The sequence below is a fragment of the Acidovorax sp. genome (assembly GCF_047607405.1).
GTDB lineage: Bacteria > Pseudomonadota > Gammaproteobacteria > Burkholderiales > Burkholderiaceae_C > Acidovorax.
In genome coordinates, this window is the sequence record NZ_JASGDA010000053.1 from 1 (window position 1) to 54,575 (window position 54,575).

At 69.4% G+C, this 54,575-nt stretch carries 53 protein-coding genes and 1 riboswitch (1 of these 54 running past the window's edge); of the genes, 25 read left to right on the forward strand and 28 right to left on the reverse strand.

From position 1 onward, the window contains the following. Nucleotides 1-195: 195 nt before the first annotated feature. On the reverse strand, nt 196-1,335 hold the full coding sequence (gene mnmA / locus QM569_RS06335) for a tRNA 2-thiouridine(34) synthase MnmA (RefSeq protein WP_414986379.1): 1,140 nt from the start codon (nt 1,333-1,335) through the stop codon (nt 196-198). Between the two features lie 137 nt (nt 1,336-1,472). Between mnmA and QM569_RS06340 the strand changes: the two genes are divergently transcribed. Then, nucleotides 1,473-2,162, forward strand: coding sequence for an NYN domain-containing protein (locus QM569_RS06340; RefSeq protein ID WP_414986380.1), 690 nt, complete (start codon nt 1,473-1,475; stop codon nt 2,160-2,162). A 4-nt stretch (nt 2,163-2,166) separates the two neighbouring features. Here the strand turns inward: QM569_RS06340 and QM569_RS06345 are convergent, their stop codons facing one another. The 4 genes from QM569_RS06345 to nikR form a co-directional block, all read right to left on the reverse strand. After that, on the reverse strand, nt 2,167-2,661 hold the full coding sequence (locus QM569_RS06345; protein ID WP_414986381.1) for an NUDIX hydrolase: 495 nt from the start codon (nt 2,659-2,661) through the stop codon (nt 2,167-2,169). Nucleotides 2,662-2,664: 3 nt separating this feature from the next. Next, entirely contained in the window at nt 2,665-3,366 is a 702-nt protein-coding gene (locus QM569_RS06350) for a riboflavin synthase subunit alpha (RefSeq protein ID WP_414986382.1), read from the reverse strand. A gap of 154 nt (nt 3,367-3,520) precedes the next feature. Next, entirely contained in the window at nt 3,521-5,611 is a 2,091-nt protein-coding gene (locus QM569_RS06355) for a TonB-dependent receptor (protein WP_414986383.1), read from the reverse strand. 87 nt (nt 5,612-5,698) lie between these two features. Beyond that, nucleotides 5,699-6,208 (reverse strand): nickel-responsive transcriptional regulator NikR, encoded by a 510-nt coding sequence (gene nikR / locus QM569_RS06360; RefSeq protein WP_414986384.1) that lies wholly within the window; start codon nt 6,206-6,208, stop codon nt 5,699-5,701. 175 nt (nt 6,209-6,383) lie between these two features. On the opposite strand from nikR, the gene QM569_RS06365 reads away from it, so the two are divergent. Next, entirely contained in the window at nt 6,384-6,629 is a 246-nt protein-coding gene (locus QM569_RS06365) for a DUF2061 domain-containing protein (RefSeq protein WP_414986385.1), read from the forward strand. 138 nt (nt 6,630-6,767) lie between these two features. On the opposite strand, the gene QM569_RS06370 is transcribed toward QM569_RS06365, so the two are convergent. Further along, nucleotides 6,768-7,073, reverse strand: a complete 306-nt coding sequence (locus tag QM569_RS06370; RefSeq protein WP_414986386.1) for a flagellar basal body protein — start codon at nt 7,071-7,073, stop codon at nt 6,768-6,770. 246 nt (nt 7,074-7,319) lie between these two features. Between QM569_RS06370 and QM569_RS06375 the strand changes: the two genes are divergently transcribed. Both QM569_RS06375 and metH read left to right on the forward strand, forming a co-directional pair. Further along, a complete protein-coding gene (locus tag QM569_RS06375) occupies nt 7,320-8,258 on the forward strand; it encodes a GGDEF domain-containing protein (protein WP_414986387.1) in 939 nt (312 codons plus the stop codon). 10 nt (nt 8,259-8,268) lie between these two features. Next, nucleotides 8,269-8,347, forward strand: a riboswitch (S-adenosyl-L-homocysteine riboswitch). Between the two features lie 30 nt (nt 8,348-8,377). Further along, nucleotides 8,378-11,104, forward strand: coding sequence for a methionine synthase (gene metH, locus QM569_RS06380; protein ID WP_414986388.1), 2,727 nt, complete (start codon nt 8,378-8,380; stop codon nt 11,102-11,104). Nucleotides 11,105-11,153: 49 nt separating this feature from the next. On the opposite strand, the gene QM569_RS06385 is transcribed toward metH, so the two are convergent. The 6 genes from QM569_RS06385 to QM569_RS06410 form a co-directional block, all read right to left on the reverse strand. Continuing rightward, nucleotides 11,154-12,041 (reverse strand): DMT family transporter, encoded by an 888-nt coding sequence (locus tag QM569_RS06385; RefSeq protein ID WP_414986389.1) that lies wholly within the window; start codon nt 12,039-12,041, stop codon nt 11,154-11,156. A 55-nt stretch (nt 12,042-12,096) separates the two neighbouring features. Further along, complete coding sequence (locus QM569_RS06390; protein ID WP_414986390.1) at nt 12,097-13,389, reverse strand: DcaP family trimeric outer membrane transporter; 1,293 nt, start codon at nt 13,387-13,389, stop codon at nt 12,097-12,099. A gap of 50 nt (nt 13,390-13,439) precedes the next feature. After that, entirely contained in the window at nt 13,440-14,177 is a 738-nt protein-coding gene (locus QM569_RS06395; protein WP_414986391.1) for an amino acid ABC transporter ATP-binding protein, read from the reverse strand. Continuing rightward, nucleotides 14,174-14,956 (reverse strand): amino acid ABC transporter permease, encoded by a 783-nt coding sequence (locus tag QM569_RS06400; protein ID WP_414986392.1) that lies wholly within the window; start codon nt 14,954-14,956, stop codon nt 14,174-14,176. Before QM569_RS06400 ends, QM569_RS06395 begins: the two co-directional genes overlap by 4 nt. Before the next feature lie 22 nt (nt 14,957-14,978). Beyond that, nucleotides 14,979-15,740 (reverse strand): ABC transporter substrate-binding protein, encoded by a 762-nt coding sequence (locus QM569_RS06405; protein ID WP_414986393.1) that lies wholly within the window; start codon nt 15,738-15,740, stop codon nt 14,979-14,981. Nucleotides 15,741-15,926: 186 nt separating this feature from the next. After that, nucleotides 15,927-16,685, reverse strand: coding sequence for a sulfite exporter TauE/SafE family protein (locus tag QM569_RS06410; RefSeq protein ID WP_414986394.1), 759 nt, complete (start codon nt 16,683-16,685; stop codon nt 15,927-15,929). A 323-nt stretch (nt 16,686-17,008) separates the two neighbouring features. Between QM569_RS06410 and QM569_RS06415 the strand changes: the two genes are divergently transcribed. Then, nucleotides 17,009-18,349: an ammonium transporter gene (locus tag QM569_RS06415; RefSeq protein WP_414986395.1), complete on the forward strand. Its 1,341-nt coding sequence runs from the start codon at nt 17,009-17,011 to the stop codon at nt 18,347-18,349. 7 nt (nt 18,350-18,356) lie between these two features. Then, nucleotides 18,357-18,674 (forward strand): hypothetical protein, encoded by a 318-nt coding sequence (locus QM569_RS06420; protein WP_414986396.1) that lies wholly within the window; start codon nt 18,357-18,359, stop codon nt 18,672-18,674. 1 nt (nt 18,675) lies between these two features. Here the strand turns inward: QM569_RS06420 and QM569_RS06425 are convergent, their stop codons facing one another. Beyond that, entirely contained in the window at nt 18,676-20,355 is a 1,680-nt protein-coding gene (locus tag QM569_RS06425; RefSeq protein WP_414986397.1) for a GMC family oxidoreductase, read from the reverse strand. Between the two features lie 193 nt (nt 20,356-20,548). Between QM569_RS06425 and QM569_RS06430 the strand changes: the two genes are divergently transcribed. The 4 genes from QM569_RS06430 to QM569_RS06445 are packed head-to-tail and all read left to right on the forward strand — an operon-like array spanning nt 20,549 to nt 24,140. After that, on the forward strand, nt 20,549-21,676 hold the full coding sequence (locus QM569_RS06430; protein WP_414986398.1) for an MlaE family ABC transporter permease: 1,128 nt from the start codon (nt 20,549-20,551) through the stop codon (nt 21,674-21,676). Further along, nucleotides 21,673-22,491 carry an ABC transporter ATP-binding protein gene (locus QM569_RS06435; RefSeq protein ID WP_414986399.1) on the forward strand — a complete coding sequence of 273 codons (819 nt, stop codon included), beginning with the start codon at nt 21,673-21,675 and terminating at the stop codon, nt 22,489-22,491. Before QM569_RS06430 ends, QM569_RS06435 begins: the two co-directional genes overlap by 4 nt. Continuing rightward, complete coding sequence (locus QM569_RS06440) at nt 22,491-23,453, forward strand: MlaD family protein (RefSeq protein ID WP_414986400.1); 963 nt, start codon at nt 22,491-22,493, stop codon at nt 23,451-23,453. The genes QM569_RS06435 and QM569_RS06440 overlap by 1 nt, the downstream gene beginning before the upstream one ends. A gap of 9 nt (nt 23,454-23,462) precedes the next feature. Further along, nucleotides 23,463-24,140 carry an ABC-type transport auxiliary lipoprotein family protein gene (locus QM569_RS06445; protein ID WP_414986401.1) on the forward strand — a complete coding sequence of 226 codons (678 nt, stop codon included), beginning with the start codon at nt 23,463-23,465 and terminating at the stop codon, nt 24,138-24,140. 19 nt (nt 24,141-24,159) lie between these two features. Here the strand turns inward: QM569_RS06445 and QM569_RS06450 are convergent, their stop codons facing one another. Further along, nucleotides 24,160-25,602: a DUF1501 domain-containing protein gene (locus QM569_RS06450; protein WP_414986402.1), complete on the reverse strand. Its 1,443-nt coding sequence runs from the start codon at nt 25,600-25,602 to the stop codon at nt 24,160-24,162. A 20-nt stretch (nt 25,603-25,622) separates the two neighbouring features. After that, complete coding sequence (locus tag QM569_RS06455) at nt 25,623-27,443, reverse strand: DUF1800 domain-containing protein (RefSeq protein ID WP_414986403.1); 1,821 nt, start codon at nt 27,441-27,443, stop codon at nt 25,623-25,625. A 314-nt stretch (nt 27,444-27,757) separates the two neighbouring features. Here QM569_RS06455 and QM569_RS06460 point away from each other — a divergent pair, with 314 nt between their 5' ends. Continuing rightward, the gene (locus tag QM569_RS06460; RefSeq protein ID WP_414986404.1) at nt 27,758-27,976 is read left to right on the forward strand and encodes a CsbD family protein; all 219 of its coding nucleotides are present in this window, start codon (nt 27,758-27,760) and stop codon (nt 27,974-27,976) included. A gap of 29 nt (nt 27,977-28,005) precedes the next feature. Next, entirely contained in the window at nt 28,006-28,575 is a 570-nt protein-coding gene (locus QM569_RS06465) for a hypothetical protein (protein WP_414986405.1), read from the forward strand. Nucleotides 28,576-28,624: 49 nt separating this feature from the next. Here the strand turns inward: QM569_RS06465 and QM569_RS06470 are convergent, their stop codons facing one another. Together QM569_RS06470 and QM569_RS06475 are read right to left on the reverse strand one after the other, a co-directional pair. Next, complete coding sequence (locus QM569_RS06470) at nt 28,625-29,551, reverse strand: DMT family transporter (RefSeq protein WP_414986406.1); 927 nt, start codon at nt 29,549-29,551, stop codon at nt 28,625-28,627. A gap of 242 nt (nt 29,552-29,793) precedes the next feature. Beyond that, on the reverse strand, nt 29,794-30,429 hold the full coding sequence (locus QM569_RS06475; protein ID WP_414986407.1) for a MarC family protein: 636 nt from the start codon (nt 30,427-30,429) through the stop codon (nt 29,794-29,796). 120 nt (nt 30,430-30,549) lie between these two features. Between QM569_RS06475 and QM569_RS06480 the strand changes: the two genes are divergently transcribed. Continuing rightward, nucleotides 30,550-31,239 carry a dienelactone hydrolase family protein gene (locus QM569_RS06480; protein ID WP_414986408.1) on the forward strand — a complete coding sequence of 230 codons (690 nt, stop codon included), beginning with the start codon at nt 30,550-30,552 and terminating at the stop codon, nt 31,237-31,239. 42 nt (nt 31,240-31,281) lie between these two features. Here QM569_RS06480 and QM569_RS06485 read toward each other — a convergent pair whose 3' ends face one another. Further along, a complete protein-coding gene (locus QM569_RS06485; protein WP_414986409.1) occupies nt 31,282-32,487 on the reverse strand; it encodes a YbfB/YjiJ family MFS transporter in 1,206 nt (401 codons plus the stop codon). A 72-nt stretch (nt 32,488-32,559) separates the two neighbouring features. Next, nucleotides 32,560-33,087: a shikimate kinase gene (locus tag QM569_RS06490; protein ID WP_414986410.1), complete on the reverse strand. Its 528-nt coding sequence runs from the start codon at nt 33,085-33,087 to the stop codon at nt 32,560-32,562. A gap of 138 nt (nt 33,088-33,225) precedes the next feature. Between QM569_RS06490 and QM569_RS06495 the strand changes: the two genes are divergently transcribed. Next, nucleotides 33,226-34,110: a YihY/virulence factor BrkB family protein gene (locus QM569_RS06495; protein ID WP_414986411.1), complete on the forward strand. Its 885-nt coding sequence runs from the start codon at nt 33,226-33,228 to the stop codon at nt 34,108-34,110. A 104-nt stretch (nt 34,111-34,214) separates the two neighbouring features. Further along, nucleotides 34,215-34,952 carry a glycine zipper 2TM domain-containing protein gene (locus QM569_RS06500; RefSeq protein ID WP_414986412.1) on the forward strand — a complete coding sequence of 246 codons (738 nt, stop codon included), beginning with the start codon at nt 34,215-34,217 and terminating at the stop codon, nt 34,950-34,952. 19 nt (nt 34,953-34,971) lie between these two features. On the opposite strand, the gene QM569_RS06505 is transcribed toward QM569_RS06500, so the two are convergent. Next, nucleotides 34,972-35,745 (reverse strand): ferredoxin--NADP reductase, encoded by a 774-nt coding sequence (locus QM569_RS06505; protein WP_414986413.1) that lies wholly within the window; start codon nt 35,743-35,745, stop codon nt 34,972-34,974. A gap of 178 nt (nt 35,746-35,923) precedes the next feature. On the opposite strand from QM569_RS06505, the gene QM569_RS06510 reads away from it, so the two are divergent. From QM569_RS06510 to QM569_RS06525, 4 genes are read left to right on the forward strand one after another with little or no spacing between them, the layout of a single operon-like run. Continuing rightward, nucleotides 35,924-37,126: an ABC transporter substrate-binding protein gene (locus QM569_RS06510; protein WP_414986414.1), complete on the forward strand. Its 1,203-nt coding sequence runs from the start codon at nt 35,924-35,926 to the stop codon at nt 37,124-37,126. A 4-nt stretch (nt 37,127-37,130) separates the two neighbouring features. Beyond that, nucleotides 37,131-39,026, forward strand: a complete 1,896-nt coding sequence (locus QM569_RS06515) for an ABC transporter permease (protein ID WP_414986415.1) — start codon at nt 37,131-37,133, stop codon at nt 39,024-39,026. Next, entirely contained in the window at nt 39,023-39,784 is a 762-nt protein-coding gene (locus tag QM569_RS06520) for an ABC transporter ATP-binding protein (RefSeq protein ID WP_414986416.1), read from the forward strand. Before QM569_RS06515 ends, QM569_RS06520 begins: the two co-directional genes overlap by 4 nt. Continuing rightward, a complete protein-coding gene (locus QM569_RS06525) occupies nt 39,781-40,521 on the forward strand; it encodes an ABC transporter ATP-binding protein (protein WP_414986417.1) in 741 nt (246 codons plus the stop codon). Before QM569_RS06520 ends, QM569_RS06525 begins: the two co-directional genes overlap by 4 nt. A gap of 69 nt (nt 40,522-40,590) precedes the next feature. Here the strand turns inward: QM569_RS06525 and QM569_RS06530 are convergent, their stop codons facing one another. The 5 genes from QM569_RS06530 to QM569_RS06550 form a co-directional block, all read right to left on the reverse strand. Then, nucleotides 40,591-42,300 carry a tannase/feruloyl esterase family alpha/beta hydrolase gene (locus tag QM569_RS06530; protein ID WP_414986418.1) on the reverse strand — a complete coding sequence of 570 codons (1,710 nt, stop codon included), beginning with the start codon at nt 42,298-42,300 and terminating at the stop codon, nt 40,591-40,593. 75 nt (nt 42,301-42,375) lie between these two features. Next, on the reverse strand, nt 42,376-43,368 hold the full coding sequence (locus QM569_RS06535) for a Bug family tripartite tricarboxylate transporter substrate binding protein (RefSeq protein ID WP_414986419.1): 993 nt from the start codon (nt 43,366-43,368) through the stop codon (nt 42,376-42,378). A gap of 38 nt (nt 43,369-43,406) precedes the next feature. Then, the gene (locus tag QM569_RS06540) at nt 43,407-44,171 is read right to left on the reverse strand and encodes an SDR family NAD(P)-dependent oxidoreductase (RefSeq protein ID WP_414986420.1); all 765 of its coding nucleotides are present in this window, start codon (nt 44,169-44,171) and stop codon (nt 43,407-43,409) included. Nucleotides 44,172-44,187: 16 nt separating this feature from the next. Next, nucleotides 44,188-46,041: a feruloyl-CoA synthase gene (locus QM569_RS06545; RefSeq protein ID WP_414986421.1), complete on the reverse strand. Its 1,854-nt coding sequence runs from the start codon at nt 46,039-46,041 to the stop codon at nt 44,188-44,190. Between the two features lie 3 nt (nt 46,042-46,044). Continuing rightward, nucleotides 46,045-46,830, reverse strand: coding sequence for a crotonase/enoyl-CoA hydratase family protein (locus QM569_RS06550; protein ID WP_414986422.1), 786 nt, complete (start codon nt 46,828-46,830; stop codon nt 46,045-46,047). 82 nt (nt 46,831-46,912) lie between these two features. Between QM569_RS06550 and QM569_RS06555 the strand changes: the two genes are divergently transcribed. Beyond that, nucleotides 46,913-47,776, forward strand: a complete 864-nt coding sequence (locus QM569_RS06555) for an amidohydrolase family protein (RefSeq protein ID WP_414986423.1) — start codon at nt 46,913-46,915, stop codon at nt 47,774-47,776. A gap of 12 nt (nt 47,777-47,788) precedes the next feature. On the opposite strand, the gene xopAW is transcribed toward QM569_RS06555, so the two are convergent. Beyond that, nucleotides 47,789-48,709, reverse strand: coding sequence for a XopAW family type III secretion system calcium-binding effector (gene xopAW, locus QM569_RS06560; protein ID WP_414986424.1), 921 nt, complete (start codon nt 48,707-48,709; stop codon nt 47,789-47,791). Between the two features lie 215 nt (nt 48,710-48,924). Between xopAW and QM569_RS06565 the strand changes: the two genes are divergently transcribed. Together QM569_RS06565 and QM569_RS06570 are read left to right on the forward strand one after the other, a co-directional pair. Further along, on the forward strand, nt 48,925-49,641 hold the full coding sequence (locus QM569_RS06565) for a response regulator (protein WP_414986425.1): 717 nt from the start codon (nt 48,925-48,927) through the stop codon (nt 49,639-49,641). Then, a complete protein-coding gene (locus QM569_RS06570; protein WP_414986439.1) occupies nt 49,641-50,678 on the forward strand; it encodes an ATP-binding protein in 1,038 nt (345 codons plus the stop codon). The genes QM569_RS06565 and QM569_RS06570 overlap by 1 nt, the downstream gene beginning before the upstream one ends. Here the strand turns inward: QM569_RS06570 and QM569_RS06575 are convergent. Next, on the reverse strand, nt 50,672-51,157 hold the full coding sequence (locus QM569_RS06575) for a MarR family winged helix-turn-helix transcriptional regulator (RefSeq protein ID WP_414986426.1): 486 nt from the start codon (nt 51,155-51,157) through the stop codon (nt 50,672-50,674). The genes QM569_RS06570 and QM569_RS06575 overlap by 7 nt on opposite strands. A 138-nt stretch (nt 51,158-51,295) precedes the next feature. Here QM569_RS06575 and QM569_RS06580 point away from each other — a divergent pair, with 138 nt between their 5' ends. Beyond that, the gene (locus QM569_RS06580; RefSeq protein WP_414986427.1) at nt 51,296-51,886 is read left to right on the forward strand and encodes a Uma2 family endonuclease; all 591 of its coding nucleotides are present in this window, start codon (nt 51,296-51,298) and stop codon (nt 51,884-51,886) included. A 34-nt stretch (nt 51,887-51,920) separates the two neighbouring features. Here QM569_RS06580 and QM569_RS06585 read toward each other — a convergent pair whose 3' ends face one another. Further along, a complete protein-coding gene (locus tag QM569_RS06585; RefSeq protein WP_414986428.1) occupies nt 51,921-52,370 on the reverse strand; it encodes a PACE efflux transporter in 450 nt (149 codons plus the stop codon). Nucleotides 52,371-52,503: 133 nt separating this feature from the next. Between QM569_RS06585 and QM569_RS06590 the strand changes: the two genes are divergently transcribed. After that, entirely contained in the window at nt 52,504-53,376 is an 873-nt protein-coding gene (locus tag QM569_RS06590; protein ID WP_414986429.1) for a PPK2 family polyphosphate kinase, read from the forward strand. A 165-nt stretch (nt 53,377-53,541) separates the two neighbouring features. Further along, on the forward strand, nt 53,542-54,575 hold the 5' portion of the coding sequence (locus QM569_RS06595) for a Glu/Leu/Phe/Val family dehydrogenase (protein ID WP_414986430.1). Its footprint extends 277 nt past the window's final position; the window shows 1,034 of its 1,311 coding nt (coding positions 1-1,034); it begins with the start codon at nt 53,542-53,544; the stop codon falls past the right edge of the window.

The window sequence follows — 54,575 nt, forward strand, 5'->3', positions numbered from 1 at the left end:
GCCCGCGGCACCGGCGCAGCGCCCCGCGCCTGCCCCCGCAGCCCAGCCGCCGCGCGCGGCCTCGGGCTTCGACGACATGGACGACGACATTCCGTTCTGATCGCTTGCTTTTATTTTGATAGCTGCCAGCGCTTTGCCATCAAGCGCTGGGGCCTGATTTGACTGTTATTCCAGTGGCCGCCCGGCGGGCGGCGGTCACGGCTGCGCCGCCTCGATGATGCCCCCGCCCAGGCACACCTCGCCGTCGTACAGCACGGCCGACTGCCCAGGCGTGACGGCCCATTGCGCATCCGGAAAGTGCAGCGCGAAGCGGTCTGCGCCCTGGGGCGCCAGCTCGCACGGGGCGTCGGCCTGGCGGTAGCGCGTCTTGGCGGCATAGGCGCCTGCGGCGGGCGGGTGGCCCGCGACCCAGCTCGCGTCGAGCGCGCCCAGGCCGTGCGACAGCAGCCACGGGTGGTCATGCCCTTGCACCACGCGCAGCACATTCGTTGCAAGCTCCTTGCGCGCCACGAACCAGGGCGCGTGCTCGCCGCCGCCGCGCACCGGCTGGCCAGACGGCGCCTTCGCGCCTGTGCCCTTTTCCTTCACGCCACCGATGCCCAGCCCCTGGCGCTGGCCCAGGGTGTAGAACGACAGGCCCACGTGCTGGCCCAGCCTGCGGCCCCGGTCGTCGAGGATGGGGCCGGGCGCGTGGCTGATGTAGCGGTGGAGGAACTCGCGGAAGGGCCGCTCGCCGATGAAGCAGATGCCGGTGGAGTCCTTCTTCTTGGCGTTGGGCAGGCCGATGTCCTCGGCGATGCGGCGCACCTCGGTCTTGTGCAGCTCGCCCACAGGGAACAGCGTCTTGGAAAGCTGCGCCTGGTTCAGCCGGTGCAGAAAATAGCTCTGGTCCTTGGCGGGGTCGAGGCCCTTGAGCAGCTCGTGCAGGCCCGTGGCCGGGTTGTGCCGCACGCGGGCGTAGTGGCCGGTGGCGATCTTCTCGGCGCCCAGGCGCATCGCGTGGTCGAGGAATGCCTTGAACTTGATCTCGGCATTGCACAGCACGTCGGGGTTGGGCGTGCGGCCCGCCTGGTATTCGCGCAGGAACTCGGCGAACACGCGGTCCTTGTAGTCCGCCGCGAAGTTGACGTGCTCGATCTCGATGCCGATCACGTCGGCCACGGCGGCGGCGTCCACGAAGTCGATGTTGGACGAGCAGTATTCGCTGTCGTCGTCATCTTCCCAGTTCTTCATGAAGATGCCGACCACCTCGTGGCCCTGCTGTTTGAGAAGGTAGGCCGTCACGGCAGAGTCCACGCCGCCCGACAGGCCCACCACCACGCGCTGCTTGTTCATGGGGGCGATTATCCCGGCGCTCCAGGTTCCGCTGTAAAATAGCTGCCTACAATCCCTTCGCGGTGTCATTCAGTTGGCTCGGGCTTAGGGCGAGAAGGCCACCGCAAGGTGGCCTTTTCATTTGCCGCAGCCAAAAAATGACCCGAACGACCGTCTATATCGACGGCTACAACCTCTACTACTCGCGGCTCAAGGGCACGCCGTACAAGTGGCAGGATGTTGCGGCACTGTTTCGCGACCGCATCCTGTTGCCGCAAGACCCTGGGGCGGAACTGGTCGCCATCAAGTTCTTCACGGCGCCGGTCAAGGCATCCTACGCCCGGCATGGCGAAGCGTCGGTGCGGGCGCAGACCCAATACCACCGGGCGCTCCTGGCCATGTCGCCTGGGCTGGTGCAGATCATCAACGGGTTCCACATCTTCGAGCCGGCTTCCCTGCCCAGCTACCAGGCGGATACCGATCCGCGCAAGAGCAACATGTCGCGCGTCTGGATGATCGAAGAGAAGCAGACCGATGTGAACCTGGCCCTGCATGCTTACCGCGACGCGGTGCGCGGCGCCTGCGAACAGTTGGTGATCTGCTCCAACGACAGCGATCTGGAGCCCGCCCTGCGGATGATTCGCGGCGATGTGCCCGGGGCAAGAATTGGGCTGGTCATGCCGCTGCGTGACAAAGCCCCGGCTGACGGAAAGGTGCCCAACAAGCGGCTGACGGCGTTGGCGCACTGGGTGCGGCACTACATCCGGGACGACGAACTGGCCCGGTCGCAATTACCGCAGAACGTGCCCACCAAGAAGAAGCCGGCCAGCAAGCCATCGCACTGGTAGCGAATCAGCGCGCCACGGTGGGGTCGCGCAGCACGCTCGCGTCGGTATGCACCAAGTCCAGCGGAAAGCGCCGCCCCGCCAGGTAGTCGCCGATGGACTGCAGCACCACGGGGCTGCGCAGCCGCGCGGCGCTGGCGCGGATTTCATCGAGCGTCATCCACACCGTGCGCACGATGCCGTCGTCGAGCTGCCGCCAGGCGTGGTGAGCGCCCGCCGTGCCGGTGAAGGTGAAGCGCAGGTAGGTGATGTCGTCGCCGGTGCGCGTGCGGGTGAAGCGGTTCAGGTACACGCCCACCAGCGCGGTGGGGGTGAAGTCGTGGGCCGTTTCCTCCAGCACCTCGCGCACGCAGGCTTGCACGGGTGATTCGCCGGGGTCCAGGTGGCCCGCCGGGTGGTTCAGGCGCAGGCCGTCGGCGGTGTCTTCCTCCACCAGCAGAAAGCGGCCCTCGCGCTCGATGACGGCGGCCACGGTGACGTTGGGCTTCCAGCGGTTGGGCATGGGCTATCTCGTCGGGGGCGCGGGCAGGAAGTCGTCGAGTGCCAGGCCCTTTTCGTTCAGCAGCGCCTCCAGCACGGGTGTGAGGCGCCCCAGGCTCTCCTGCACGGCCTCGCGCACCGTGTCCACCACCACCTGCGTGCTGCGCTCGATCTCGATGTTCAGGCGGTCGCCCGCGCGCTTGCCCTCGAACACTGTGGCGCGGCGCGTCTCGGGGATGAGCCAGACCTCGAACCAGCCTTCCTGCCGATTCACCTCGGCCACCGTGAGGCTGGCGCCGTGGACGGCGATGTAGCCCTTGGCGAAGACGTAGCGACGGAACGGCTCGGGCACGGCCACGCGCCAGACGAGGTTGTTGTCGAACTCGCGCCGTTCGATGAGCGTGCCCGTGAAGTCCACGTGGCCCGACAGCGGGTGGCCGCCGATCTCGGCGCCGTCCTTGGCGGCGCGCTCCACGTTCACGCGGTCGCCCTCGCGCAGGCTGCCCAGGGTGGTGATGTTCAGGCTTTGCAGCATCACGTCGAAATTGGCGCGCGTGGGCGAGACGATGTCGGTGACGGTGAGGCACACGCCGTCCGTCGCCACGCTGGCGCCAATGGCGAGGTCCTGGCAAAACCCCTCGGGGAATTCGAGCGTGAAGCTGCGCAGGCCCGCGCGGTCGGTGATGGCAGCGATGGCCGCCGTGGCTTGGACGATGCCGGTGAACATAGTGGGCGGGGATTGTGCCACCCGGCCCGCGCGGTCACTTGAAAACCGCCACGGCGGCCCCGCCGCGTGACGGGGCCGTGACTGGGCCTTCGCCCTTCAATGCTTCATTTTTGATAGCTGCTTGTGCTTGTCCAGTAAGAGCTGGAGCCATATTTCATTCAAAACTCCAGCGCACGCTCACACGCGCGCTGCGCGGCTCCATGGGGTGTACGTGGCGGCCCTCGATGCCGCCGCCGCAGTCGCCGCGCGCCACTTCGCCCGCCGTACACGAGGCGTAGAGGTATTCGATGTCGTACCCCTTGCGGCCCGCCAGGTTGAACACGTCCAGCCCCAGCGTGAGCTGCCGGTTGACCGCGTAGCGCGCGCCGAAGTTCAGCACCGTGCTGGAGCGCGAGTACACGCTGCCCAGCGTGTCCAGCGCGCGCGGGCCCATGTGGCGCACGCGCAGCGAGGCCGTCCATGGGCCTGCGGTGTAGGTGGCGCCGACGGCCAGCACGCGCTCGGCCGCGTTGTCCACGTGGTTGCCCTCGCCTTCGGGCGGCTCGCCGCGAAAGCGCGCGCGGGACAGGGCGGCGTCGGCCTCCAGGCGCCAGCGGGCGTTGGCCCGCCAGCGCAGCGTGGCCTCGACGCCGCGCCGCTGGCTGGCGCGGCCGGGCTCGGTGGCGCCTGCGTCGCCCACATAGACCAGCTCGGAGCCGAGCCGCAACTGCCACAGCGCGGCGGTGAGCGTGAGGTCTTCGCCGCGCTGGTGGCGCCAGCCGATCTCGCTGCCCACGCCCCTGACCAGCGCGTGTACGCGGTCGGCAGGCAGGCCGGTCGCTGGGTCGGTCTGGATGGTGGCGCCGCGCACGTCGTTGCTGTGAAAGCCCGTGCCCAGGTTCAGGTACAGCTCGTGCGCGGGCGCCAGCGCAAAGGCCAGCCCGGCCTGGGGGCTGGCCAGCGCGTCGTGCCCGCTGCCGCTGTTGGCGGCGCCGTAGATGGCCTCGCGCCCGCGCACGCGGTAGCGCAGCAGGTCGCCGCGCAGGCCTGCGTAGCCGCGCCAGCGCGGGCTGAAGTACACGAGCTGCTGGGCGTACAGCGAGAGCAGGTCCTGCGACACCGCGTCGTCGCGCACGGTGGCCAGGCGCTCGCGCGCCGCCGTGGCGTACAGGCCCACCTCGGCGATGCGGTCGCCGCGCCACTGCGCGCCCAAGGTCAGCAGCCCGTCCCGCCCGGCGATGCGGTTGGGCATGCGGTGCGATGCCTGCGCGCCATAGACGCGGCGGCGGTCGGTCTGCTCGAACTGGTCGCCCTGCACGGGGTTGTTCAGAAAGTAGGTGAAGTCGGAGAACAGCGCGAAGCGGTAGTCGATGGCGTAGGCGCTGATCCGCGTCTGCCCCGTGGGGCCGTGGTCGAACCATTGGCCGGACAGGCTCAGGCGCCGGGTGCTGCCGCCGTCCGTGGGGTTGAGCGTGCCCCAGCGCGACAGTTCGCCGCTGTCGATCAACCGCTCGGGGATTTGGTCGGTGGCGTTCCAGCGGCTTTGGTAGGCCATGCCGGTGACGGAGAAGCCGCGCACGGGCGTGCCCTGGGCGTAGCGCAACACGGCGTTGACTTTGCGCAGGTGCTCGGGCGCGCTCCAGGGGCCGTCGTTGCCTTCCAGCTCGATGGCGCCGAGCCAGGTGCTGTCGTCGTTGACGGTGCGCGAGCCTGCGGCCAGCAGCCGTCGGAAGCCGTTCGCGCCCACCGTCGCTTCGGCGAACGGCGCGGGCAGGGCGCTCACGTAGTCCATCGAGGCCGAGCCCGCGAGCGAGAAGTCTCCGCTGTCGGCGAAGTACGGCCCCTTGCGGTAGCGCACGCCGGAGACGAGTTCGGGGATCAAAAAATTGAGGTCGGCAAACCCCTGCCCATGGCCGTGCGTGGGCATGTTGACGGGCATGCCGTCCACGGTGACGGCGAAGTCCGTGCCGTGGTCCAGGTTGAAGCCGCGCAGAAAGTACTGGTTGGCCTTGCCGTCGCCCGAGTGCTGGGTGGCGACCACGCCGGGCACGGCTTCCACGATGTCGCCGGGCCGCAGCTTGGGCCGGGCCTGGAACGAGGCGCGCTCGGCCGCGCCCTCGCTGGCGCTGTCGGCTTCGCCCAGGGCCGCGTCGCGGGGGCCGTGGACCTGCACTTCGGGCAGGTGGGTCGCGGGCTGTGCCCAGGCGGGGACGCCTGCGGCGAGCAGGCCGAAGGCGAAGGGACGGTAGAAGAGCGCAAATTGCATGGGGCCGCCATCGAAGGTGGTATGAACAATTCAAGATTGTTCATACGACAGGCCCGCAGCGCCATACGCCATTTGGCGCAGGCCGGGTCAGTTGATGGGCTTGAAATGCGTGTGCGCGGCGCCGCCGTGCGCGTGGCGCCCTTCGCCGCCCGCTTCGAGCGGGACCAGGTGGACACTGCCGTGGCGCACACCCCGCAGGGCCACCAGTTGCCCGGCCAGCGTGCGCACGGCCTCGGTGGGGCCGCGCAGCACCAGGGTCTCCAGGCAGTGGTCGTGGTCCAGGTGGGTGTGCAGGCTGGTGACCACGAGGTCGTGGTGGTCGTGCTGCAGGCCCAGCACGCGCGCGGCCACCGTCTGTTCGTGGTGGTCGTACACGTAGCTCACGTTGGCCACGCACCACGCGGCGGCGGCGCCATGTGGCGCTGCACTTTTCTGGCGCGGCGCACCGGCGCTCGGCCCCTGCAGCGATTCACTGCCCAGCCGGGAGCGGATGAGGTCGCGCACGGCCTCCGACCGGTTCTCGTAGCCCTGGCCGGTAATCAGAGCGTCGAACTGCTGCGCCAGGGCGTCGTCCAGGGAGATGGTGAAGCGTTGCATGGGGGTCTTGGGAGTCGCTGGCGGGTAGTTTAAAGAGGGCCCGCACCGCGCCCGGCGCACGGGGCATGGCTTCGATAGCGTCTATCTTACGCTTAGGAATCATCAATTGGTAATTTCTATTGAGAATAACTACCATTTCCCCATTCCGTAGAAAAAACAGACGAAGGAGCCCGCCATGTCCCGCATCCGCCGCACCGCCCGCCAGAACAAGACTGCGCTGATGAAGACGGGCAGCTACTACCTCATCCACATCGGCGTGGCCGCGATGGTGGCCTATGCCGTCACCGGCGACCTGTGGGCCTCGCTCACACTGAGCCTGCTGGAGCCCACGGTGCAGGCCGTGGCGTTCTTCTTCCACGAGAAAGCCTGGGACCGCGCCATGCGCCGCAACCGCACGGCGGTCGTTGCGCAAGCCGCCTGAAGGCGAATCAAGAAAGGAGCCCCGCGATGTACGCCATTCCCTTGCGCAGCCGCTCGGCCACGGGCCTGGCATTCCAGCGCTGGCTGGTGCGGCGCCTGGCCGCGCTGGCAGCGGCGGGCTGACCGCCCCGGGGCCGTGTCAGGCCCGGATGTCCAGCAGCGCCCCGAGGGTCTGGTCCTGCACCTTGAGGGTCTGCAGGTTGGCCTTGAAGGCGTAGGTGGCCGACATCTGCTCCACCGCCTCTTCTTCCAGCGCCACACCGTCGGCCTGCGGCTGGCGCTGCACCGTGGCGCGCACGCCCGCGCTGCCAGGCGCAGCCTCCTGGGCCACCACCTCGCGGCGGTAGCCGGGCGTGTTCATGTTGGCCACATTGTTGGCCGACGCATTCAGCCGCAGCTGCGCGGCCTGCAGGCCGGAACTGCCGATCGAGGAAATGCTTGCCATGCCGTGTGCCTTGTGTGTGAAAACCGCCAAAGATGGGGCCTGATTGTCCGTGCGTGCCACGCCGCAGGCAAGCGCGTGATGGCTTCCTGGTCGAACGCCGTTGCTTTGCAGGCGACCGGTGATTGAAAAAAACCATAGCTGCTCGTGCTTGCTGCACAAGCGCTGCAGCCCCATTTGATTGATAACTATTGTGTCTTGCACTAGAGCCGCACACGTCTTTGTGCTACACCCGTTGGGCCCAACCCCGTGCAAACCAGCCCGCGTTCCCCCTTGCCGTTCACGCCCGATCCTGTCCTGTCGCAACTGCTGGCCATGCAGCACGGCGCGCCCGTGCTCATCGCCCTGCACGACGATGCGGACCGGCTCTGCTACGCCAACCCGGCCTTTCGCAGCGCCTACGGGCTGGGCGCGGATGAATCCCTGACCTGGGCTGAAATCATGCGCCGCTGCCACGCCAACGGCACGGGCGCGCTGATCGAGACGGACGACATCGAGGCCTGGATCGCATCGGCCAGCACGCGGCGGGGCAAGCAGCCCTTTCGCGCCTTCGAGGTGGACCTGCGCGATGGCCGCTGGCTGTGGATCAGCGAAACCGTGCGCCCCGACGGCTGGCTGCTGCTGGTGGCGATGGACATCACGCCGCTGCGCTCGGGCGAGCGCAGCCTGCGCCAGCAGCGCGACCGCGCCCTGCGCGCCGCGCAGACCGATGCACTCACCGGCATCAGCAACCGCGCCCACATCCTGCAGCAGCTCGACGAGCACCTGGCCGTGTTGCGCGCCAGGGGCCAGTGCTGCGGGCTGGTGCTGCTGGACCTGGACAACTTCAAGGCCGTCAACGACCGCTTCGGCCACGCCGCGGGCGATGCGGTGCTGCACGACTTCGCGGGCACGGTGCAGCGCGGCCTGCGCCGGGGCGACGGCTTTGGCCGCCTGGGCGGCGAGGAGTTCATGCTGCTGCTGCCGGGCGCGCCCGCGCCGGTGGTGCAGGCGGTGGTGGAGCGTCTGCTGCAGCAGGTCAGCCTGCGCCGCCCGCTGGCCGAGGCGCCGGACTTCGGCTACAGCTGCTCGGCGGGCATGTACATGCTGCGCCCGCAGGACGACACGCGCACCGCATGCATCCATGCCGATCGCGCCATGTATGCCGCCAAGGCCATAGGGCGCGACCGGGCCGTGTGGGCCGACTAAAATCCCGCCTTTCCCCAAGGAGCGTTGCAGCGGGCCGTGATGGCCCGTCAGGCTTGGGGCCGCTTTTTTTGCAACGACGCTCGCCTGTCTTCCAGAACACGACCGCACAGGTGAGCCCCATGTCTGCCGTCCTTCCCCGCGTCCCCCCCATGAAGCTGTCCGGCCTGGAGCCCGTCTCCATCGGCGAGGGCACGCTGTTCGTCAACATCGGCGAGCGCACCAACGTCACCGGCTCCAAGGCGTTCGCGCGCATGATCCTGAACGGCCAGTACGAGGACGCCCTGGCCGTCGCCCGCCAGCAGGTGGAAAACGGCGCGCAGGTCATCGACATCAACATGGACGAGGCCATGCTCGACAGCAAGGCCGCCATGGTGCGCTTTCTGAACCTCATCGCCAGCGAGCCCGACATCGCCCGCGTGCCCATCATGGTGGACTCGTCCAAGTGGGAGGTGATCGAGGCCGGGCTGCGCTGCATCCAGGGCAAGGGCATCGTCAACTCCATCAGCATGAAAGAGGGGGTGGACAAGTTCAAGCACGAGGCCAGGCTCGTCAAGCGCTACGGCGCCGCTGCCGTGGTGATGGCCTTCGACGAGGTGGGCCAGGCCGATACCTACCAGCGCAAGATCGAAATTTGCGAGCGCGCCTACCGCGTGCTGGTGGACGAGGTGGGCTTCGCGCCCGAGGACATCATCTTCGACCCCAACATCTTCGCCGTGGCCACCGGCATCGAGGAGCACAACAACTACGCCGTCGAATTCATCGAGGCCACGCGCTGGATCAAGCAGCACCTGCCGGGCGCGAAGGTGTCGGGTGGCGTGTCGAACGTGTCCTTCAGCTTCCGCGGCAACGACCCCGTGCGCGAGGCCATCCACACCGTGTTCCTGTACCACGCCATCAAGGCCGGCATGGACATGGGCATCGTCAACGCGGGCATGGTGGGCGTGTATGACGACCTCGACCCCGAGTTGCGCGAGCGCGTGGAAGACGTGGTGCTCAACCGCCGCCCCGACGCGGCCGAACGCCTGCTGGAGATCGCCGAGTCCGCCAAGGGCGCGGCCAAGGACGACAGCAAGAAGCTGGAGTGGCGCAGCGGCACCGTGGAGCAGCGCCTGAGCCACGCGCTGGTGCATGGCATCACCGACTTCGTGGTCGAGGACACCGAAGAAGCCTACCGCGCCATCCTCGCCAAAGGGGGACGCCCGCTGCACGTCATCGAAGGCCCGCTGATGGACGGCATGAACATCGTGGGCGACCTGTTCGGCGCGGGCAAGATGTTCCTGCCCCAGGTGGTGAAAAGCGCCCGCGTGATGAAGTCCGCCGTGGCGCACCTCATCCCCTACATCGAGGAAGAAAAGCGCCAGGACGAGCTGGCCGGGCGCGACGTGCGCAGCAAGGGCAAGATCGTCATCGCCACCGTCAAGGGCGACGTACACGACATCGGCAAGAACATCGTCACCGTCGTCCTGCAGTGCAACAACTTCGAGGTCATCAACATGGGCGTGATGGTGCCCTGCCACGAGATATTGGCGCGCGCCAAGGCCGAGGGCGTGGACATCGTGGGCCTGTCGGGCCTCATCACGCCCAGCCTGGAGGAGATGCAGTACGTGGCGGGCGAGATGCAGAAGGACGAGTACTTCCGCATCAAGAAAATCCCGCTGCTCATCGGCGGCGCCACCTGCTCGCGCGTACACACCGCCGTCAAGATCGCGCCGCACTACGAAGGCCCCGTCGTCTATGTGCCCGACGCCTCGCGCAGCGTGGGCGTGGCGCAGAACCTGCTGGGCGACGGCAAGGCCGACTACCTGGCCGAAGTGCAGGCCGACTACGAGAAAGTGCGCCACCAGCACGCCAACAAGAAGCAGACGCCGCTGTGGCCGCTGGCCCAGGCGCGCGCCAACCGCACGCCCGTCAACTTCCATACCTACACGCCGCCGCAGCCGCGCCTGCTGGGCCGCCGCGTGTTCAAGAACTTCGATTTGAACGAGCTGGAGCAGTACATCGACTGGGGCCCGTTCTTCCAGACTTGGGATCTCGCCGGGCCGTACCCCGCCATCCTCACCGACGAGATCGTGGGCGAGCAGGCCACGCGCGTGTTCGCCGAGGGCAAAGAGATGCTGAAGAAGCTCATCGAAGGCCGCTGGTTGAGCGCCAGCGGCGTGCTGGCCCTGTACCCCGCCAACAGCGTGGGCGACGACATCGAGTTCTACACCGACGAATCGCGCGAGCGGGTAGCGATGACCTGGTACGGCCTGCGCCAGCAGACCGAAAAGCAGGAGATCGACGGCGTGATGCGCCCCAGCCGGTGCCTGGCCGACTTCGTCGCGCCCAAGAGCAGCGGCATTGCCGACTATGCGGGCCTGTTCGCCGTGACGGCGGGCCTGGGCGTGGAGAAGAAAGAGAAAGCCTTCCTCGACGCGCTGGACGACTACAGCGCCATCATGCTCAAGGCCCTGGCCGACCGCCTGGCCGAAGCCTTCGCCGAATGCCTGCACCAGCGCGTGCGCACCGACCTGTGGGGCTACGCGGCGGGCGAGGCCCTGAGCAACGACGACATGATCGCCGAGAAGTACCAGGGCATCCGCCCCGCCCCCGGCTACCCCGCCTGCCCGGACCACAGCGCCAAGATCGACCTGTTCCGCGTCCTGCAGGCCCAGGAGATCGGCATGCAGCTCACCGAAAGCCTGGCGATGATGCCCGCCGCCAGCGTGAGCGGCTTCTACATCGGCCACCCCGAGAGCACGTACTTCAACGTGGGCCGCATCGGCGAGGATCAGTTGGCCGATTTGGCACAGCGGCGCGGCATGGACGAGGCCGAGCTGCGGCGGCTGCTGGGGCCGAATCTATGATTTTGATAGCTGCCAGCGCTTATCCAGCAAGCGCTAGAGGCCATTTTGACTAAGATTTCTGCGGCGCAGGCTGCACCTGGCTGAACACCAGCGCCGCCACGATCAGCGCCGCGCCTGCCAGGCCCGGCCAGCCCAGGCGCTCGCCCAGCAGGGCCCAGGCGGTGAGGGCCGCGAACACGGGCTCCAGCCCGAAGACGATGGCGCTGCGCAGGGCGTCCACGCGCTGCTGGCCCCAGGCTTGCAGGGTGACGACGACCACGCTGGCCAGCAGGGCCAGGTACACCAACGCCGCCCAGGCGTCGAAAGGCAGTTGCGCGGCGGATTGCAGCAGGCTGCCCGGGCCGTTCTCGCGCGTGAGCAGCAGCATCAGGGTGGACGCCAGCGCCATCACCGTGGCCTGGGCGGCGGCCATGCGCGTGGCGCGCGGGGGTTGGGCGGCGTTGCGACGGGCGCATTCTTCCAGCGCCAGGATGTAGATGGCGTAGAAGACCGTGCTCGCCAGCGTCAGCGAATCGCCCAGGTTCCAGGGCTCGTTCTCGTGGAACATCAGCGCCATGCCCGCGCAGGCCATGGCGCAGGCGGCCCAGAGCTGCCAGCCGTAGCGGCGGCCCAGGGCGGCCATGGCGATGAGCGGCACCACCAGCACGTTCAGGCCGGTGACGAAGGCGTTGCGGTTGCTGCTGGTGTGCGCGAGGCCCTCGATCTGCAGCCAGAACGCCAGGAACAGCAGCGCGCCCAGGGCGCAGCCCCAGCGCCGCTCGTGGCGCTGCATGCCGCGCCACAGGGGGGCCAGCACGGCCAGCGCGATGGCGAAGCGCAGCCAGATGATCTGCAGGGCGTCGAGCCGGGCGGAGAGCAGTTTCATGGCGGGGAAGGTGGTGCCCCACACCACGGTCACCGCCAGCAGGGCCATCAGGCCGAGTCGTTCTGGGCGCATCAACAAAAAAGGGCTGGCCGGTTGCCCGGCCAGCCGCTCTTGCCTGTGAGATAGATCAGTTGAACAGATAACGGGCCTGCAGGTTCAGGCGCAGCATGTCGCCCTGCTGTCCGTCGAAGGTGGTGCGGCGGCCGCCGATCAGCTCGCCGCCCAGTTCCACGCTCTTGATGGGCAGGTAGTACATGCCTGCGTGCCACTGGACCAGCTTGCTGTTGCCTTCGGCGCCGTAGGCGTCCACGTAGGCGTCGCCCAGCTTGTGGCGCGAGCGCACCATGCCCAGCGACACGGTGCCGCGCAGTTGTTCACTGAAGGCGTTGGTCAGGCCCAGCACCACGCCGTGCGCGCGGTCCAGGCGCAGGGTGCCGTTGTCCAGCACGGGGTAGTTGGCGCCGACCAGGTAGGCGCCGTCGCCGTCGCCGTCGAGGCGCGTGTACTGCGCCATCAGCGTGGCGGTGCTGGTGAGCTTGTAGCCCGCGCCCAGGCCGAAGCCGGTGCCGCGCTTGCTGACGCCGTCCACGCGCTGCTCGTGCGACAGCAGGCGGGCGTTCACGTTGCCCCAGTCGAACGCCTTGTCAACACGGGCGACGAAGTTCAGGCCCTTGGCGCCGTCGGTGGGCTCTTCCAGCGCGAACTGGAACTTGGCGAGGTTGGGGTTGTTGTAGGTGTAGCGGATCTGGGCCGGGCGGCGGAAGGTGGCGCCGGGCGGGCCGTTGAAGTCCACCGTCTCGGGCAGGTTGTCCACGTCCATGAAGGTGGACCAGGTCTGGCCGATCAGCCAGCCCGCGTATTCGCCGTAGGCGTGGCGCAGGCGCAGGCGGCCCCGGTTGCACTCGCTGCCGCAGTAGGCATAGAAGTCGGCTTCGAGCTTGGTGTTGAAGGTGCCGACGCCGGTGGGCGTGGACGTTTCAAAGCCGAAGCGCGAGGTTTGCGCCGTCAGGCTGGACTTGCCGCCGCGCACGTCGCCCAGGGGCTGCTCCATCAGGTTGGTGAAGGTGTCGCCGGGGGCCGTGCCCTTGAAGTCCTTGACCAGGTTGGCTTCGGCGTGGCCATAGACGCGGATGGACGTTTCGCTGCCGGGCAGGCGGAAGCTGCCGGGGATGTCGCCCAGCACCACGGCGTCTTTCTGCTTGAGCTCCACGGCGTCGATGCGGTCGTTCCAGGCCGATGCGGACGCTGCCGGTGCGGGCTGCGCGGCCTGCTGGGCCTTGAGCTGGTTCAGCTCGGCGCGCAGGGCCTTCAGCTCGTTGCGCAGGTCTTCGAAGTCCTTGGCGGTCTGGGCGAGCGCGGCGGGCGGCAGGCTGCACAGGCCGGCGGCCAGCAGGGCGAAGAACGTGTGGTTCAGTTTCATGGGGGGGTCACTCCGGTAGGGGCTGGGGTTGTTGCCGCAGCGCCTGGATCTCAGGCGGTCATGCGGCCGATGAAAGCGCGGATGCGGTCATTCGCGGGGTTGCTGAAAAACGCTTGGGGCGGCGCGTCGTGCGCGATGCGGCCCTGGTCGAAGAACATGACGCGGTCGGCCACCTCGCGGGCGAAGCCCATTTCGTGCGTCACCACGATCATGGTCATGCCGCCGCGCGCCAGCTCGCGCATCACGTCCAGCACCTCTTGCACCATCTCGGGGTCGAGCGCGCTGGTGGGTTCGTCGAACAGCATCACCTTGGGCTGCATGGCCAGCGCGCGCGCAATCGCCACGCGCTGCTGCTGCCCGCCCGAGAGCTGCCAGGGGTACTTGTGCGCGTGCTCCTGCATGCCCACGCGGCGCAGCAGGGCCAGGGCCTGCTCGTTGGCCTGGGCGCGCGGCGTGCGGCGGATGCGGCGCGGGGCCAGCGTCACGTTGTCCAGCACGCTCATGTGGCCGAACAGGTTGAACTGCTGGAACACCATGCCGACCTCGCTGCGCTGCTTTTGCAGGGTGTGCAGGTGGTCGGTGACTTCCTCGCCGCCGATGGTGATGCGGCCCGTGTCGTGCGGCTCCAGGCGGTTGATGGCGCGCAGCAGCGTGCTCTTGCCCGAGCCCGAGGCGCCGATGATGACCGTCACCTCGCCAGTGTTGAAGGTGGTCGATACGTCTTTGAGCACCTGGTGCGCGCCGAACGACTTGCACACGTGCTCGACCACGATGAAAGGCGTGGTCATTTGCTGCGCCCTTCCACGTCGAAGCGGTACTCGACGGCGTTCGATATTTGCGTGACCAGCGTGGTCAGCAGCAGGTAGGTGACGGCCACGGTGGACAGCGTGGCGATGGGTTGGAACGTGGCCGACTGGATGCGGTTGCCCACGTTGGTCAGCTCCACCACGCCGATGGCATAGGCCAGCGACGAGTCTTTCAGCAGCGCCACGAAGTTGCTCACCAGCGGCGGCAGCGAGATCTTGAACGCCTGCGGGAACACCACGTCCATGAACACGTGCAGCCGCCCCAGGCCCAGCGCCTTGGCGGCCTCGGTCTGGCCGCGCGGCACGGCCAGCAGCCCGGCGCGGATGGCCTCGGCGTTGTACGCGCCCACGTTCAGGCCCAGCGCCACCACGGCGGCGGCGAAGTCGGGCAGGTTCAGGCCCGGCACCAGCACGGGCAGCGCGAAATAGACGAACAGGATCTGCACCAGCAGCGGCGTGCCGCGGATCACCCAGACGTAGAAGCTCGCCACCCAGCACACCCCCTCCCAGCGCGCCGTGCGGGCCAGGGCCGCGCCGGTGCCCAGCACCAGGCCCACGCTGCCGCTCACCAGCGTGAGCCACAGGGTGGTGCGCGCGCCGTCAGAGAACGCCTGGGCGTTGGGGCCGATGGGGTCGGGCAGGAAGGACAGCAGCTGGCCGAGCAGCGCCAGCACCAGCACCATCAGGATGACGGCGGCGACGAGCGTGGCGTTGCTGCGCTGCTGGCGGCTCCAGCGCTGCGGCCAAAGGGCGGTGAGCATGGGGAACGGAGCTGCTGCTGAATCAGTGGCAGCGCACGTCTTCGTTGAAGTACTTCTTGGACACGGCGGCGTAGCTGCCGTCGGCCATCACCTCGGCCAGGGCCTTGTTCCAGGCGCCTGCCAGCGAGCTGTTGCCCTTGGCGACGGCGGCGGCGATGCGCTCGATGAACAGCATCTCGCCCAGCTTCAGGCCCGCGCCGGGGTTCTTCTCGGCCACGGCCTTGGCGACGAAGCGGTCGGTCACCCAGGCGTCCACGCGGCGCGAGGCCAGCGCGCTGCGCGCGTCCACGTCGGTGGGGTAGTTCTTCATTTCCTTGATGGTGGAGACCTTCTGCACGTTCTCCAGGTAGCTGGTGCCCGTCTGCACGGCCACCACCTTGCCCGCCAGGTCCTTGGCGCTCCTGATGGCCGGGTCCAGCGAAATGATCATGCCGCCCGAGCAGTAATGCGGGTCGGTGAAGGTGACGGCCTTGGCGCGCTCGTCGGTGATGCCATGCGAGGCAATCACCAGGTCCCAGCGGTCCTGGCGCAGGCCGGTCAGCAGGGCGTCGAAGCCCAGCGTCTTCCACTGGATGGCGAGGCCCATCTTCTTGGCGACCAGCTCGGCCACTTCCACCTCGAAGCCCGTCAGGGTCGTGCCATTGAAGAAATTGAACGGCGCGAACTGGCCTTCGGTGGCGACGAGCAGCTTGCCGTCCTTCTTGACCTCGTCCAGCGTGCGGGCCTGGGCGGCGAATGCGGCGCAGAGCGCGATGGCGGTGGCAACGGCCTTGAACAATTTCATGGAATGGGTCCTGTCCGGGGTATTTCAGGTACAAAAAATCCGGCATGCGGATAGCAGGCCGGAGACGCGGTGTGAGGCGATGCAGTCATCGCAAAACGCGAAGCCTGGCACCATCAAAGGGGCACGATTATAAAGTTCGGCACGCCGCTGATCCGGCTCTGTGCCAAATTGCAACAAGGTGCTTCGTCAGCGCAGGAAGGCGTCGTACCCGGTCTTGAGGATCAGCGCGCCCACCACCAGGATGAAGATGCCGCGCACGAAGCCCGTGCCGTGCTTGAGCGCCAGGTGCGTGCCCAGCAGGCTGCCCACCACGTTGGCGACGGCCAGCGTCACCGCGAAGTGCCACCACACGTGGCCCTTGGCTGCGAACAGGATGATGGCCGCCACGTTAGTGGCGCAGTTGAGCAGCTTGGCCGAGGCCGAGGCGTTGAGAAAGTCGTAGCCCAGCAGCCGCACGAACAGGAAGACGAAAAAACTGCCCGTGCCCGGGCCGAAGAAGCCGTCGTAGAAGCCGATGGACAGCCCGATCAGGCAGGCGGCCACCGCTTCGGCCGCGCCCGTGAAGCGCGGCGTGTGGTGGCGGCCCAGCTCCTTCTTGGCCAGGGTGTAGGCCAGCACGGCCAGCAGCACCAGGGGCAGCAGCTTGCGCAGGAAGTCCGCCGACAGCACCGTGACGGCCCAGGCCCCCGCGAACGAGCCCGCAAACCCGGCGGCGGCGGCTGGCACCATGGCCCGCCAGCGCACCTGCACGCGGCGGCTGTACTGCCAGGTCGCCATGGCCGTGCCCCAGACGGACGCCGCCTTGTTGGTGCCCAGCAGCGTGGCGGGCGGCGCGCCGGGAAAGGCTGCGAACAGGGCAGGCACCAACACCAGCCCGCCGCCGCCCACGATCGCATCGACAAAACCCGCGAGCAGCGAGGCCAGGGTGATGAAAATCCATTCCATCGCAGGATTGTCGCAGCCTGGCAGCTATCAATTCAGGAGAGCACGGACAAGAAAAAGGCGCTGGGATCGCCAGCGCCTGGTAAATGCTGCACCTCGTTGGGTGCTTGGTTTTGGTTCTTGGTAGAAAAAGAGTGTCTCCTCGGCCCCTCGCTTGGCACACCGAAGCGCGCTTTCGAGTGCCGCCACTGTAACGGTCGCACCCTGCTGGTGCATTGGGAGTTTCCCGCCCCCTTGTGGGGCGGGCGCGGCTCCGTGAGCGGGCAGCGTGCCGCTGGCATGGCTTGTGCAATGCAGCATGTAACCACTTGCGAAAAGGAAGCTTCATGCGGGCAGTCCACCACCGGGTCTTTGCGGTTGCGTCGTTGTGGGGCCTGGGGCTGTGGTGTGCCATCGCGCAGGCCCAGGGCAGCGCGCCCGCGCCCACCCGTCCCGCGCTGGTGGGCCACGACCTGATCAATGCGGCGGACACCGCATGGATGATGACCTCCACCGCCCTGGTGCTGCTGATGACGCTGCCGGGCGTGGCCCTGTTCTACGCGGGCATGGTGCGCCGCAAGAACGTACTCAACACCATGGCCTGCGTGGTCGCCATTGCCGCGCTGGTCAGCCTGCTGTGGTTCGCGGCGGGGTACTCGCTGGCCTTCACGCCGGGCAGTGGCTGGCTGGGCGGGCTGGACCGCGCTGGCTTCGCGGGGCTGGAGTTCCAGCTGGAGCAGGGGCGGCTCTCCGTGAGCCACGTGGCGCCGCGCATTCCCGAATCGGTGTACGCCATGTTCCAGCTCACGTTCGCCATCATCACGGCGGCGCTGCTGGTGGGCGCATTCGTCGAGCGCATGCGCTTTTCGGCCATGCTGGTCTTCGTGGGCCTGTGGACGCTGGTGGTCTATGCGCCCATCGCCCATTGGGTGTGGGAGCCGGGCGGCTGGCTGGCGCAGATGGGTGCTCTGGATTTTGCGGGCGGCTCCGTGGTACACGTCAACGCGGGCGTGGCCGGGCTGGCGTGCGCGTGGTTCCTGGGCCGCCGCACGGGCTACGGGCGCGAGGCGTTCGAGCCCTACAACCTGGGCTTCACCATGGCGGGCGCGGGCCTGCTGTGGGTGGGGTGGTTCGGCTTCAACGCGGGCTCGGCCGTGGCGGCGGACGGGCGCGCCGGGCTGGCCCTGGCCGTCACGCACGTGGCGGCGGCAACAGGCGCCCTGGCGTGGATGGCGGGTGAATGGGTGGTGCGCGGGCGGCCTTCGCTGCTGGGGCTGTGCTCCGGCCTGGTGGCGGGGCTGGTCGCCATCACGCCTGCGGCGGGCTTTGTCACGCTGCGCTCCGCGCTGGTGATCGGCCTGGTGGCGGGCCTCGCGTGCTACTGGGGCGCCACGGGGCTCAAGCGCCTGCTGGGGGCCGACGACTCGCTGGACGTGTTCGGCGTACACGGCATCGGCGGCATTGTGGGATCGCTGCTCACGGGCGTGCTGGCCAGCCGCACGGTGGGCGGCGTGCCGGGCAGCCTGGCCGTGCAGGCCATCGGGGTGGGCGCCGTCCTGGCCTACAGCCTGGTGGCGACGGCTGCGCTGCTGTGGCTCGTCAACTTCGCCATGGGCCTGCGGGTGGACGATCAGAGCGAACTGACCGGGCTGGACATCGCCCAGCACCGCGAGCGTCTGGGGGGTTGAGCACGCCATGGCAGGAACCGACCGGCTCGCCATCGCCGCCCACCTGCACGTGCTGCTGCGCCGCAAGGCCGGGCGCGTGACCGACACGGAGTGGATGGTCGCCAATGCCGACTATGCGCTGGAGATCGTGCGCTTTGCGCGCCAGCGCGCGGTGCAAGACAACGCGCCCGAGCTGGCGGAGTGGGCCGGGCGGCTGGAGCAGGCCGTGCATGAAACGCCGCCCGAACCCCGCCGCCCCTTGCTGGACACGGCTGCGCAGGCGGTGCGCCAGCGCATGGCGTCGCCCCCGCCCGAGGTGCCGCGCTACATCGGCGGCATCCGCTGAATCAGCCCTGCTGCTTGCGGGCTTGAATGATCCACTCTGCCGCCTTCTCCGCGATCATCAGCGTGGGCGAGTTGGTGTTGCCGCTGGTGATGGTGGGCATGGCGCCCGCGTCCACCACGCGCAGGCCCTGGATGCCGCGCACGCGCAGTTGCGAGTCGAGCACGGCCATGGGGTCATCGTCGCGCCCCATCCGGGTCGTGCCCACGGGGTGGAAGATGGTGGTGGCGATGTCGCCCGCCAGGCGGGCCAGGTCTTCGTCGCTCTCGAACTGCACGCCGGGCTTCCACTCCTGCGGCTGGTACTTGGCGAGCGCGGGCTGGGCGGCGATGCGGCGCGTCACGCGCAGGCTGTCGGCGGCCACCTTGCGGTCCTCGGGCGTGCTGAGGTAGTGGGGGGCGATGGCGGGCGCGGCCTTGAAATCCGCGCTCTTGATCTGCACCGTGCCCCGGCTCGTGGGGTTGAGGTTGCACACGCTGGCCGTGAACGCCGGAAAGCCGTGCAGCGGCTCGCCAAACGCGTCGAGCGACAGCGGCTGCACGTGGTACTGGATGTTGGGGTGCGCCATGTCGGGGCTGCTGCGCGTGAAGGCGCCGAGCTGCGACGGCGCCATGCTCATCGGGCCGCTGCGCTTGGCCACGTATTCCAGGCCGATGCGGGCCTTGCCCCACAGCGAGTTCGCCAGGGTGTTGAGCGTGGGCACGCCCTGCACCTTGTACACGGCGCGGATCTGTAGATGGTCCTGCAGGTTGGCGCCCACGCCGGGCAGGTCCTGCACCACGGCGATGCCGTGCTGGCGCAGCAGTGCGGCGGGGCCGATGCCCGACAGTTGCAGCAGCTGCGGCGAGTTGATGGCCCCCGCGCTCAGGATCACCTCGCCGGTGGCGTGGGCCGTCACCATCTCGCGCCCGTCCCACACCTGCACGCCGGTGCAGCGGCGCGTGCCGTCGGGCTGGGTCTCGATGACGAGCCTGGCGGCCTGCGCGCTGGTCCACATCTCGAAGTTGGGCCGCCCGTAGCAGGTGGGCCGCAGGAAGGCCTTGGCCGTGTTCCAGCGCCAGCCCGCCTTCTGGTTCACCTCGAAGTAGCCCACGCCCTCGTTGCTGCCGCCGTTGAAGTCCTCAGTGGCCGGTATGCCCGCCTGCTGCGCGGCCTGGGCGAAGGCGTCCAGCACGTCCCAGCGCAGGCGCTGCTTTTCCACGCGCCATTCGCCAGTGCTGCCCGTGGCCTTGTTGCCGTGCAGGCGCTGGAAGCTCTCGCTCACGCCCTCGGGCCTGTCCAGGCGCCAGTGGTCCTCGTGGCGGCGAAAGTACGGCAGGGCGTTGTCCCAGCGCCAGCGCGCGTCGCCCGTCAGCTCGGCCCAGTGGTCGTAGTCGCGCGCCTGGCCGCGCATGTAGATCATGCCGTTGATGCTGCTGCAGCCGCCCAGCGTCTTGCCGCGCGGGTAGCGCAGCGTGCGGCCGTTCAGGCCCGCGTCGGGCTCGGTCTGGTAGAGCCAGTCGGTGCGCGGGTTGCCGATGCAGTACAGGTAGCCCACGGGGATGTGGATCCAGTGGTAGTCGTCCTTGCGGCCTGCCTCGATCAGCAGCACGCGGTGGCGGCGGTCGGCGCTCAGGCGGTTGCACAGCAGGGCCCCGGCGGTGCCGCCGCCGATGATGATGGTGTCAAACGTGGTGTCGCTCATGGGCGGTGATTGTGCGGGCCGCCCGGCGGATGTCGATGGGGCGGGTACTGATTGCTATTGAAACAATAGCTGCTTGTGCTTATGTGGTAAGCGCTAGAGGCCAATTTGGTTCAAAATATCGACGCGGGCGCAATTCCTACGCGGCACCCCGGCGTGCCTCCGCTACCATGCGCTTTCCGTTCTGTAACACGACATGACCGACTCCGCGCCGCGCATCCACCTTGCCGACACGCCCGACGGCCCCCGTGCGCAGCTGCATGGGCGCTGGGGCGCGGCCGAGCTGGGCAGCCCGGCGCAGTGGAAGGCGGTGGCCGCGCAACTGCGCGAGCACCCCGCCGCGCCGTCCCTGGGCTGGGACCTGCGCCCGCTGCAGTGGCTGGACCACGTGGGCGCGCAACTGCTGTGGAACCACTGGCAGCGCGCCTGGCCCGCGCAGTTCGACTGCACCGACCAGCAGCGCGACATCCTCACGCGCGTGGCGGGCTTCACCCTGGCCGAGCCGCCGCCGCCCGACCGCTGGCGCCTGTCCGCGCAGGTGGACCACCTGGGCGTGCTGGTGCTGCACGGCCTGGACCATGCGCGCCACATGCTCGAAATGGTGGGCCAGCTCCTGCTCGACCTGCTGCGCCTGGCGCGCAACCCGCGCCGGGCGCCGTGGCGCGACGTGTCGGGCCACCTGTACCGCATGGGCGCCACGGCGCTGCCCATCACGGCGCTGGTGGGCTTTCTGATCGGCGTGGTGCTGGCCTACCTGATGAGCCTGCAACTGCGCCAGTTCGGCGCCGAGTCGTTCATCGTCAACATCCTGGGCATCTCGCTGATCCGCGAGCTGGGGCCCATGCTCGCGGCCATCCTGGTGGCGGGGCGCTCGGGCTCGGCCATCACCGCGCAGATCGGCGTGATGCGCGTGACCGAGGAGCTGGACGCCATGAGCGTCATGGGCATCCCGCACGGCTTTCGGCTGGTGATGCCGCGCACCCTGGCCCTGGCGCTGGCCATGCCGCTCATCAGCGTATGGACCACGCTGGCCGCGCTGGCCGGGGGCATGCTGGCGGCGGACATCGCCATGGACATCTCGCCCTCCTACTTCGTGCAGGCGCTGCCCGCCGCCGTGAAGGTGGGCAGCCTGGGGCTGGCCGTGGCCAAGGCGGTGGTGTTCGGCGCGGCCATCGCGCTCATCGGCTGCCACTGGGGCCTGCGCGTCAAGCCCAACACGCAGAGCCTGGGCGAGGGCACCACGGCATCCGTGGTCACGTCCATCACCACCGTCATCATCGTGGACGCGGTGTTCGCCATCGCCTTCAAAAACATCGGCATATGAGCACGCCCGAACCCATCCCCGTCGATGCGAACGAGCCGCCCGTGGTTGAAGTCCACGGCCTGTGGACGGTGTTCGGCAAGGGCCGGGACGCCTTCGCCGTCCACCAGGACCTGGAATTCACCGTGCAGCGCGGCGAAATGCTCTCGCTCGTGGGCGGCTCGGGCACCGGCAAGACGGTGCTGCTGCGCCAGATACTGGGCCTGGCCCAGCCCACGCGCGGCAGCGTCACCGTGCTGGGCCGCCCGGCCAGCGAAATGGGGCGCGAGGGCGCGGCCAGCCGCGTGGGCATGCTGTTCCAGCACGGCGCGCTGTTCTCGGCCTTCAGCGTGCTCGACAACATCGCCTTCGCGCTGCGCGAGCAGGGCACGCTGCCCGACGACCTCGTGCGCGACGCCGCTCTGGTCAAGCTGCAAATGGTGGGCCTCAAGCCCGAGCACGCCACGCGCATGCCCGCCGACCTGTCGGGCGGCATGGTCAAGCGCGTGGCGCTGGCGCGCGCCCTCATCATGGACCCGCCCCTGCTGCTGCTCGACGAACCCACGGCGGGGCTGGACCCGAGCAGCTCCGACGACTTCTGCGCCCTGCTGCGCGAGCTGCGCGCGGCGCTGGGCCTGACGGTCATCATGGTCACGCACGACCTGGACACGCTGTTCGCCCTGTCCACCCGCGTGGCCGTGCTGGCCGATAAAAAGGTCATCGTCACCGGCCCGCCGCACGATGTGGCGCATTTCAAGCACCCCTTCATCGAGCACTTCTTCATGGGCGAACGCGGCCAGCGCGCCATGGCCCCCGCCCCGGACAAGGAAACCCCCTGATGGAAAACAAATCCCACGCCCTCGCCGCGGGCATCTTCGTGCTGGTGGTGGCCGCCATGCTGGCGGGCCTGACCCTCTGGCTCACGCGCGACAACACCCACTACGAGCAATACGAGCTGTCCACCAAGGACGGCGTGAGCGGCCTGCAACCCCAGGCGGCGGTGCGCTACAAGGGCGTGGCCGTGGGCAAGGTCACGCGCATCGGGTTCGACCCGCAGATCAGCGGCAACGTGCTCATCCGCATTGCCGTCAACGAGCAGGCGCCCATCAGCCCCACCACCTTCGCCGTGCTGGGCTACCAGGGCGTCACGGGCCTCGCCCACGTGCTGCTGGACGACGCCGACCAGCCCCAGCCCGCGCCGCCCCCCGGCCCCAGCGGCCTGCCGCGCCTGCCCATCAGGCCGTCGCCCTTTGGCCGCATCGCCGAGCAGGTGCCCAACATCCTCGTCCAGGTCGAGGAAGCCACGCGCCGCGTCAACCAGCTGCTCTCCGACGACAACCAGCAGAAACTCAGCGACGCCCTGGGCAGCATCGCCCAGGCCGCCGCAGGCGCGAACGCGCTCACCGAGCGGCTCGACGCCACGGTGACCCAGCGCCTGGACCCGGCCCTGGCCGCCCTGCCGCCCCTGGCCAGCGACGCGCGCAAGACCCTGCAGGCGCTGCGGCAGGCGGGCGACGGCGTGACCGCGCTGGCGGCCGACATCGGCCAGACCACGCAGCGCCTGAGCGCCCAGGGCGGCCCCATCGACCAGATCGGCCAGGGCACGCAGGCCCTGGCGCGCGCGGCAGACCAGTTCGCCATCTCCACCCTGCCGCGCCTGAACCGCGCCGCCGACGACACCGCACGCGCCGCGCGCCAGCTCGGCCGCACGGCGGGCGGCGTCTCCGACAACCCGCAACTGTTCATCTACGGCTCGGGCCGCATACCGCCCGGCCCGGGCGAGCCAGGCTTTGCGCCCTGAGGAGTGAGTATGACAACTATCAAAAACATAGCTGCTGGTGCCCGTCCAGCAAGCGCTGCAGCCCTTTTTTGCTTGATATTCCTGGCAGGCTGCTCGGCCCTGCCCACGCCGCCCTCGCGCCCCGTGCTGTACGACTTCGGCCCCGGCGCGCTGGCCCCCGCGCCCGCCAGCAGCCAAGCGCCGCTGCCCCCGCTGGCACTGGCCGACGTGGACGCGCCCGGCCTGCCCGAGGGCAGCAACGCCGTGCTGTACCGCCTGGCCTATTCCGACAGCCAGCAACTGCGCCCCTACAGCCAGGCCCGCTGGAGCCAGCCACCCGCGCAACTGGTGCAGCAGCGCCTGCGCGAACAGCTCGGCCAGCGGCGCGCCATCCTCAAGCCCGACGACGGCGCCGCGCAGGCCCGCGACGCGGCCCAGGGCGGCGCGCTGCCCCTGGTGCTGCGCACGGAGCTGGAGGAGTTCAGCCACATCTTCGCCACCCCCGCCGACAGCACGGGCGTGGTGCGCCTGCGCGCCACCGTGGTCGCCCTGACCCCGGCGGGTGAATCGCTGCGCGGGCAGCGCGTCTTCATCGCCCGCACACCGGCCCGCAGCGCCGACGCCGCAGGCGGCGTGGCGGCACTGGCCGAGGCGTCCACGCAGCTGGCGCAGGAGCTGGCGCAGTGGGTGGAGCAGTTAAGCCACTGAACACGGCCCGGCACGGCACTCACGACGCCTGCAGGAACCCCAGGTCCACCGGGTAGTCCGTGCCGCCAAAGTTGCCGATGTTGGGCAGCACGAGAGGCAGTTCGCTGGCGGAGACGCCGAACCACTTGGCCAGCGTGGCCGCGTACTGGTCCACCGAGGTAGTGGGCAGCAGGATGCCCTGGCCGACGTGGGTCTGGTCCTCGGGCGCGGCGGTGTTGGTGTTGGTCACCGGCGGGGCGATGCCGTAGAACGCGCGACCCTTCACGGCGCCGCCCACCACCAGGTGGTGGCCGCCCCAGCCGTGGTCCGAGCCGTCGCCGTTGGAGGTGAGTGTGCGGCCGAAGTCCGACGCGGTGAACGCCGTCACCTTGTCGGCCACGCCCAGCTCTACCGTGGCGTTGTAGAACGCGGTCATGGCCTCGCTCACGCGCTGCATCAGCACGGGCTGCTGCGCGATCAGGTTGTCGTGCAGGTCGAACCCGCCCAGCGACACCATGAACACCTGCCGCTGGTTGCCCAGGGCGCTGCGCCCGGCGATCAGGCGCGCCACGGTCTTGAGCTGGTCGGCCAGCGTGTTGCCGGTGGGAAACGCCGTGCCCAGCGTCACGCCCGCGAGCGCGCTGCCGATCTGGTCGGACGAGGCGACGGAGCGGGCGGTGACGCGCGTGTATTCGTTCTCCATCAGGTGCGTGCGGGGCTGCTGGATCAGTGTGGACAGCGCGCCGCGCACCGCGCTGGAGCCATAGACGTTGTTCTTGACGCCGTTGACGGCCACCGCCCCGTTGGTGCCCACCTGGTACTGGATGGCCGAGCTGCCCGACAGGAACACCGCGTTGCCCGTGACCGATATGCACGTGAACAGCGAGTTGCCGTTGGACGACAGCGCCAGGTCGCCGATGCTGCCGCCCCAGCCCACGGTGGAGCCTTCGGGCGAGGAGGACTGCCACACCGACTGCTGGTCGTTGTGCGAGAACAGGCGCGGCGGTATGGGCTGCGTCTTGGCGGTGTACTGCGCGCGCGTGAGCGGCACCACCAGCGGCCCCACGTTGAGCTGCACGGCCGCCTTGCCGGTGTTGAACAGGCCCGCCAGGCCGCCCATGGCGGGGTGCAGCGCGTACTGGCGCCCGCCAGGCAGCGGTGTGTCGGGGGTGAGCAGCGTGGGCGCCAGGGCGGCCCGGGCCAGCGCGATGCCGCCCGCCGTCTGGCCCGCGCCGCCGCCGCGTATGGCGCTGTAGCGGTTGTAGCTGGCCTCGTCGTAGGTGACCACGGTGTTGGCGTAGTCGTTGCCGCCGTACAGGAAGACGCAGACCAGGGCCTTGTAGTCGCTGGCGGTGAGCGCTGCGGCCTCACCCACGGCGGCGAGGTTGAGCGCAAAGGGCAGGGCAGTGCCCGCCAGGCCCAGTTGGGTACTGCGGCGCAGGAAGGCGCGGCGGGTGTGCAGTTGGGGTTGGAGCAGGTGCATGGGGCGCGGGCCGGTGTGGGTTATTTCTGGACGAGGTATTCGGGCGAAGCCATCACCAGGAAGACGGCGGCGGCCACGCGGTCGCGCCGGGCGTTGTCGGAGCTGGCCTGCGTGACGTTGGTGGCCTTGAGCGCATCGGCGATGAGCCGGGCGGTGGCGGCGGAAAGCTGGCCCGCACACATCAGCAGGTTGATGCGCGCCACCAGCGCGTCGGCGTCCGCGACCATGGCCAGCTCCTCCGTGTAGGCAGCCTGGATGTCGAAGCCGTTGAGCGCGTTGCTGGCGTTTTGCGGCAGGTCGGGCGCATTGACGTAGATGCCGTAGCGGATCACGCCCTGCATGTAGTTGAGGTAGCCGCTCACGCTGGTCTCGTTGACCAGCTGGAACTCGGGCGCCACGGCGCCTTCGGCGGCCAGCGCCGTGGCGGGCGGCACGTAGCCGGGCCGGAAGAAGTTGAACACCGAGGGCGGGCGCAGCGGGCTCTGGCCCAGCTGTGTGTTGGGGTTGCCCAATTGATAGATTTTCCAGGTGCCCGCAGCGGAACTCAGGCCGAAGGTGCGGCCCCACTGCACGAAGCGCAGCATGGGCTCGCGCAGCTTGCCGAAGCCCGGCTGCGACAGGCCCTCGGGGCCGCGCGCCTCGTCGTCCAGCAGGATGGCGCGCACCACGGCGCGCAGGTCGCCGCGCACGCCCGCGCCGTTGTTGGCGAAGGCGGCGCCCACGCGCGCCACGTAGGCGGGGCTGGGGTTGCTCGTCACCAGCCGCTGAATGAGCTGTCGGCCGATGAAGGGGCCCACGTTGGGGTGGTTGAACAGCGTGTCCAGCGCGGTCTTGAGTGCCGCCGCCCCCGGCGTGTTGGCCGCGATGGTGGTGCCCAGGAAGGTGGCGGCCAGCGGGGAATGAAGCGCGGCGTTCAGCACCATCGGCAGCCGCGCATAGGCCGTGGTGGGGATCTGCCGCGAGGTGCCCGGCACGGTGGACGGCGCATGCTGCGAGAGGTCGAAGTCGTAGCCGGTGAACACCCGCGCGAGGTTGGCCACGTCGTCCTGCGTGTAGGTGTCCAGCGTCTTGCCCGCGCCGTCGCGGCGGGGCGTGCCGTCGGGGTTGAGCTGCGCCAGGCCGATGGTCATCAGCTGCATGATCTCGCGCGCGTAGTTCTGGTCGGGCTGGCGGCCCGTGGCGGCGTTTTCCTTCTGGTTGCCGCGCGTGTTCAGGTAGTAGCCCATGGCGGCGTTGAGCGTGATGTCCTCCAGCAACTGGCGGTAGTTGCCGAAGGCGTTGGCGGCCAGCACGTCCCAGTAGGCGGCAATCATGTGGCTGCGCCAGGGCAGGTCCAGGCCGGTGAGGGACACCACGCAGATCTCGGACAGCGCCAGCGCCACGCGCTTGCGCAGGCCGTCGGGCGAGGCGATGAGCTGCTGCCAGATCATGAAGTCGCCCGGGTATTCGTTGTCGTAGAAGCTGGTGGCGGCATTGGCCTGGCCGTAGCCGCGCTCGTTCAGCCAGTCCCAGCCGGTCTGCGATGGCGGCGTGGCGAACTGCTGGTCCAGCCAGGCGGCGTAGCCGACGGCCCGCACGGTGGCGATCTCGGCGGTGGAGGCCGAAAACTGCGCGTGCAGCAGAAAGCGCGCGGCTTGCGCGTCCGTCAGCGCCACCGGATAGGCATAGGAGCCGCCGTCAGCGCCCGCTGCGGCGGAGGACGCATCGCCCCCGCCCCCGCATGCCGCCAGCGCCAGGCTGGACGCTGCCAGCGCGGCAGCCGCGCGCGCCGAGGGAGCGAAAGCGCTGTCAGAAGGATCGGCGGCAGCGGCAACGGCGGCCTGTTCGTTATCGTGGGGCATGGGGGGAAGGGAGTGGAAAGGGTGGGGGCCTGGCTGCCGCGCACGGCGGTGCAACGACCCAAGATAGCCGCGCAAACTTACGCGGGAGCGTGTTCGATGTGGAAACAGATGTTTCCAGGCGCAACGCCACGCAGCTGCCACGGCCACGCTTTGCCGCATCCGGCACGCCGTAGTCCTGCACCGACGCGCGTTGCGTGGCCCGGCCTACGGCGCCCGCGCGCCACCGCTCCTACAGTGGAAACCATCGCAGCACGCAAGATTTCCACGCACTCCGGGTGGACGGCGAGGGCGATCAATTCAGAAGGACACACACCATGAACGAAGACACCATCAAGGGCAACTGGAAGCAGTTCAAGGGCAAGCTGATCGAGCAGTGGGGCAAGCTCACCAACGACGACCTGGACGTGATCGACGGCAAGCGCGAGCAGTTCCTGGGCAAGCTGCAGGAGCGCCTGGGCATCGCCCGCGACGCGGCCGAGAAGCAGCTCAAGGAATGGCAGAGCCGCCACCCCGACTTCCGCTTCGACGACTGACCCGCGCAACGAACCCGGGAGAAAGCGCCATGACACACGCACGCACCCTGATCGCCGCCGTGGCTGCGGGCCTGCTCGCCACCTCGGCCCTGGCCCTGACGGACACCGAATACAAGGCCGCCAAGGGTCACATCGCCGCCGAATACAAGGCAGACAAGCAGCACTGCGGCAGCCTCAAGGGCAACGCCCGCGACATCTGCGCCAAGGAGGCCAAGGGCAAGCGCGCCGTTGCCAAGGCCGAGCTGCAAGCCCGGCACAAGCCCGGCGCCGAGGCCAGCCACAAGGTGGCCGACGCACGCGCCGATGCCGCTTACGAAGTCGCCAAGGAAAAGTGCGACGACCTCAAAGGCAATGACAAGGATGTCTGCGTGAAGGACGCCAAGGCCGCCCGCGTCCGGGCCAAGGAAGACGCCAAGGTCGCCGCCGCCGAGGCCAAGCCCCACGTCAACCCCGCCGACGTGGCCGAGGTCCGCAAGGAAGCAGCCGCCGAGAAGAACGAGGCCGGCTACAAGGCCGCCAAGGAGCGCTGCGACGCGCTGTCGGGCGACGCCAAGTCCAAGTGCGTGGACGACATGAAGTGGATGTACAGCAAGCACTGACACCCCTGGGCGGCGATGTCGCCGGGGTACTGGCAGGGCTGTGGGGGCTTCAGGGCTTGAGCCGCTCAGCCACCCAGATGCCGCCCAGCACCATGGCCAGCGCCGCCACGTGGTACAGGCGCAGCGGCTCGCCCAGCACCAGCACGGCCAGGGCGGGCCCGAACACCGGGGTGAGGTTGTAGAACACCCCGGCGCGCGCCGGGCCGATCAACTCCACCGCGCGGATGAACGTGATCTGCGACACGAACGAGGGCAGCAGCCCCACGTACAGAATGATCAGCCAGCCCTGCGGCGTGGGCCAGAAGCACTGGCCCGCCGCCACCTCCCAGGCCAGCAGCGGCAGCGAGGCCAGCGCCGCCACGGCGGCGGCAGCGGCAAAGAACACCAGCGGCGACACCGCAGGCCGGGCGCGCAGGCCCAGCGTGTAGCCCGCGTACAGCAGCGAGGCCAGCAGCACGCCCACGTCGCCCGCGTTCAGGTCCAGCGCGCGCAGCACCGACCACTGCCCGCGCGACGCCACCACCGCCACGCCCGCCAGCGTCAGCGCCACGCCCAGCGCCTGCAGGGCCGACACGCGCAGGCGCAGCACCACGGCGCCGCCCAGCAGCACCAGCACGGGCACCACGCCCTGGATGATGGTCAGGTTGACGGCGCCCGTATGGTGGGCGGCGGTGTAGTACAGCGCATTGAAGCCGGTAAAGCCCGCCACGCCCATCACCGACAGGTAGCGCCAGCGCGGGCGCAGCAGCGGCCAGTCGGCCACCAGCGCCCGCCGCGCCACGAACCACAGCGCAATGCAGGCGACCGACCAGCGCGCGGTGGTCAGCACCATGGGCGAGACGTGCCCCACCGCCAGGCGCGCGGCGACCGCATTGCTGCCCCAGATGAGGGTGGTGACGATGAGCAGCAGCGCCGGGCGGTGGCTCAGCCAGGCCCAGGGCGTGGCGCGTGCGGGCGATGCGGATGAAGACGGCATGGCGCCGAGCGTAGCCCATTACTACCGCTCGATTCGTGCAGAGGCTCCTGAAGGGCGCCATGACACATCCGCTTCGAGGCGCGGTGCAAGAACCGCACGGGCACCGAGGAAACGCTGATGCGCCAGCAGGTCTGGCGGGCGGCGCGCGAGCGGCCCACGCTGCTGCAGGGTGCGTGGCGCTGGGAGCCTGCGGGCGAGATCTCCGTTTATTGAAACGTCAGCGTGACGCGCAGCCCCGGCGGTCACTTGCCGACGAGTACGGGGAACAGCTTGCCCAGCCCCTCGGCCATCACCTCCACCGCCAGCGCGGCCAGGATCAGGCCCATGAGCCGCGTCATCACGTTGATGCCGGTCTTGCCCAGCACGCGCGCGATGGGCTCGGCCAGCGCAAAGCACACGGCCGTGGCCAGCCCGATCACCACGCCGTAGCCCACCAGCGCGGCGTGCTGCCAGAAGGTCTGGGCGCGGTCGGCATAAATCACCACGGTGGACATGCTGGCCGGCCCCGTGAGCAGCGGAATGGTGAGCGGCACCACGGCGATGCTGCTGCCCGCCGCCGCCTTCTCGGCGCCTTCTTCCAGGTCGTGCGTGTGGGGCTTGGCCTCTGCGGGCTGCGCGTTGAGCATGTTCATGGCGCTGATGAGCAGCAGCATGCCGCCGCCCACCTGAAAGCTTTGCAGCGAGATGTTGAAGAAGTCCAGGATCTGCAGCCCCAGCAGCGCGCAGGCCGCGATCACGCAGAACGCGCTGAACGCCGCCACCTGGATGGTGCGCCGCCGCTGCGCGCCGGAGAAGCCCTGCGTGTAGTGGATGAAGAACGGCACGATGGCCAGCGGGTTGACGATGGCGAGCAGGGTGATGAGGGGCTTGAGGTCCATCAACGGCTTCCGGAGACTTCAAGGAGTGACATGGTGGTGTAGGGCGACGCAAAAGACACCAAACGAATGGCCGTCTCCTGCAAGAATGGCGCATCGTAAATGTTCATGAGGAGCAACGGCATGGGACAGTTTGTCGATCTGGTGTCTGGCGACGGATTCACGGTGCCCGCCTGGGTGGCCGAGCCTGACGCGGCGCCGCGCGGCGCGGTGGTGGTGCTGCAGGAAATCTTTGGCGTGAACGTACACATCCGCGCCGTGGCCGACCGCTTCGCGGCGCGCGGCTACCTGGCCGTGGCGCCCGCCACCTTCGCGCGCGTGCAACCCGGCGTGGACCTGGGCTATGGGCCGCAAGACATGGCCACGGGCCTCGCGCTCAAGGCCGCCGCCGAGGCGCTGCCTGGCGCGGGGGTGATGCCCGACATCCAGGCCGCCATCGACCACGCGGCGCGGGTCAGCGGGCGCAAGGTGGGCATCGTGGGCTTCTGCTGGGGCGGGCTGCTGGCCTGGCGCGCGGCCTGCACGCTGCAGGGGCTGTCGGCGGCGGTGCCCTACTACGGCGGCGGCATGACATCGGCCGACGAGACGGCGCGCCAGCCGCAGGTGCCGGTGCTGGCGCACTTCGGCCAGCGCGACCACTGGATTCCGTTGGACAGCGTACAGGCCTTTGCCCGCGCCCACCCCGAGGTCGAGGTCCACATCTACGACGCGGACCACGGCTTCAACTGCGACCAGCGCGGCAGCTACGACGAGGCCGCCGCCATGGCCGCGCGCGACCGCACGCTGGCGTTCTTCGACAGGCACCTGGTTTGAAGCCTTTCAAGCTTCTAGCCCTTATTCAGCAAGGGCTTGCAGCTATTCTTTTTGACACCATCGCCACACCATGAAGGCGTAAAGCCCCGCCCCCAGCACCAGCGCAGCTGCTGCCACGGCCAGCGCCCAGTCGAAGCCCTGCGCCTGCGACCCCGCCTGCCCCAGCAGCCACGCGGCCATGGGCGGCCCCGCGATCTGGCCGATGCCGTACAGCGCGGTCAGCAGCCCGGTGAAGCCCGCCCCGGCCTGCGGCCACTGGTGGCGCGCCTCCTGCAGCGCGAAGAAGGTGATGGCCGTGAACGGCAGCCCCAGCAGCAGGCTGCCCAGCGCAAAGCCCGCGCGCCCCGGCCACAGCAGCCCCAGGCCGATGGCCGCCGCTTGCAGCAGGTAGGCCCCGGCCAGCAGCACGCGCCGGTCGCGCGTGGGATCGATGCGCGTGGACAGCAGCGCGCCCAGCGCCACGCCCGCGCCGAACAGGGGCCAGAACAGGTCGGGCCAGACCGAGCCCGCGGGCAAAGCGGCACGCGCGATCACGGGCAGGAAGGTGGCGGTGACGATGTAGCCCAGGCCCGCCAGGCCGTAGGCGATGGCGAGCAGGGCGCGCTCTGCGGCGGGGTGCGGCGGCGGAGCAGTCACCGCGCCTGCCGCCGGGCCCGCCAGCGGTTCGCCGCCCCGCACGGTGGGCCACACCAGCGCACACAGCACGGCGGCCAGCAACGCGAACATGGCCCAGCCCATGGCCGCGCTCCAGCCCGCAGCCACCATGGCGCTGGTCAGCAGGCCCGTGGCGAAGATGCCCAGCCCCGGGCCGCAGAAGATCAGCCCGCCCATGGCCGGTTTGCCCAGGCGCGCCAACCGCGCCATGCACCAGTTGACCATGCCCAGGAACACCGTGGCGCTGGCCACGCCCGCGAGGAACCGCATCAGCGGCCACAGCGCGGGCCAGGGCAGGGCCAGCGCCACGGTCAGCAAGGCGGTGGCGACCAGCCCGCCGCGCACCAGGGCGGCGTTGCCCGGCGTGCCCGCCCAGCGGCGGCCCAGCCAGGGCAGGCCCATGTAGAGCAGCGCACCCGCCAGGTAGCCTGCGTAGTTGGCGGTGGCGAGCCAGCTGCCGGTGGCGATGTCCACCACGCCGTCGCGCAGCATCATGGGCAGCAGGGGCGTGAAGGCGAAGCGGCCTATGCCCATGGCCGCTGCCAGCGCGGCCATGCCCGCCAGGGCGACGTGCAAGGGGGAAGCGGAGGGCATGGGCATTGCGGCAGGGGCAGCCTGTGATCTTGGCGAGGCACTGGACACCACCCGGTGTTCACCGCGCAGTTGCTACGCGTCCTGGCCCGCCATCTCCAACTGCATCATGACCATGTTGACCAGCGTGTGTACCGTGGGGCGACCGGTCTCGATCACGTAGTGGGCAGTTTCGCGGTACAGGCCGTCGCGCTGGGCGTACAGGTCGCGCAGCTTGTCCATGGGGTTGCCGCCCTGCAGCAGCGGGCGCGACTTGTCGTGGCGCACGCGCCGGTAGATCTCCTCGGGCGCGGCGCGCAGGTAGAGCACGGTGCCGAACGCGCGCAGGGCCGCGCGGTTCTCGGGGCGCAACACGGCGCCGCCGCCGGTGGACAGCACCATGCCGCCGCTCTCGCTGGCCGACTCGGCCAGCACCTGCGACTCCAGGTCGCGAAAGCGCGCCTCGCCCTCGGTCTCGAAGAAGCTGCGGATGCTGGTGCCGATGATGCGCTCCAGCCGGTGGTCCAGATCGACGAAGGGCACGCCGACGCGGTGGGCCAGTTGCCGGCCGACGGTGGATTTGCCCGAGCCGGGCATGCCGACCAGTGCGCAGCGAATCTGCATGGGTGGATGGGGGTTGTATGGGGTCAGGGCTGCCGAGTGTAAGGCGCAGTGTCGCAAGGCGCGGTGTCGGCGTCGGCCTACCCCCGCAGGCGCGCTTTGCGGGTGGACGCGCCGCCGCCGCGCCCGTAGGCTTGCCGCATGACCGATGACGCCGCTGCGCCCTCCCTGGTACACCGCGCCCTGCGCGTTGCCCAGCCCTTCTGGCATGCCACCCAGCTGTGGCTGGACGCCGAGGGCCTGCGCATGAGCGCGGCCATGTCGTTCTACGGCATGTTGAGCCTGGCGCCCCTGCTGTTGCTGCTCGTGGGCGTGCTGGGCTGGTGGCTGGACCGGGGCTACCTCGAAACCAACCTCATCACCCAGGTGCAGGCCGTCATGGGGCAGCAGGTGGCCGACGTGGTGCGGCAGGCCCTGGCCAGCGCGCGGGCGCCTGCCCAGGGGCGGCTGGCGTCGCTGGTGGGCTTCGTGGTGCTGGTGTCGGGCGCCACGGGGGTGTTCGTGGAGCTGCAGTCGGCCCTGGAGCGCCTGTGGCGCGGCGACGGCCCCGCGCCGCTGCGCGCCGCCTGGTGGCGCATGGCGTCGCTGCGCCTGCGCGGGCTGGCCTACGTGCTGGCGCTGGGCTTTTTGCTGCTGGTGTCGCTGGCGATGTCCACGCTGATCAACCTGCTGGCCCACTGGGCGGGCGCGCACCTGCCGTTTGCGCCGCTGGCGCCCGCCATGCAGCTCGTCAACGAGGCCGTGGCCTACGGCTTTGCCGTGGCGCTGTTCGTGGGGCTGATGCGCATCGGCGTGGGGCCCAAGCCGCCCGCGCGCTGCCTCGTGGCCGGGGCCGTGGTGGGGGCGGCGCTGTTCACCGTGGGCAAGCAACTGCTGGCCTGGTACCTGTCCACCGCCGCCGTGGTGTCGGCCTATGGCGCGGCGGGGTCGTTGGTGGTGCTGCTGATGTGGATCTACTTCTCGTCGGCCGTGCTGCTGTTCTCGGCGAGCTGCGCCCGCGCGTTCCAGTCCCAGGACACTTGGTAAACACGCTCTTACGTCCTTTACAGGCCCTCAGCGCGGGTGGCTGGCGCTGGCGGGTACGCTGTCACCGCCGCCCGGAACCGCCCGGGCCTTTTCGGAGAAAGACCATGAACAACACCGCAGTTTCACCTTCCAGCAACCCCGCCCTGCCCTCCGCGCCTGCCGCATCGGTCCCGCCGCTCAAGTGGCTGTGGGTGACGGTGGGCGCCTTGGGTGTGTGCGTGGTGGCGCTGGGAACGACCCTGGTGGTGCAGAACAAGGGCAGTTCCGCAACCGAAACCACAACGGCGGCGGTGGCAACACCGGCACCCGAGGATGTCAAGAATTCACAGTCAAACAAGGCTCCAGCGCTTTCCCATCAAGCACCAGCAGCTATCAACAGGATAGCAAACCAGGCGCCCGCGCAACACCCGCAATACCCGGCAGAGGCCCCGCCCGCGCTGCGCACCGCCGCGCCAGCGCCCGTGTGCGCCACCTGCGGCCGCGTGGAGTCGGTGCAGGCCATTCAGCAAGCCGCGCCTGCCACGGGCGTGGGTGCGGTGGCTGGCGGGGTGCTGGGTGCCGTGGTGGGCAACCAGGTGGGCAAGGGCTCTGGCCGGGCCGCTGCCACGGTGCTGGGCGCCGTGGGCGGCGGCTACGTGGGCCACAAGGTGGAGGAGCGCACGCGCACGCACACGGTCTATCAGATCGCGGTGCGCATGGACGACGGCTCGGTGCGCCACTTCACGCGCGCGCAGCCCACGGCGGTGGGCACGCCCGTGGTGCTGCAGGGCAAGGGCTTCCGCGTGGACGAGGGCATGCCCGCCGGGGCGCCACAGCCAGGCGCGGTGCGCGTGGCCGGGTAATTCGTCCCTTCTGACTTGCTTACTTCTCGACGAAGGCGCGCTCGACCACGAAGTCGCCGGGCGTGCTGGTGTTGCCTTCCTCGAAGTCGCGCTTTTCCAGCATGTGCTTGAGGTCGGCCAGCATCGCCGGGCTGCCGCAGAGCATCACGCGGTCGGTGAGCGGATCGAGCGGCGGCAGGCCGATGTTGGCAGGGAAGGTGCCGTCGTTGATCAGGTCGGTGATGCGGCCCTGGTTGCGGAAGGGCTCGCGCGTCACCGTGGGGTAGTAGATGAGCTTGCCCTGCACGATCTCGCCCAGCAGCTCGTGTTGGGGCAAGTCCTTCTCGAACAGCGCCTGGTAGGCCAGCTCCTTCACCTCGCGCACGCCGTGGACCACGATGACCTTCTCGAAGCGCTCGTAGGTCTCGGGGTCGCGCACGATGGACAGCCACGGCGCCAGGCCCGTGCCGGTGCCGATCAGGTACAGGTTCTTGCCGGGCAGCAGGTAGTCGATGAGCAGCGTGCCCGTGGGCTTCTTGCCGACGACGATGGTGTCGCCCACCTGGATGTTCTGCAGGCGCGAGGTCAGCGGGCCGTCCGGCACCTTGATGGACAGGAACTCCAGGTGCTCCTCCCAGTTCGGGCTGGCGATCGAGTAGGCGCGCAGCAGGGGCTTGCCGTCCACCTTCAGGCCGATCATGGTGAAGTGGCCGTTGGAGAAGCGCAGCGCCGGGTCGCGCGTGGTGGTGAAGGAAAAAAGACGGTCGGTCCAGTGGTGTACCGAGAGAACTCGCTCTTCGAGAAATGCGCTCATGGATGGTTGGCCAGGGTGGATTGATGGATGAAGCGAAGTTTCATCGTTTTTTTATTCGCCATGGGCATAAGCTGAAAAAGCGGCGCCCCGGAGACTTTTGCCGCCAATTGTCGGATAAACGCGCGTTGCGGGTACAGTGCTGTCGCCCTGAACTGATATCGGACAAGGAATGCCCTCCATGACTTCATCTCGTACCACCGTTGTCGCCGCCGCATTGGCCCTGTGCTGGGGCGTTTCGGCGCACGCCCAGAGCGCCGCCATCAAGATCGGCGAGATCAACAGCTACAAGGCGCAGCCCGCCTTCCTGGAGCCCTACAAGAAGGGCATGACCCTGGCGGTGGACGAGGTCAACGCCGCAGGCGGCGTGCTGGGCAAGAAGCTCCAGCTCGTCATCCGCGACGACAACGGCAACCCTGGCGACGCGGTGCGCGCGGCGGAAGAACTGGTCTCGCGCGAGAAGGTGGACGTGCTCGCGGGCGCCTACCTGTCGCACGTCGGGCTGGCGCTGGCGGACTTCGCCAAGCAGCGCAAGTTCTTCTTTCTGGCGGGCGAGCCGCTGACCGACAAGATCGTCTGGCAGAACGGCAACCGCTACACCTACCGCCTGCGGCCTTCCACCTACATGCAGGTGTCCATGCTGGTGCCCGAGGCCGCCGCGCTGAAAAAGAAGCGCTGGGCGCTGGTCTATCCCAACTACGAATACGGCCAGTCCGCCGCCGCCACGTTCAAGCAGCAGCTCAAGGCCGCGCAGCCGGACGTGGAGTTCGTTGCCGAACAAGCGCCGCCGCTGGGCAAGGTGGACGCGGGCAGCGTGGTGCAGGCGCTGGCCGATGCCCAGCCCGACGCCATCTTCAACGTGCTGTTCGCCGCCGACCTGTCGCGCCTGGTGCGCGAGGGCAACACGCGCGGCCTGTTCAAGGGCCGCGAGGTGGTGAGCCTGCTGACGGGCGAGCCCGAATACCTGGACCCGCTGAAAAACGAGGCGCCCAATGGCTGGATCGTCACCGGCTACCCCTGGTACGGCATCCGCACGCCGGAGCACAAAGCCTTCCAGACCGCGTACCAGCGCAAGTTCAAGGAAAACCCGCGCCTGGGCTCGGTGGTGGGCTACAGCACCATCCGCTCGCTGGCCGAGGGGCTGAAGAAGGCCGGCTCCACCGATGCGGAAGCGCTCGTGGCCGCCTTCCAGGGCCTGCAGGTACCCACGCCCTTCGGCACCATCACCTACCGCGCCGAGGACCACCAGTCCACCATGGGCGGCTACGTGGGCCGCACCAGGAACCAGGGCGGCAAGGGCGTGATGGTGGACTACCGCTACGTGGACGGCGCGGCGGTGCTGCCGTCCGCCGAGGAAGTGAAGAAGCTGCGCCCTGCTGACTAATGCAATGGATGCCTCGGGCTTCATCGTCCAGCTGCTCAACGGGCTGGCGGGCGCCTCGTCGCTGTTCCTCGTCGGCGCGGGGCTGTCGCTGATCTTCGGCGTCACGCGCATCGTCAACTTTGCGCACGGCTCGTTCTTCATGGTGGGCATCTACGCCGCCTACTCGCTGGCCGAGCGGCTGGGCGACTGGGGCGAATGGAGCTTCTGGCCCGCCCTGCTGCTCGCCGCGCTGGCGGTGGGCGTGCTGGGCGCCGTGGTCGAGGTGCTGCTGCTGCGCCGCATCTACAAGGCGCCCGAGCTGTTCCAGCTGCTCGCCACCTTCGCGCTGGTGCTCGTCATCAAGGACGCGGCCCTGTGGCTCTGGGGCCCCGAGGAGCTGCTGGGTCCGCGCGCGCCGGGCCTGTCGGGCTCGGTCGCCATCCTGGGCCGCCAGTTCCCGACCTATGACCTGTTCCTCATCGCCGTGGGGCCGGTGGTGCTGGGCCTGGTGTGGCTGCTGCTCACGCGCACGCGCTGGGGCACGCTGGTGCGCGCCGCCACGCAAGACCGCGAGATGGCCGCCGCCCTGGGGGTGAACCAGGCGTGGCTGTTCACGGCGGTGTTCGCGCTGGGCGCGCTGCTGGCGGGCCTGGGCGGCGCGCTACAGCTGCCGCGCGAGCCCGCCACGCTGGAGATGGACCTGAACACCATCGGCGCCGCCTTCGTGGTGGTCGTGGTGGGCGGCATGGGCTCCATCCCGGGCGCGTACCTGGCCGCGCTGCTGATCGCGCAGGTCAAGGCCGTGTGCATCTGGCTGGGCGTGGTGCAGGTGTTCGGGCACGACGTGTCCTTCTCGCAGCTCACGCTGGTGGTCGAATTTTTGGTGATGGCCGTGGTGCTGGTGGCGCGGCCCTGGGGGCTGCTGGGCAAGCCGCAGGCCGTGGCGCGCGGCACCGGCATGGCCGAGGCGCCATTGCGCGCCGCGCCGCCCGCGTACAAGGCGGGCGCCGCCGTGCTGCTGGCCGCGCTGGCGGTGCTGCCCTGGCTGGCGGCAGGCGCGCCCTACCTCACGGTGCTGATGATCGACCTGCTGGTGGCCGTGCTGTTCGCGGCCAGCCTGCACTTCATCATGGGGCCGGGGGGCATGCACTCGTTCGGCCATGCGGCGTACTTCGGCCTGGGGGCGTATGCGGCGGCGCTGCTGGCGCGCGCGGCGGATGTGCCGATGGAGCTGGCCCTGCTGCTCGCGCCGCTGGCGGCGGGCGCGGGCGCGCTGCTGTACGGCTGGTTCTGCGTGCGGCTGTCGGGCGTCTATCTGGCGATGCTTACCCTCGCCTTCGCGCAGATTACCTGGGCCATCTGCTACCAGTGGGACGGCTTCACGGGCGGCAGCAACGGCCTGACCGGCGTGTGGCCCGCCGAGTGGCTGGCGGACAAGCGCGCGTACTACTGGTTGACGCTGGCGCTGGCGGCGGCGGGTGTGCTGCTGCTGCGCCGCATGCTGTTTTCGCCCTTCGGCTACGCGCTGCGCGCGGTGCGCGACTCGGCCCTGCGCGCCGACGCCATCGGCATCGACGCGCGGCGCGTGCAGTGGGCCGCCTTCGCCATCGCGGGCACGTTCGCGGGGCTGGCGGGCGCGCTGTTCGCGTTCTCCAAGGGCAGCATCTCGCCCGAGGCGCTGGCCGTGGGCAAGTCGGTGGACGGCCTGGTGATGGTGCTGCTGGGCGGTGTGCAGACCCTGGCCGGGCCGGTGGTGGGCGCGGCGGTGTTCACCTGGCTGCACGACACCGTGGCGCGCGGCACGGACTACTGGCGCGCGCTGCTGGGCGGCATCATCCTGCTGCTGGTGCTGCTGTTCCCGCAGGGCATCGCGGGCGGCGTGGGGCAGCTGGTGGCCCGCTGGCGGGGGGCGCGGGCATGAGCCTTTTGCAAGTGACTGACCTGTCCAAATCCTTCGGCGGCGTGAAGGCCGTCGATGGCGTGGGCTTCACGCTCGCGGCGGGCGAGATGCTGGCGCTCATCGGCCCCAACGGCGCGGGCAAGACGACGGTGTTCAACATGGTGGGCGGGCAACTGAAGCCCGACGCGGGCTCCATCCAGTTGGGCGGCCAGGAGCTGGCAGGCCGCACGCCGCGCGCCATCTGGCGCCTGGGCGTGGGCCGCACCTTCCAGATCGCCGAGACCTTTGCCTCGCTGACCGTGGCGGAGAACGTGCAGATGGCGCTCATCGCCCGCGACCGCCGCGTGTTTGCGCTGTGGCGCCGGGCCGCGCACCACCGGCGCGGCGAGGCCCTGGAACTGCTGGCGCAAGTGGGCATGCAGGCGCAGGCCGACCGCCCCTGCGGCGTGCTGGCCTATGGCGACGTGAAGCGCGTGGAGCTGGCCATCGCCCTGGCCCACGCCCCCCGGCTGCTGCTGATGGACGAGCCCACCGCGGGCATGGCCCCGCGCGAGCGCAACGAGCTGATGGCGCTGGCCCGCCGCCTGGTGGCCGAGCGCCGCATGGCCGCGCTGTTCACCGAGCACAGCATGGACGTGGTGTTCGCCCACGCCGACCGCATGATCGTGCTGGCGCGCGGCAAGCTGATTGCCGAAGGCCCGCCGCAGGCGCTGCGCGACGACCCGCAGGTGCAGGCCGTCTATTTCGGCACCGGCAAGACCTTCGAGGCCGCGCCATGACGACGAACGCCGACGTGCTGCTGCGCGCCGAAGGACTGCAAGCCTGGTACGGCGCCGCGCAGATCCTGCACGGCATCGACCTGGAAGTGCGGCGCGGCGAGGTCGTGGCGCTGATGGGGCGCAACGGCGCGGGCAAGTCCACCACGCTCAAGGCGCTGATGGGCCTGGTGCCGCGCCGCCGGGGCCGCATCGACTTCATGGGCCGCGACATCGCCCGCACCGACCCGCACGCCATCGCCCGCCTGGGCCTGGGCTACGTGCCCGAGGACCGGCGCGTGTTCACTGATCTGACGGTGCTGGAGAACCTGGACGTGGGCCGCCAGCCCCCGCGCCACTGGCCCGGCGGCGCGCCCGCGCCGGTGTGGACGCCCGAGCGTTTGTTCACGCTGTTCCCCAACCTGGGCGAGATGCCGCAGCGCCCCGGCGGGCGCATGAGCGGCGGCGAGCAGCAGATGCTGACCGTGGCGCGCACGCTCATGGGCAACCCATACCTGGTGCTGCTGGACGAGCCGTCCGAGGGCGTGGCGCCCGTCATCGTGGAGCAGATGGCGCAGACCATCGCAGAGCTGAAGGCGCAGGGCGTGAGCATTCTGCTGTCCGAGCAGAACCTGCGCTTTGCCGAACTGGTGTCCGACCGCGCCTACGTGCTGGAGCAGGGCCAGATCCGCTACCAGGGCGCGATGGCCGCGCTGGCAGCCGACGAGGACGTGCGGCGCACCCATCTGGGCGTGGGCTGAAAATACAAGCCAAAATGGCCGCCAGCGCTTATGTAGCAAGCGCCAGCAGCTATCAAAACCGGAGCGTCTTTACTTGCAACTGAAGCTGCTGGCGCTCTCCAGGCTGCCCGTGCCGTTGTAGCGCGCCACCTGCGGGTAGGGGCACAGCGGGCGGCTGCGCGTGGCGGACCAGGTGGCGGGCAGGTCGGCGTTGACGCCCGCCGCATTGCCCGTGCCGCGCACGCTGGCGGTCACGGTGTCGGGGGCCTGGCCCTTTTCCACCCAGTTCACCAGCGGGGTCAGCATGTCGAACTGGTCGGTGGCGGGGCCGCCGGAGCAGTGGTTCATGCCGGGCACGCGGTAGAAGCGCGCGAAGTTGGCCGCGTCGCCGCCATTGGCCTTGCGCAGCGCGTCGTACCAGGCGGTGGTGTCGTCGCTGGAGAAGATGGGGTCGCTGGTGCCGTGGAAGACCATCATCTTCGCGCCCCGGCCCTTCAGCGTGGACAGGTTGCTCGGGTCGGGCGGGGTCATGAGCTGCATGCCGCTTTCGGTGTACAGCGCCGTGGTGGCGTTGACCTTGGCGAGCATGGTGTCCACGTTGCCGGTGAGCGCGAACACAGGGCCGTTGAAGGTGGCGGGGTCCTCGGGCGGGGCCGACCAGATCAGGCCCACGCCGCCCGAGTCCATCACCAGCGGCGCGGTGAACTCCCAGAAGCCGTAGCCGTAGGCGTTGCTGCCACCGCCGGCCAGGCCCGCGTCGTAGGGGAAGCTCGCGTAAATCTTGCTGCCGCTGCTGGTAGTGGGGCCGCTGAAGATCTTGGCGATGCCGGTCTTCTGCGCGGCCGACAGGCAGGTGCCGTCGCGCTCGCCGCTGCAGGTGGGCACGTCGCGGTCCAGGCTGAAGGCGGCCTGGCAGGCGGCCGTGTCCTGGATCAGCCCGTCGGCGGCGCCGTCGAGCGCGTCGCACTTGGCGAGCACGGCGCTGGAGACGAGCTGGCGCTCGGCCAGGGTGAAGCCGGTGGACAGGTCGCCCGCCGTGCTGGCCAGGGAGGCATAGATCTGCCCGCCCGCGATGCTGGCGATGGCCGCCTTGGGCAGGTTGAAGCCGGGGTTGCCCACCAGGAAGCCGTCGTACTGGTCCGCATAGCGCGCGGCGGCCACCATGGTGTGGCGCCCGCCGTTGGAGCAGCCGCCGAAGTACGAGCGGTCCGGCGCCTTGCCGTAGGCGGTCTGGATGGCGCTCTTGGCCATGGGCGTGAGCTTGGCCACGGCCTGGTAGCCGTAGTCCAGCCGCGCCTGCGGGTCGATGCCGAAGTAGGGACCCACGCTGGCCGTGTGCCCGGCGTCCGAGCTGATGACGGCAAAGCCCATGTTCAGCGCGTTGTCCAGCCCCGCGCCCGCACTCACGCTGCCCACGGCGGGCAGCACATTGCCGTCGATGCCGCCGTTGGCCTGGTAGAAGAAGCGGCCATTCCAGTCGTTGGGCAGCCGCATCTCGAAGCCGATGGCGTAGCGCTGGCCGTCCACCGCGCTGGTGCGCGCGTACATCTCGCCCGTCACCTGGCAGTGCGCGCGCACGGGCGCGCCCGCCACCGTCAGCGTGCCCGCCGCAATGGGCGTGGCCGCCGTGATGGTGGTGTTGGGAAAGCTGATCTGCGCCGCCAGCTCGCTGCACGATTTCAGCGTGCCCGGCGTGGCCGCCGCCAGTTGCGGCAGGGCGGGTTCGGAACTGCCGCCGCAGCCGATCAGCAGCGCGGCGGGCAGGGCCATCGCCAGCGCGGTGTGTTTTCTGTCTTTCATGGTGTTGTCTCCTGTTTTGCTATTATTTATATAGCTGCTAGCGCTTGCTGGATAAGCGCTAGCGGCCAATTTGGCTCAAGACTCTGCGGTAAAGCCGATCTTCTTGATGAGCGGCCCCCAGGCGTCGTACTCGGCCTTTTGCCAGCGCGCCATCTCCTCGGGCGTGGAGCCGTGCGGCATCAGGCCCACGATGGCCAGGCTGTCGATCACGGACTTCTCCTTCAGCGCGGCGTTGATGGCCGCGTTGGCCGCCGCGATCACCGGCTTGGGCGTGGCGGCGGGTGCGTAGAAGCCGAACCATTCTTCGGTGGTCAGCTCGGGGAAGCCCTGTTCGGCGAAGGTGGGCACGTCGGGCACGTAGATGGAGCGCTTGGGGCCGGACGTGGCCAGGATGCGCAGCTTGCCCGCCTTGTAGTTGGCGATGAAGTCGCCGTGCGGCGTGACCATGGCGGCCACCTGCCCGCCCACCACGTCCGTCACGCCGGGGATGGAGCCGCGGTAGGGCACGTGGCGCAGCTCCACGCCGCTGTTGATGCCCAGCAGCGCGCCCAGGAAGTGTGGCGTGGAGCCCGCGCCGGGCGAGCCGTAGCTCGCATCCTTGGGGTTGGCCTTGGCCCAGGCCAGGAAGTCCTTCACCGTCTTCACGCTGGCGGGCACCATGGGGCCCACGGCCAGGCCGTGGTGCATGATGGCCCCGATCGACACGGGCGCGAAGTCCTTGTCGGTGTAGTTCATCTTGCTGTAGATGTGCGGGTAGTTCGCCAGCGCGGACACCTGCGCCAGCGCCAGCACCGAGCCGTCGGCGGGCGACGCCTTGAGCGTCTCCAGCGCAATGCGCCCGCCCGCGCCGGGCTTGTTCTCGACCACGCCCGCGTTCTTGGTGTAGGCCGTGCCGCCGAGCCGCTCGCCCACGCGGCGGGCCACCGTGTCGCCGGAGCTGCCCGCAGGGAAGCCGAAGTAGATCTTGACCTGGTCCACCGGCTGGGCCGATGCGGACAGGGGGTAGAGCGCGCCCAGGGCGGCGGCGCTGCCCAGGGTGTGGATGAAGTGGCGGCGGGTGGTGGTCATGGTGTTGTCTCCAGGTGGTTGTGGACGGGGGAAAGCGGTTATCTCGGTGCCATGCGCAGAGCACCATCCAAACGGATCACCTCGCCATTGAGATGACCGTTGGTGACGATGTGGCAGGCCAGATCGGCGAATTCGTCGGGGTGCCCCAGGCGCGGAGGGAACGGGATGCTGGCGGCCAGCGACTGCTGCACGGGCTCGGGCAGCTCCTTCAGGAGCGGCGTGGCGAACAGGCCCGGCGCGATGGTGCAGACGCGGATGGCGTGCTGCGCCAGGTCGCGCGCCATGGGCAGCGTCATGCCCGCCAGACCCGCCTTGGACGCGCTGTACGCCTGCTGGCCCACCTGCCCGTCGAACGCGGCCACCGAGGCCGTGAACAGCATCACGCCGCGCTCGCCGTTGTCGAGCACGGGCAACTGGCTGCACGCTGCCGCGAACAGGCGGCTGACGTTGTAGGCGCCGATCAGGTTGACGTTGACCACGCGCACGAAGTCCTCCAGCGGCGCGGCGCTGCCGTCGCGCTGCACGATGCGGCGGGCACTGCCGATGCCCGCCACGTTCATGAGGATGCGCGCCGGGCCGTGCGCCGCGGCGGCCTGGGCGAGGGCGGCGGTGACGCTGGCCGGGTCGGTGATGTCGCAGGCGCAGGCGACGCCGCCAATGTCGGCGGCCACCTTCGCGGCCTGCTCGGCGTTGCGGTCGAGCACGGCCACTTTTGCGCCCAGGCGCGCCAGCGCGCGCGCCGTGGCCTCGCCCAGGCCCGATGCGCCGCCGGTGACGAGGGCGGCTTGTCCTTGGATTTGCATGTGCGTGTCTCCGGTATTAGCTGGGTTGAAGAATGCCGGGCGCCGTGCCGTCGTGCAGGGCCGCCACCAACGCCTCGCGGTGCTTGAGCACGGCGCGCTGGTTGACCGAGCCCTTGTCGGTGATCTCGCCCTTGTCGATGGAGGGCGGCTCGCTCATCAGCAGCGCGCGCGCCACGCGGTTGGCGCTGCCGGTGGCCGAGCGGGCCAGTTCGTTCAGCACGGCCTCGATGCGCTGGCGCACCGCCGGGTGGGCCACCACGTCGGCCAGCGGTGCGTCGGGCCCCAGGCCCGCCACCTCGCGGCAGGCGGGCGCGGGGAACAGCAGCGCGCCCACTTCCTTCTGGTTCAGGCCGGTGAGCACCACGTCCTGGATGTAGGGCGCGCCCGCCACGATGATCCTGGCGCGCATGGGCCCCACGCTGACGAAGGTGCCGGTGGCGAGCTTGAAGTCCTCGGCAATGCGGCCGTCGAACGCCAGGCCCCGGTGGATGTCGTTCTCGTCGATCCACTTCACCGCGTCGCCGGTACACAGGTAACCCTCGTCGTCGAACGCATCGCGCGTGGCGGCCTCGCTGCGCCAGTAGCCGGGCGTGACGTTGGGGCCGCGGTAGCGCACTTCGGTCTTGCCGTCCACCTCGACGAGCTTGAGCACCATGCCCGGCACCGGCGCGCCGATGTGGCCCGAGCGCACGTCGGCGCTGTTGACGAACATGGCCGAGGGGGCGGACTCCGTCATGCCCAGGCCCGTCGCCATGACGATGCGCTCGCCAATCGCCGCCTCTTGCGTGGCGTGCAGGCTGTCCCACACGGGCTGGGCCAGGCCAGCGCCGGAGTAGAAGAACAGCCGCACGCGCGAGAGCAGCTTGTCGCGCAGGGCGGCGTCGGTCTTCATCGCCTCGGCGATCATCTCGAAGCCCGTGGGCACGTTGAAATAGACGGTGGGCGCGATCTCGCGCAGGTTGCGCAGCGTCTCGCCGATGAGCGCCGCCGTGGGCTTGCCGTCGTCGATGTACAGCGTGCCGCCGTGCATCAGCACCAGGCCGAAGTTGTGGTTGCTGCCGAAGGTGTGGTTCCACGGCAGCCAGTCCACCAGCACGGGCGGGGCCTCGGCCAGCGCGGGCAGCGACAGCGTGATCTGCTGCAGGTTGGCGCACCACATGCGCTGCGTGTTGATCACCGGCTTGGGCATCTTGGTGGAGCCGCTGGTGAACAGGAACTTGACGATGGTGCCAGGGCCGGTGGCGTGCATGGCGGCGTCGATGGCGGGCGTGGGCTGCGTGTCGCGCAGGGCCTGGAAGGGCGTGGCGGCGCGGTCTTCAAGCGCGCCCAGGGCCAGCACGACTTCCACATCCTTCGCCACGGTGGCGGCGATGGCCTTGCCGTAGCGCGCGCCGTCGGCCGCGAAGACGAGGCCGGGCGTGAGGGTGTCCATCACGTGGCGCAGCTTGTCGAAGTCCTGGCTGACCGTGGCGTAGGCGGGTGAGATGGGGCAGTAGGGCACGCCTGCGTAGAGGCAGCCCAGGGCCAGCAGCGCGTGTTCCAGCGTGTTCTCGCTGAGGATGGCCACGGGCCGCTCGGCGGACAGGCCCCGCTCCAGCAGCGCCTGGCCGATGGCACGCGCGGCAGACAGCGCCTGGCCGTAGCTGACGTGCTGCCAGTCCCCCGTCTGGCCGCCGGGCAGCTGCGCGCGGCGGGCGAGAAAGCTGCGCTCGGGCGCGGCCTCGGCCCAGTGCGTGAGGTAGTCCGTCACGCGGCGGGCGTAGGCGCCCAGGGGCCGCTCGGCCTCCAGGTAGCGCACGCCGGGCGCGCCCTCGCGCAGCTTGACGCGGGTAACGCCGAAAGTCATCGGGCGGTAGCGGGGGGCGTTCATGGCTCAGTCCTCCTTGCGCACCTTGGCAGCCCGGCCTTCGAGAAAGTCGCGCAAGCGGGTTTTCGCCTCGGGTGCGCTCTGGGCGATGGCGGCCATCATGGCCTCGGTGAAGAAGCCCTGGTCCGCAGGCTGCTCCGCGATGCGCGGCAGCGCGTGCATGAGCGCGTAGTTGGTCAGCGGCGCGTTCTGCGCCACGCGCACGGCCAGCTCCAGGGCCTTGTCGAACGCCTGGCCCTCGGGCACGAGGTACTGCGCGAAGCCCGCGCGCTCGCCGTCCTGCGCGTTATAGACGCGGCCCGTGAGCATCATGTCCGTCATGCGCGCCGCGCCGATCAGCCGGGGGATGCGCACCGCACCGCCGCCGCCCACGAAGATGCCGCGCGAGCCTTCGGGCAGCGCGTAGAAGGTCGATGCGTCGGCCACGCGGATGTGGCAGGCAGCGGCCAGCTCCAGCCCGCCGCCCACGACGGCGCCGTGCAGTGCGGCGATGACGGGCACGGGGCCGAACTGCACGCGCTCCAGCGCGGCGTGCCACATGCGCGAGTGGTGCAGGCCCTGGCCCGCGTCGCGTTCCTTCAGCTCCGACAGATCCAGGCCCGCGCAGAAGTGCGGCCCCTCGCCGTCGATCACGGCGGCGCGCACGCCGCTGGGCAGGTTCTCGAAAACATCGCGCAGCCCGAGGATGAGGCTGTCGTTCAGCGCGTTGCGCTTGGCACCGCGCACGAGGCGGATCACGGCGACTTCCTGCGCGTCGCCGCGCAGCTCGAAATGGATGTCTGGATGGGTCATGGTGCTTCCTGGTTGCCCGAATTGTGGTTATAGTTAATAACCAAATCATCAGGGATTACCCTGGAGCACCTGGAGACACGCCATGAACCACGAGAACCTGATCGCCATCGACATCCACACCCACGCCGAGGTGAGCTGCTGGAACCCGTTCGACAACTACGGCGAGGAGTACGACCGCGCGGCGGACAAGTACTTCAAGAACGGCCGCCGCCCCACCATCGCGGAGACGGTGGCCTACTACCGCGAACAGAAGATCGGCCTGGTGATGTTCACCGTGGACAGCGAATCCAAGCTCGGTCGCCGCCGCATCCCCAACGAGGAGATCGCCCAGGCCGCGCGCGAGAACAGCGACATGATGATTGCCTTTGCCAGCATCGACCCGCACAAGGGCAAGATGGGCGCGCGCGAGGCCGAGCGGCTCATCCAGGAGGAAGGCGTCAAGGGTTTCAAGTTCCACCCCACGGTGCAGGGCTGCCACCCCTACGACAAGATGGCCTGGCCGATCTACGAGGTGATCAACGCGCACGGGCTGCCGGCCATCTTCCACACCGGGCACAGCGGCATCGGCAGCGGCATGCGCTGTGGCGGCGGGCTGCGGCTCGAATACTCCAACCCCATGCACCTGGACGACGTGGCGATCGACTTCCCGGACATGCAGATCGTGATGGCCCACCCGAGCTTCCCGTGGCAGGACGAGGCGCTGTCCGTGGCCACGCACAAGCCCAACGTGTGGATCGACCTGTCGGGCTGGAGCCCCAAGTACTTTCCGAAGCAGCTCGTGCAGTACGCCAACACGCTGCTGAAGGACCGCATCCTGTTCGGCAGCGACTACCCGCTGATCACGCCCGAACGCTGGATGAAGGACTTCCAGGAGGCGGGCTTCAAGCCCGAGGTGATGCCCGGCATCCTCAAGGGCAATGCCGTGCGGCTGCTCGGGCTGAAGTAGCCCTGGACCCGGTCAGGCCAGCGCGCTCACGCTGCTGGCGCTGGCCGCGCTGCCCGAGGCGGCAATCGCCTCGTACGCGCGCCGGGCCTGCTCGGCCAGTTGCACCAGGCTCAGCGCCGAGCCCTGCTCCTCTGTGCCGACGCCTGCCTGGGCGGCCGCTTCGGTCAGTTGGTCGATGAAGACCTGCGCCTCGGCGCTGCTCAGTTGCCGGTCGCCGTCGGTGTCGATGGCCGAGAACAGGGCCTGCGCCGCCTCCTCGGCGCTGGTGCTGCCAGCCAGGCGCTCGGCCAGCGAGACGGTGCCGTCCTCGTTGGTGTCGAGCGGGTCGTAGGTGGCCGCGCTGCTGGACTGCTGCGCGCCGCCGGGACCCTCGGGCGGGGGCGGCGGCATGCCGCCCGCCATGTCCGGGCCCTGCTGCTGCGACGGGCGCCCCGCATCGAACTCGGCCTGCGAGAGCAGGCCGTCGCCGTCCGTGTCGAGCTGGGCGAACAGCTCGTCGCTGCTGGTGCCCGTCTCGCTCGCCGTGCCGTCGGACATTTTTTCCAGCAGGGCCTGCAATTCGTCCTGGCTGACGCTGCCGTCGCCGTCGCTGTCCACCTTGCCGAACAGGTCGTCGCCCGCCATGCCGCGCGACTGGGCGAACTCCATCGTGGTGGGCGGGGGCGGCAGCAGGTCTTTGACTGCGGTGTCCAGCTCGTCGCCGCTCAGGCTGCCGTCGCCGTCGGCGTCGTACTGCGCCAGCAGGTCCTCGGCGCTCGCGTCGAGGCTCTGGCCGGTCTTTTGCGCCACGTCGTCGATCATGGACTGCAGTTCCGTGCCATCCACGCCGCCGCTCTGGTCGGTGTCCAGCTTGGAAAGCAGCCTCTGCTGCGGCGTGCTGCGCTGCAGGCTGGCACTGGACCAGGCGCTGCCGATACTGCCGATGCTCGTCATGGTGGTTTCCTTTCGTTCCAGGGCCAGAACCTGCGGCCCCGGCCTGGAATCCATTCTTGGGGGCGCGCGTAAACCGGTGTTGTCATGTTTGTACCGTAACGGGTACAAAAGCCCGCCCAAGGCCCTGAAATGGCGGGCGAATCCAGCGCAAATCGTGCCATGGCCCGGCAGGCGTGCTTTCTACACTGGCACCTTTGCGGCCTGTCCACCTGCGCATGTCCCACATCTTGGTCGTCGATGACGACGAAGACATTACCACGCTGCTGACCCAGTACCTTGCGCGCTTCGGCTTCACAGCCCATGCAGCGGGCGATGGCCCGGCGCTGCGCGCGCAGTTGGCGGCGCACCCCATCGACCTCATCGTGCTGGACATCATGCTTCCGGGCACGGACGGCCTCACGCTCGCGCGCGAGCTGCGCCAGCACACCCAGATGCCCATCATCATGCTCACCGCGCGCGCCAACCCCTACGACTGCGTGCTGGGCCTGGAGATGGGGGCCGACGACTACATGGCCAAGCCGTTCGAGCCGCGCGAGCTGGTGGCACGCATCCAGAGCGTGCTGCGCCGCCTGGGTGCGCGCGTCGAGCCACCGCCCGGGGTGGTGAACTTCGACGGTTGGGCGCTGCACCGCCTGGAGCGCCACCTGGTGTCGCCGCGCGGCGTGGTGGTGCCGCTGTCGAACGCCGAATTCCGCCTGCTCTGGACCTTCCTGGGCATGCCCCGGCGCGTGTGCAGCCGCGACCAGCTCATGGAACAGGCGCGCGGCCGGTCCATGGATGCCTTCGAGCGCAGCATCGACCTGCTGGTCTCGCGCCTGCGCCACAAGCTCTGCGACGACCCGCGCGAGCCCGCTCTCATCAAGACGGTGCGCGGCGCGGGCTACGTCTTCAACGCGCAGAGCGTGCAGGGCTACGCCGGAGGCCCGGCGTGATGGCCGCATGCCTGCGCGGCGCCCTGGCGCGCTGCCTGCCGGACACGCTGTTCGGGCGTCTGGCGCTGCTGCTGGCCGCCGCCGTGCTGGTGAGCCACGTGCTGGCGCTGACGCTGCTGTTCGAGCTGCGCCCGGCGCGCGGGCCTCACCCCGCACCGCCACCGGGGCTGCATGCGGGCCTGCTGCTGGACATCGGCGTGCGCGTGGGGGTGCTGCTGCTGGCGGCCTGGGTGGCCGCGCGCTGGCTGGCCCGCCCCATGGACCGCCTGGCTGCCGCGGCGCGCGAACTGGGCAGCGACATCGACCACCCGCCGCTGGCGGAGGACGGCACGCGCGAATGCCGCGAGGCCAGCCAGGTCTTCAACCAGATGCAGGCGCGCATCCGCCGCCAGTTGCAGGACCGCGACCGTTTCGTGGCCGCCGTCTCGCACGACCTGCGCACGCCGCTGACCCGCCTGCGCCTGCGCGCCGAAGCCCTGCCCGATGGCGCCGAACGCGCCCGCTTCGCGCGCGACATCGCGGAGATGGACGCCATGATCGGCGCCACCCTGGACCACTTGCGCGGCATCGCCGCCGGGGAGCCCATGGCGCCGCTGGACGTGCAGGCCCTGGTGCAGAGCCTGGCCGACGACGAGGCCGACTGCGGCCATGCCGTGCAGGTGGCGGGCCAGGCCCGACCGCTGCCCGCGCAGGCGGGCGCGCTGCGCCGCTGCATAACCAACCTGGTCGGCAACGCCCTCCGCTACGGCGGAAGCGCCGAAGTCACGCTGGCCGACGACGGCGCGCGCGTGTGCATCGCCGTGCGCGACCACGGCCCGGGGTTGCCCGAGGACGAGCTGAACCGGGTGTTCGAGCCCTTCTACCGCGCCGAGAACTCGCGCAACCGCACGCACGGCGGTGTGGGCCTGGGGCTGTCCATCGCCCGCGACATCGCCGAGCGCCACGGCGGCAGCCTGCGGCTGAGCAACGCCGAGGGCGGCGGGCTGTGCGCCACGCTGGTGTTGCCGCGCACCGGCGCGCGCGCGGGGCTTCAGTAGATCTTCTGCAAGAGGCGGATCAGCGTCTTGCGCTCGGCGGGCGTCAGGCGCGCCGTGGCGTCCTCTTCCAGCTGCGCCGCAGTCTGCTCGGCCTGCGCGGCCAGCTCCACCCCCTGGGCTGTCAGATGCACGCCCATGGCGCGGCCATCGCTGGGGTGGGGGCGGCGCTCGATCAGCCCGCGCCGCTCCAGCAGCGCGATCAGGCCCACCAGGTTGGGCGGCAGCACGCCCAGCGTGGCGCAGAGCTGGCGCGAGGTGATGCCGGGGTTGTGCGCCACCAGCGACAGCACCGAGAACTCCACCACCTTCAGGCCATAGACGGCCATGCGCTCCATGAACACCTCGATGATGGCCAACGCGGCGCGGCGCGTGTTGTAGCCCACCAGCGTGCGCAGGTAGCGCGTGTCCACCGCATCGACGGCGGGGGCGGGCTCAGGACGGGGTTGCAGCGGGGTTTTGCGGGCGCGGACACTGGACATGGGGTGATTGTGCATTACGGGTCAAGTTGATCTCCAGCGCCCATCCAGCAAGCACAAGCAGCTACAAAAACTTGAGCGGCTTCGTGGCAGAAGACTGCGGCGCGGATAATGGGCGCACATCGCACCCGGAGAACCGCCATGGCACGCGCACAGCCCCAGCCCTACCTGACTGCCGCTGACTACCTGGCATGGGAACAGGCCCAGGCCGACCGCCACGAGTACATCGACGGCGAAGTGTTTGCCATGGCGGGCGGGGAAGACCGGCATACGACCACTGCGGGCAACCTGTACATCGCCCTGCGCCAGCATCTGCGCGGCACCCCGTGCAGCACCTACATGAGCGACGTGCGCCTGCACGTGGCGGCATCCAACGCCTACTTCTACCCCGACGTGATGGTCACGTGCGACAGCGGCGACCGTGCCAGCCGCCTGTCCAAGTCCGCCCCCGTGCTGGTGGCCGAGGTGCTTTCGCCCAGCACGGCCAGTTATGACGTGGGGGCCAAGTTTGCCCACTACCGCCAGATTGCCAGCCTGCGCGAATACGTGCTGGTGGACATCGACCGCCGCAGCGCCGACGTGTACCGCAAGGGTGCGGACGGCCTGTGGGTGCTGCACCCGTTCAGCGACGGGCAGGCGGTGGGCTTGGCGAGCGTGGAGCTGACGCTGCCCGCCGCCGACCTGTTTGCCGATCTGGAAGGCGAAGACGATACGGCACAAACTGGCCGCTAGCGCTTGCCAGGCAAGCGCCAGCAGCTATCAAATCTCAAGCAGGTTGCGCCGACGCGGGCAGCCCGAACACGCGGTCGAACCCCCAGTTGAACAGGTAGGTGTAGAAAAAGAAGAACACCATCAGCCCCGCCTCCATCACCGTGGCTTGCCACAGGCTCACGCCGAACCACCAGGCCATGAGCGGGATCAGCGTGAGGGCGATGCCGGCCTCGAAGCCCACCGCGTGCGCCAGGCGGCGCAGCATGGAGCGGCCCTTGACGCTCTGGCGCGCCTCCCACTGCTCGAACAGGTGGTTGAAGGTGACGTTCCAGACGATGGCGATGGCCGACGCGACGACGGCCATCGCACCCGACGCGCCCGCGCCCTGGCCCACGGCCATGAACAGCAGGCTGGAGACGATGATGGCGATCAGTTCGTACAGGCTGACGAAGAGCACGCGGCGCTTGGCGCCCTGCAGGCCGGTGGCGGGAGTGGGTGCGGTCATGGGAAGGCCAGTGTATGCAAGCGCGAAGCCCCGTGCCGACTGGGGTGGTTGCCACACGAAAATTGAGTCAAAATGGCCTGCAGCGCTTGTCCATCAAGCACCAGCAGCTACCAAAATCATAGTAGGAGCAGCCATGCCCGACGCCATCCGAACACCGTGCTTCCCGCCCCGCGACAAGGCCCTGGCCCGGCGCTGGGCGAAATGGCAGCCTGCCACGCAGGGCAAGAAGCCCTTCACGCTGGACGCCATCGACCCCGGCGCCAAGCCCTTTTCGCTGGGCAAGGGCAAGGCGGCGGACAAGGCCGCCGTCGAGGCGCTGGCCGAGGAGCTGGACGCGCTGCAGAACCTGTTCTACGCCGACAGGCGCCACAGGCTGCTGGTGGTGCTGCAGGGCACCGACACCTCGGGCAAGGACGGCACCATCCGCGGCGTGTTCGGCCGCATGAGCGCCCTGGGCGTACACGCCGTGGGCTGGAAGGCGCCCACCGAGGCCGAGCGCGCGCACGACTACCTGTGGCGCATCCACCAGCAGGTGCCGCAGGACGGCGACATCACCGTCTTCAACCGCAGCCACTACGAGGACGTGCTGGTGCCCGTGGTCAACGGCTGGATCACGCCCGGGCAGCACCGCCAGCGCCTGGTACACATCAACGACTTCGAGCGCATGCTGGCCGAGACGGGGACCATCGTGCTGAAGTTTTTGCTGCACATCAGCGCCGACGAGCAGCGCCAGCGCCTGCAGGAGCGCCTGGACGACCCGACCAAGCACTGGAAGTTCAGCATGGGCGACATCGAGGTGCGCCAGCAGTGGGCCGACTACCGCCGCGCCTACGACGCGCTGCTGAACGCCACGCACACGCCCTGGGCGCCGTGGACCATCGTGCCCGCCGACTCCAAAACGCACCGCAACCTGATGATCGCCACCGTGCTGCGCGGGGTGCTGCAGAGCCTGGACCTGCGCTACCCCCCGGGCGACCCGGCGCTCAAGCACTTCTCCGTGGTTTAAGCCAGATCGGCCTCCAGCGCTTATCCAGCAAGCACAGGCAGCTATCTTTTTTGATATTTTTCGGATTATGCGTTTCGCGCATAACCCCTGAACACTCCGGCCTTGGACAGCCCGGGGGCGCGGGCATACAGTTCGCAGCTTGTCCGATCCCACAAGGAATCCTGCATGAGCTCCTCGCCCGTTTCCGCCGCCGTCAGCACGGCGCACCCCCTGCCCTCGTACCTGCAGGCCGACAACCTCGGCCCCTGGGGCATCTACCTGCAGCAGGTGGACCGCGTCACGCCCTACCTGGGCCACCTGGCCCGCTGGGTGGAGACGCTCAAGCGCCCCAAGCGCGCGCTGATCGTGGACGTGCCCATCGAGCTGGACAACGGCACCATCGCCCACTTCGAGGGCTACCGCGTGCAGCACAACACCTCGCGCGGCCCGGGCAAGGGCGGCGTGCGCTTTCACCAGGACGTGACGCTGTCCGAGGTGATGGCCCTGTCGGCCTGGATGAGCATCAAGAACGCAGCCGTGAACGTGCCCTACGGCGGCGCCAAGGGCGGCATCCGCGTGGACCCCAAGACGCTCTCGACGGGCGAGCTGGAGCGCCTGACGCGCCGCTACACCAGCGAGATCGGCATCATCATCGGCCCGAGCAAGGACATCCCCGCGCCGGACGTGAACACCAACGGCCAGATCATGGCCTGGATGATGGACACGTACTCGATGAACGTGGGCTCCACCGCCACCGGCGTGGTCACCGGCAAGCCGGTGGACCTGGGCGGCTCGCTGGGCCGCGTGGAAGCCACGGGGCGCGGCGTGTTCACCGTGGGCGTGGAGGCCGCCAGGCTGACCGGCCTGGCCATCGAGGGCGCGCGCGTGGCCGTGCAGGGCTTTGGCAACGTGGGCGGCACGGCGGGCAAGCTGTTCGCCGAGGCAGGCGCCAAGGTGGTGGCGGTGCAGGACCACACCGGCACCATCTACAACGCCAAGGGCCTGGATGTGCCCGCGCTGCTGGCGCACGTCAAGCAGCACGGCGGCGTGGGCGGCTTCGCGGGCGCCGACACCATGAACCCCGGCGAGTTCTGGGGCGTGGACTGCGAGATCCTGATCCCCGCCGCGCTCGAAGGCCAGATCACCCAGGCCAACGCGGGCCAGATCAAGGCCAAGATGGTGATCGAGGGCGCTAACGGCCCGACCACGCCCGAGGCCGA

Bases quoted from the DNA above. Each gene is read 5' to 3' on its own strand.
- mnmA (WP_414986379.1), bottom strand. From the start codon at position 1,335: ATGAACAAGCAGCGCGTGGTGGTGGGCCTGTCGGGCGGCGTGGACTCT.
- QM569_RS06340 (WP_414986380.1), top strand. From the start codon at position 1,473: ATGACCCGAACGACCGTCTATATCGACGGCTACAACCTCTACTACTCG.
- QM569_RS06345 (WP_414986381.1), bottom strand. From the start codon at position 2,661: ATGCCCAACCGCTGGAAGCCCAACGTCACCGTGGCCGCCGTCATCGAG.
- QM569_RS06350 (WP_414986382.1), bottom strand. From the start codon at position 3,366: ATGTTCACCGGCATCGTCCAAGCCACGGCGGCCATCGCTGCCATCACC.
- QM569_RS06355 (WP_414986383.1), bottom strand. From the start codon at position 5,611: ATGCAATTTGCGCTCTTCTACCGTCCCTTCGCCTTCGGCCTGCTCGCC.
- nikR (WP_414986384.1), bottom strand. From the start codon at position 6,208: ATGCAACGCTTCACCATCTCCCTGGACGACGCCCTGGCGCAGCAGTTC.
- QM569_RS06365 (WP_414986385.1), top strand. From the start codon at position 6,384: ATGTCCCGCATCCGCCGCACCGCCCGCCAGAACAAGACTGCGCTGATG.
- QM569_RS06370 (WP_414986386.1), bottom strand. From the start codon at position 7,073: ATGGCAAGCATTTCCTCGATCGGCAGTTCCGGCCTGCAGGCCGCGCAG.
- metH (WP_414986388.1), top strand. From the start codon at position 8,378: ATGTCTGCCGTCCTTCCCCGCGTCCCCCCCATGAAGCTGTCCGGCCTG.
- QM569_RS06385 (WP_414986389.1), bottom strand. From the start codon at position 12,041: ATGCGCCCAGAACGACTCGGCCTGATGGCCCTGCTGGCGGTGACCGTG.
- QM569_RS06390 (WP_414986390.1), bottom strand. From the start codon at position 13,389: ATGAAACTGAACCACACGTTCTTCGCCCTGCTGGCCGCCGGCCTGTGC.
- QM569_RS06395 (WP_414986391.1), bottom strand. From the start codon at position 14,177: ATGACCACGCCTTTCATCGTGGTCGAGCACGTGTGCAAGTCGTTCGGC.
- QM569_RS06400 (WP_414986392.1), bottom strand. From the start codon at position 14,956: ATGCTCACCGCCCTTTGGCCGCAGCGCTGGAGCCGCCAGCAGCGCAGC.
- QM569_RS06405 (WP_414986393.1), bottom strand. From the start codon at position 15,740: ATGAAATTGTTCAAGGCCGTTGCCACCGCCATCGCGCTCTGCGCCGCA.
- QM569_RS06410 (WP_414986394.1), bottom strand. From the start codon at position 16,685: ATGGAATGGATTTTCATCACCCTGGCCTCGCTGCTCGCGGGTTTTGTC.
- QM569_RS06415 (WP_414986395.1), top strand. From the start codon at position 17,009: ATGCGGGCAGTCCACCACCGGGTCTTTGCGGTTGCGTCGTTGTGGGGC.
- QM569_RS06420 (WP_414986396.1), top strand. From the start codon at position 18,357: ATGGCAGGAACCGACCGGCTCGCCATCGCCGCCCACCTGCACGTGCTG.
- QM569_RS06425 (WP_414986397.1), bottom strand. From the start codon at position 20,355: ATGAGCGACACCACGTTTGACACCATCATCATCGGCGGCGGCACCGCC.
- QM569_RS06430 (WP_414986398.1), top strand. From the start codon at position 20,549: ATGACCGACTCCGCGCCGCGCATCCACCTTGCCGACACGCCCGACGGC.
- QM569_RS06435 (WP_414986399.1), top strand. From the start codon at position 21,673: ATGAGCACGCCCGAACCCATCCCCGTCGATGCGAACGAGCCGCCCGTG.
- QM569_RS06440 (WP_414986400.1), top strand. From the start codon at position 22,491: ATGGAAAACAAATCCCACGCCCTCGCCGCGGGCATCTTCGTGCTGGTG.
- QM569_RS06445 (WP_414986401.1), top strand. From the start codon at position 23,463: ATGACAACTATCAAAAACATAGCTGCTGGTGCCCGTCCAGCAAGCGCT.
- QM569_RS06450 (WP_414986402.1), bottom strand. From the start codon at position 25,602: ATGCACCTGCTCCAACCCCAACTGCACACCCGCCGCGCCTTCCTGCGC.
- QM569_RS06455 (WP_414986403.1), bottom strand. From the start codon at position 27,443: ATGCCCCACGATAACGAACAGGCCGCCGTTGCCGCTGCCGCCGATCCT.
- QM569_RS06460 (WP_414986404.1), top strand. From the start codon at position 27,758: ATGAACGAAGACACCATCAAGGGCAACTGGAAGCAGTTCAAGGGCAAG.
- QM569_RS06465 (WP_414986405.1), top strand. From the start codon at position 28,006: ATGACACACGCACGCACCCTGATCGCCGCCGTGGCTGCGGGCCTGCTC.
- QM569_RS06470 (WP_414986406.1), bottom strand. From the start codon at position 29,551: ATGCCGTCTTCATCCGCATCGCCCGCACGCGCCACGCCCTGGGCCTGG.
- QM569_RS06475 (WP_414986407.1), bottom strand. From the start codon at position 30,429: ATGGACCTCAAGCCCCTCATCACCCTGCTCGCCATCGTCAACCCGCTG.
- QM569_RS06480 (WP_414986408.1), top strand. From the start codon at position 30,550: ATGGGACAGTTTGTCGATCTGGTGTCTGGCGACGGATTCACGGTGCCC.
- QM569_RS06485 (WP_414986409.1), bottom strand. From the start codon at position 32,487: ATGCCCTCCGCTTCCCCCTTGCACGTCGCCCTGGCGGGCATGGCCGCG.
- QM569_RS06490 (WP_414986410.1), bottom strand. From the start codon at position 33,087: ATGCAGATTCGCTGCGCACTGGTCGGCATGCCCGGCTCGGGCAAATCC.
- QM569_RS06495 (WP_414986411.1), top strand. From the start codon at position 33,226: ATGACCGATGACGCCGCTGCGCCCTCCCTGGTACACCGCGCCCTGCGC.
- QM569_RS06500 (WP_414986412.1), top strand. From the start codon at position 34,215: ATGAACAACACCGCAGTTTCACCTTCCAGCAACCCCGCCCTGCCCTCC.
- QM569_RS06505 (WP_414986413.1), bottom strand. From the start codon at position 35,745: ATGAGCGCATTTCTCGAAGAGCGAGTTCTCTCGGTACACCACTGGACC.
- QM569_RS06510 (WP_414986414.1), top strand. From the start codon at position 35,924: ATGACTTCATCTCGTACCACCGTTGTCGCCGCCGCATTGGCCCTGTGC.
- QM569_RS06515 (WP_414986415.1), top strand. From the start codon at position 37,131: ATGGATGCCTCGGGCTTCATCGTCCAGCTGCTCAACGGGCTGGCGGGC.
- QM569_RS06520 (WP_414986416.1), top strand. From the start codon at position 39,023: ATGAGCCTTTTGCAAGTGACTGACCTGTCCAAATCCTTCGGCGGCGTG.
- QM569_RS06525 (WP_414986417.1), top strand. From the start codon at position 39,781: ATGACGACGAACGCCGACGTGCTGCTGCGCGCCGAAGGACTGCAAGCC.
- QM569_RS06530 (WP_414986418.1), bottom strand. From the start codon at position 42,300: ATGAAAGACAGAAAACACACCGCGCTGGCGATGGCCCTGCCCGCCGCG.
- QM569_RS06535 (WP_414986419.1), bottom strand. From the start codon at position 43,368: ATGACCACCACCCGCCGCCACTTCATCCACACCCTGGGCAGCGCCGCC.
- QM569_RS06540 (WP_414986420.1), bottom strand. From the start codon at position 44,171: ATGCAAATCCAAGGACAAGCCGCCCTCGTCACCGGCGGCGCATCGGGC.
- QM569_RS06545 (WP_414986421.1), bottom strand. From the start codon at position 46,041: ATGAACGCCCCCCGCTACCGCCCGATGACTTTCGGCGTTACCCGCGTC.
- QM569_RS06550 (WP_414986422.1), bottom strand. From the start codon at position 46,830: ATGACCCATCCAGACATCCATTTCGAGCTGCGCGGCGACGCGCAGGAA.
- QM569_RS06555 (WP_414986423.1), top strand. From the start codon at position 46,913: ATGAACCACGAGAACCTGATCGCCATCGACATCCACACCCACGCCGAG.
- xopAW (WP_414986424.1), bottom strand. From the start codon at position 48,709: ATGACGAGCATCGGCAGTATCGGCAGCGCCTGGTCCAGTGCCAGCCTG.
- QM569_RS06565 (WP_414986425.1), top strand. From the start codon at position 48,925: ATGTCCCACATCTTGGTCGTCGATGACGACGAAGACATTACCACGCTG.
- QM569_RS06570 (WP_414986439.1), top strand. From the start codon at position 49,641: ATGGCCGCATGCCTGCGCGGCGCCCTGGCGCGCTGCCTGCCGGACACG.
- QM569_RS06575 (WP_414986426.1), bottom strand. From the start codon at position 51,157: ATGTCCAGTGTCCGCGCCCGCAAAACCCCGCTGCAACCCCGTCCTGAG.
- QM569_RS06580 (WP_414986427.1), top strand. From the start codon at position 51,296: ATGGCACGCGCACAGCCCCAGCCCTACCTGACTGCCGCTGACTACCTG.
- QM569_RS06585 (WP_414986428.1), bottom strand. From the start codon at position 52,370: ATGACCGCACCCACTCCCGCCACCGGCCTGCAGGGCGCCAAGCGCCGC.
- QM569_RS06590 (WP_414986429.1), top strand. From the start codon at position 52,504: ATGCCCGACGCCATCCGAACACCGTGCTTCCCGCCCCGCGACAAGGCC.